General features: G+C 57.5%; 33 protein-coding genes, 2 rRNA genes and 1 riboswitch (2 of these 36 running past the window's edge). Of the genes, 20 read left to right on the forward strand and 15 right to left on the reverse strand.

Annotated features, from left to right (window positions below):
• Both C3938_RS09950 and rrf read left to right on the forward strand, forming a co-directional pair.
• A 23S ribosomal RNA gene (locus tag C3938_RS09950) occupies window positions 1-1,178 on the forward strand; it begins 1,705 nt to the left of the window's first position.
• 207 nt (window positions 1,179-1,385) lie between these two features.
• Window positions 1,386-1,501: ribosomal RNA gene (gene rrf, locus C3938_RS09955) — 5S ribosomal RNA — on the forward strand.
• Window positions 1,502-1,578: 77 nt separating this feature from the next.
• On the opposite strand, the gene C3938_RS09960 is transcribed toward rrf, so the two are convergent.
• From C3938_RS09960 to C3938_RS09975, 4 genes are read right to left on the reverse strand one after another with little or no spacing between them, the layout of a single operon-like run.
• Window positions 1,579-2,286, reverse strand: a complete 708-nt coding sequence (locus C3938_RS09960) for a sensor histidine kinase (RefSeq protein ID WP_105102974.1) — start codon at window positions 2,284-2,286, stop codon at window positions 1,579-1,581.
• Window positions 2,279-5,371, reverse strand: a complete 3,093-nt coding sequence (locus tag C3938_RS09965; protein ID WP_158681630.1) for a serine/threonine-protein kinase — start codon at window positions 5,369-5,371, stop codon at window positions 2,279-2,281. Before C3938_RS09965 ends, C3938_RS09960 begins: the two co-directional genes overlap by 8 nt.
• Before the next feature lie 14 nt (window positions 5,372-5,385).
• A complete protein-coding gene (locus C3938_RS09970) occupies window positions 5,386-6,225 on the reverse strand; it encodes an FHA domain-containing protein (protein WP_158681631.1) in 840 nt (279 codons plus the stop codon).
• A 43-nt stretch (window positions 6,226-6,268) separates the two neighbouring features.
• Window positions 6,269-7,114, reverse strand: coding sequence for a DUF6689 family protein (locus C3938_RS09975; RefSeq protein WP_105102977.1), 846 nt, complete (start codon window positions 7,112-7,114; stop codon window positions 6,269-6,271).
• Window positions 7,115-7,766: 652 nt separating this feature from the next.
• On the opposite strand from C3938_RS09975, the gene C3938_RS09980 reads away from it, so the two are divergent.
• From C3938_RS09980 to C3938_RS10000, 5 genes are all read left to right on the forward strand, one after another.
• Complete coding sequence (locus C3938_RS09980; RefSeq protein WP_105102978.1) at window positions 7,767-8,756, forward strand: hypothetical protein; 990 nt, start codon at window positions 7,767-7,769, stop codon at window positions 8,754-8,756.
• 17 nt (window positions 8,757-8,773) lie between these two features.
• Window positions 8,774-9,253 carry a DUF11 domain-containing protein gene (locus C3938_RS09985; RefSeq protein WP_105102979.1) on the forward strand — a complete coding sequence of 160 codons (480 nt, stop codon included), beginning with the start codon at window positions 8,774-8,776 and terminating at the stop codon, window positions 9,251-9,253.
• Between the two features lie 59 nt (window positions 9,254-9,312).
• Entirely contained in the window at window positions 9,313-10,353 is a 1,041-nt protein-coding gene (locus C3938_RS09990; protein WP_105102980.1) for a DUF11 domain-containing protein, read from the forward strand.
• A gap of 163 nt (window positions 10,354-10,516) precedes the next feature.
• The gene (locus C3938_RS09995) at window positions 10,517-16,549 is read left to right on the forward strand and encodes an OmpA family protein (protein ID WP_158681632.1); all 6,033 of its coding nucleotides are present in this window, start codon (window positions 10,517-10,519) and stop codon (window positions 16,547-16,549) included.
• Window positions 16,549-19,356: a CshA/CshB family fibrillar adhesin-related protein gene (locus C3938_RS10000; RefSeq protein ID WP_105102982.1), complete on the forward strand. Its 2,808-nt coding sequence runs from the start codon at window positions 16,549-16,551 to the stop codon at window positions 19,354-19,356. The genes C3938_RS09995 and C3938_RS10000 overlap by 1 nt, the downstream gene beginning before the upstream one ends.
• A gap of 267 nt (window positions 19,357-19,623) precedes the next feature.
• On the opposite strand, the gene C3938_RS10005 is transcribed toward C3938_RS10000, so the two are convergent.
• The 3 genes from C3938_RS10005 to C3938_RS10015 form a co-directional block, all read right to left on the reverse strand.
• A complete protein-coding gene (locus tag C3938_RS10005) occupies window positions 19,624-20,340 on the reverse strand; it encodes an outer membrane beta-barrel protein (RefSeq protein ID WP_105102983.1) in 717 nt (238 codons plus the stop codon).
• Window positions 20,341-20,431: 91 nt separating this feature from the next.
• Complete coding sequence (locus tag C3938_RS10010) at window positions 20,432-21,085, reverse strand: replication protein P (protein ID WP_158681633.1); 654 nt, start codon at window positions 21,083-21,085, stop codon at window positions 20,432-20,434.
• Window positions 20,997-22,307 carry a DnaT-like ssDNA-binding domain-containing protein gene (locus C3938_RS10015; protein WP_105102984.1) on the reverse strand — a complete coding sequence of 437 codons (1,311 nt, stop codon included), beginning with the start codon at window positions 22,305-22,307 and terminating at the stop codon, window positions 20,997-20,999. Before C3938_RS10015 ends, C3938_RS10010 begins: the two co-directional genes overlap by 89 nt.
• A 343-nt stretch (window positions 22,308-22,650) precedes the next feature.
• On the opposite strand from C3938_RS10015, the gene C3938_RS10020 reads away from it, so the two are divergent.
• Both C3938_RS10020 and C3938_RS10025 read left to right on the forward strand, forming a co-directional pair.
• Window positions 22,651-24,936, forward strand: coding sequence for a heavy metal translocating P-type ATPase (locus C3938_RS10020; protein WP_105103322.1), 2,286 nt, complete (start codon window positions 22,651-22,653; stop codon window positions 24,934-24,936).
• Window positions 24,933-25,304, forward strand: a complete 372-nt coding sequence (locus C3938_RS10025; RefSeq protein ID WP_105102985.1) for a cupredoxin domain-containing protein — start codon at window positions 24,933-24,935, stop codon at window positions 25,302-25,304. The genes C3938_RS10020 and C3938_RS10025 overlap by 4 nt, the downstream gene beginning before the upstream one ends.
• A gap of 119 nt (window positions 25,305-25,423) precedes the next feature.
• On the opposite strand, the gene C3938_RS10030 is transcribed toward C3938_RS10025, so the two are convergent.
• The 5 genes from C3938_RS10030 to C3938_RS10050 form a co-directional block, all read right to left on the reverse strand.
• A complete protein-coding gene (locus tag C3938_RS10030) occupies window positions 25,424-26,347 on the reverse strand; it encodes a copper resistance protein B (RefSeq protein ID WP_233998756.1) in 924 nt (307 codons plus the stop codon).
• 10 nt (window positions 26,348-26,357) lie between these two features.
• Window positions 26,358-28,202: a copper resistance system multicopper oxidase gene (locus C3938_RS10035; protein ID WP_105102986.1), complete on the reverse strand. Its 1,845-nt coding sequence runs from the start codon at window positions 28,200-28,202 to the stop codon at window positions 26,358-26,360.
• A 7-nt stretch (window positions 28,203-28,209) separates the two neighbouring features.
• A complete protein-coding gene (locus tag C3938_RS10040) occupies window positions 28,210-28,740 on the reverse strand; it encodes a DUF411 domain-containing protein (protein WP_105102987.1) in 531 nt (176 codons plus the stop codon).
• Window positions 28,741-28,875: 135 nt separating this feature from the next.
• Complete coding sequence (locus C3938_RS10045) at window positions 28,876-29,280, reverse strand: hypothetical protein (protein WP_105102988.1); 405 nt, start codon at window positions 29,278-29,280, stop codon at window positions 28,876-28,878.
• 115 nt (window positions 29,281-29,395) lie between these two features.
• A complete protein-coding gene (locus C3938_RS10050; protein WP_105102989.1) occupies window positions 29,396-30,115 on the reverse strand; it encodes a 4'-phosphopantetheinyl transferase family protein in 720 nt (239 codons plus the stop codon).
• A 241-nt stretch (window positions 30,116-30,356) separates the two neighbouring features.
• On the opposite strand from C3938_RS10050, the gene C3938_RS17840 reads away from it, so the two are divergent.
• The 11 genes from C3938_RS17840 to C3938_RS10105 all read left to right on the forward strand — a co-directional run bounded on the left by C3938_RS17840 (window position 30,357) and on the right by C3938_RS10105 (window position 45,845).
• Window positions 30,357-30,779, forward strand: a complete 423-nt coding sequence (locus tag C3938_RS17840) for a hypothetical protein (protein ID WP_158681634.1) — start codon at window positions 30,357-30,359, stop codon at window positions 30,777-30,779.
• Between the two features lie 187 nt (window positions 30,780-30,966).
• Window positions 30,967-32,292: a TolC family protein gene (locus C3938_RS10060; RefSeq protein ID WP_105102991.1), complete on the forward strand. Its 1,326-nt coding sequence runs from the start codon at window positions 30,967-30,969 to the stop codon at window positions 32,290-32,292.
• 13 nt (window positions 32,293-32,305) lie between these two features.
• Window positions 32,306-33,244: an efflux RND transporter periplasmic adaptor subunit gene (locus C3938_RS10065; RefSeq protein ID WP_158681635.1), complete on the forward strand. Its 939-nt coding sequence runs from the start codon at window positions 32,306-32,308 to the stop codon at window positions 33,242-33,244.
• Between the two features lie 12 nt (window positions 33,245-33,256).
• Window positions 33,257-36,409: an efflux RND transporter permease subunit gene (locus C3938_RS10070; RefSeq protein ID WP_105102993.1), complete on the forward strand. Its 3,153-nt coding sequence runs from the start codon at window positions 33,257-33,259 to the stop codon at window positions 36,407-36,409.
• 162 nt (window positions 36,410-36,571) lie between these two features.
• Window positions 36,572-37,966 (forward strand): DNA repair protein RadA, encoded by a 1,395-nt coding sequence (radA, locus tag C3938_RS10075; protein WP_105102994.1) that lies wholly within the window; start codon window positions 36,572-36,574, stop codon window positions 37,964-37,966.
• Window positions 37,966-38,826, forward strand: a complete 861-nt coding sequence (locus tag C3938_RS10080) for an ABC transporter substrate-binding protein (RefSeq protein WP_105102995.1) — start codon at window positions 37,966-37,968, stop codon at window positions 38,824-38,826. The genes radA and C3938_RS10080 overlap by 1 nt, the downstream gene beginning before the upstream one ends.
• Entirely contained in the window at window positions 38,810-39,802 is a 993-nt protein-coding gene (locus C3938_RS10085; RefSeq protein WP_105102996.1) for a FecCD family ABC transporter permease, read from the forward strand. Before C3938_RS10080 ends, C3938_RS10085 begins: the two co-directional genes overlap by 17 nt.
• Window positions 39,799-40,593 carry an ABC transporter ATP-binding protein gene (locus C3938_RS10090; RefSeq protein WP_158681637.1) on the forward strand — a complete coding sequence of 265 codons (795 nt, stop codon included), beginning with the start codon at window positions 39,799-39,801 and terminating at the stop codon, window positions 40,591-40,593. Before C3938_RS10085 ends, C3938_RS10090 begins: the two co-directional genes overlap by 4 nt.
• Window positions 40,590-40,785: riboswitch (cobalamin riboswitch) on the forward strand. Its footprint overlaps the gene before it by 4 nt.
• 125 nt (window positions 40,786-40,910) lie before the next feature.
• Entirely contained in the window at window positions 40,911-42,785 is a 1,875-nt protein-coding gene (locus tag C3938_RS10095; RefSeq protein ID WP_105102998.1) for a TonB-dependent receptor plug domain-containing protein, read from the forward strand.
• 215 nt (window positions 42,786-43,000) lie between these two features.
• A complete protein-coding gene (gene cobO / locus C3938_RS10100) occupies window positions 43,001-43,624 on the forward strand; it encodes a cob(I)yrinic acid a,c-diamide adenosyltransferase (RefSeq protein ID WP_105103324.1) in 624 nt (207 codons plus the stop codon).
• Window positions 43,625-43,883: 259 nt separating this feature from the next.
• Window positions 43,884-45,845, forward strand: coding sequence for an alpha/beta hydrolase family protein (locus C3938_RS10105; protein WP_105102999.1), 1,962 nt, complete (start codon window positions 43,884-43,886; stop codon window positions 45,843-45,845).
• A 174-nt stretch (window positions 45,846-46,019) separates the two neighbouring features.
• On the opposite strand, the gene C3938_RS10110 is transcribed toward C3938_RS10105, so the two are convergent.
• From C3938_RS10110 to C3938_RS10120, 3 genes are all read right to left on the reverse strand, one after another.
• Complete coding sequence (locus C3938_RS10110) at window positions 46,020-47,465, reverse strand: coniferyl aldehyde dehydrogenase (protein WP_105103000.1); 1,446 nt, start codon at window positions 47,463-47,465, stop codon at window positions 46,020-46,022.
• Window positions 47,466-47,731: 266 nt separating this feature from the next.
• Window positions 47,732-57,463 carry a DUF4347 domain-containing protein gene (locus C3938_RS10115; RefSeq protein WP_105103001.1) on the reverse strand — a complete coding sequence of 3,244 codons (9,732 nt, stop codon included), beginning with the start codon at window positions 57,461-57,463 and terminating at the stop codon, window positions 47,732-47,734.
• An 87-nt stretch (window positions 57,464-57,550) separates the two neighbouring features.
• Window positions 57,551-57,671, reverse strand: partial view of a site-2 protease family protein gene (locus tag C3938_RS10120; RefSeq protein WP_105103002.1) — the 3' portion only. 2,120 nt of this gene lie beyond the right edge of the window; 121 of the gene's 2,241 nt are visible here — the last part of the coding sequence; its start codon lies off the right edge, out of view; the stop codon is at window positions 57,551-57,553.

The following is a 57,671-nucleotide window of genomic DNA, read 5'->3' on the forward strand; positions in this document are numbered from 1 at the left end:
ACTTGCTCCTTAAGCTGAGGCCGGTCGAAGTGACCAGGTGGCTGCGACTGTTTATTAAAAACATAGCACTCTGCAAACACGTAAGTGGACGTATAGGGTGTGACGCCTGCCCGGTGCCGGAAGGTTAATTGATGGGGTTAGCGCAAGCGAAGCTCTTGATCGAAGCCCCGGTAAACGGCGGCCGTAACTATAACGGTCCTAAGGTAGCGAAATTCCTTGTCGGGTAAGTTCCGACCTGCACGAATGGCGTAACGATGGCCACGCTGTCTCCACCAGAGACTCAGTGAAATTGAAATCGCTGTTAAGATGCAGTGTACCCGCGGCTAGACGGAAAGACCCCGTGAACCTTTACTATAGCTTTGCACTGAACTTTGAGCCTACTTGTGTAGGATAGGTGGGAGGCTTTGAAGCAGGAACGCCAGTTCCTGTGGAGCCATTCTTGAAATACCACCCTGGTATGTTTGAGGTTCTAACTCTGGTCCGTAATCCGGATCGAGGACAGTGTATGGTGGGTAGTTTGACTGGGGCGGTCTCCTCCCAAAGAGTAACGGAGGAGTACGAAGGTGCACTCAGCATGGTCGGAAATCATGCAATGAGCATAATGGTATAAGTGCGCTTGACTGCGAGACAGACATGTCGAGCAGGTACGAAAGTAGGTCATAGTGATCCGGTGGTTCTGTATGGAAGGGCCATCGCTCAACGGATAAAAGGTACTCCGGGGATAACAGGCTGATACCGCCCAAGAGTTCACATCGACGGCGGTGTTTGGCACCTCGATGTCGGCTCATCACATCCTGGGGCTGAAGCCGGTCCCAAGGGTATGGCTGTTCGCCATTTAAAGTGGTACGCGAGCTGGGTTTAGAACGTCGTGAGACAGTTCGGTCCCTATCTGCCGTGGGCGTTGGAGATTTGAGAAGAGTTGCTCCTAGTACGAGAGGACCGGAGTGAACGAACCTCTGGTGTTCCGGTTGTCACGCCAGTGGCATTGCCGGGTAGCTATGTTCGGACGGGATAACCGCTGAAAGCATCTAAGCGGGAAGCCTCCTTCAAGATGAGATCTCCCTGGGACCTTGAGTCCCCTAAAGGGCCGTGGAAGACTACCACGTTGATAGGCTGGGTGTGGAAGCGTTGTGAGGCGTTGAGCTAACCAGTACTAATTGCCCGTGCGGCTTGACCATACAACAGAGATGGTTACTAACGAACGGATTGTGTAAGCAATCGAGAGACGTGCAAGCTTCTCGCAAGAGATCGACTTGCGGTGTATTACTACAGAATGTTTCGCCGAAGTATTTGGGGTTATCGCCGGTCTAAACGACCAGGCAAACAGCGATAACAGGTAGCGCAGGGCACAGCCCGTAAGACCAGCACCAACCCAAGCCAGTTTGCCTGACGACAATAGAGTTGTGGAACCACCTGATCCCTTGCCGAACTCAGAAGTGAAACGCAACATCGCCGATGGTAGTGTGGGGTTTCCCCATGTGAGAGTAGGTCATCGTCAGGCTTCTAATCCGAAAGGCCGTACAGGAAACTGTACGGCCTTTCTTCTTTTACGCTTTCGCAAACTTTATATCACACGGCTCAAATATTCAGGTGAACAAGTATTTCCGTTCCGCCATTTGGGGAACTGTTGATCCTGATATCGCCGTGGAATAACTCTACACGATCTCGCATGCTCCGGAGTCCGAAGCTGTTACCATCCGGTGAGTGCGAAGCGCTGACATCAAACCCTATACCGTTATCCGCCACGCTCAGAAATACACGGCCGCTTTCGCTCGAAAGTCGGATATCAATGATGCTCGCCTGGCTGTGTTTTAATGCATTAGTCAGCGCCTCTTGCGTAATACGGAAGAGTAATGTTTCGATATCTGGTGGTAGTCGCTCGTCAAGCCCTGAAATGAGTAATGAAACCTGGCTCGAAGACTGTTCGTCGGTTAATTGGGATATCCATTTGAGCGCCGCGACGAGCCCCAGATCGTCCAAAACCGCCGGGCGTAAGAGCCGTGCTAATTGGCGTGCTTCGCTCAGAGCAATTTCAGTGATTTGTAGCGCTTCCGCTTGGGCCTCGCTCTTGGGCATGGTCATCAGTCGCAGTTTCAAAGCGGTGAGTGTCTGCCCAATACCGTCATGTAATTCGCGAGCAATTCTCTTGCGCTCTTCCTCCTGGACGGACCAAACACTTTTGGCCAATCCACGACAGCGTTGCTCTCCGTCAATCAGCTTTCTTGTTAGTTTATCTTGCTCACTGGCCAACCGTTGTAAACGCTCTGAAATTTCATGCTTATCCACGCTTCATTCTCCACGCTTGGGGAATCCATGGCTGCGCCAGAAATTTTTCCATTTGTTCTTTGTTTACCGCGCGTGTAAACCACACTGGTAAACGGCGACAGCTTTCGATACTGCATTCTTTTGCGCGAAGGCGGATAGCAAACCAGGACTCATCGGGTAGAGATTCCCGGTCGAGTCCCTGTCGCCATCGCCATACTTGGCTGGTTGGGGCGACGCGGTTTATGTCCATCCCCAGTTGGTTGGCCAGGTATTGACGCCAGCTCGCTTCCCAGGCGGGAAGAGCTTCTGTCAACAGTGGTGACACCAAAAGACGACTTTGCTCTAGATCCCCCCGCTCCATTCGCCATTCGGCCTTGATAAGTTGATGGCGTGCACGTTGATCTGGTGTTGCCTGCTCGCCCAGTTGCAGTTCACTTGGATCCCCACCATAGCGCAGTAGCATCTCGGCCCGCAGTAACAGAATTTCCTGATCTGCCCGAGAGTCCTGTAATTCAGTGGCCAGCATGGTGGCCTGATCAAGCTCTTCAACGGCCTTATCATATTGGCCTCTCCATAAGCTCAACTGTGCAAGATGAATCAGTGCGGATAATTGCGCGTGTTGATCATCAATAGCGTCAGCTTCTTCTCTGCTTAGCAGCCAGGTTTGTGTCGCTTCCGGCCAATGTCCCTCACGACTTTCCAGGGTTGCGAGGTACTGACGCACATACAGCATGCCGCGACGGTCACCTAATTTTTCGTGTCCAAGGAGTGACTGTTGAAAGAAAACCCTGGCGCTCTCGCTATCACCCGAAAGCATTGCTATATATCCGACATTGGCCTGACTTTCGGCAACCAGTCCTGGGGCTGCCAATTCCCTGCGCAAGCTGAGAGCCTTCAGATACTCCTGTTTCGCTGCGCCGTACTCACCGGCTTCTTCCAGAAGTAATCCTTTGTCATTGTGAAGGCTCGCCTGCAGTTCAGGCGCGTGCTCAGTTGCTAGGATGGCGAGTGCATCATCCAGTTGCTTGGAGGCACCCGCAGAATCGCCTGCGACTACACTCAGATAAGAAAGGTTTGCCAGTATTCCCGCCTGTCCCACTTTGTCATCGAGTAAATTTCGCTTAACTAATGCCTCCTGATAATAATCTTTGGCGTGATCAAGATTGCCGAGGCGCTCCTGCGCGACGCCTATCGCAGCGAGAACATCGGCTTCAAGCGCTTCCTGATGCTGGCTACGTGCCAGGATAAGGGCGCGCGCGAGTGGGTTTTCAGCGGCCTGTTTGGCATTCCCGATACGTATTTGTTGTCGACCCAATAAATACCACCCTCGAGCATCGGTAGGGCTTGTTTCAAGCCAGGTTTCGAGATATTTGGCACTCGTTTGCAGATCCTTGTGATCGGCCAGCAATTCGGCATTGAGGTGAGCAAGCCTTGCGTCAAAGGGTTGTCGCTGACTCAGCAGTGCCAGGGTTTCCAGAGCCTTGTCGCTCTGGCCATTGAGCCTCTGTTGCTCGAACTGGATACGCAATGCCAGTGTTGTATTGGGATCTTGAATAAGTGATGCCGCGATTTTAATAGCTTTGTCGGCTGACTCTTGCTGATTGAGCCCGTTGTAGGCGCTGAAGCTGAGGTACCAACTTAGCGGACTGGGCCAGACCTGGGTGAGGTTGGAGAGCCGGTCAAGCGCGTCGGTGTACTCTTGGTTGTCCAGGAGTTGTCGTATCTGAGTGACTTCGCCCAGAACTTCACTCGGAACGGTGTCTGATTGGGGGGCTTCTCCATCGAGTTGCGCCAGTAGCAGAGTGCCCAGCTGGGTGAGTGTTGAAATGGTGGATTCGGGTGACGAGACCTGGTCAATCGAGTGCGCATTATTCTGAGAGGGTGGGCCGTAGCTCACCGTGAGATTCCACTTGTCGCCTAAGGGTTGAATCTTTGGTGCAACTATCCATACGGCGCCGAATGCTTGTAATAACTCCTCTTGTTGAGCCCGGCTTAAGGGAAAATCCCAGCGCACCTGTGCGATGTAGTTGAATACTTGATGCTGGTCGACAAGATGCAATCTTGGTGAGGCCGATAGTTGACTGTGCAGTTGCTCCGCGGCCGCCAGGGCGAGCCAATTCGGAATGGGAGGCGATGTATCCGCCGGCAATATCAGCAATGTAGGTAATCTGGTTTGTTCCACCGTAGGGGAGCTGAAGTCAGATTGCCAATAGATCAACGGTGCGACTGCGATAAGAAGTAAAGGTATTAACCATTGCCAGCGTGCAGGTACGCGGGATCTGGATAGTAGAGATTGTGCCAATTCTGCGCTAGCTGGCCGCTGGCCGGGGCGTTTACTAAGTAGGTCGAGAATAAATCTACTGAGAGTGAGTGGTATTTCCCGGTTGAGGTGATGTGGCGGCTGTGGCCGTGTACTCAGTCGTGCCTTCATTCTGGCCTGGCTGGTATTACCACCAAATGGGAGCTGGCCGGTTGCTACTTCGTAGAGAATTACCCCGAGGCTGAAAAGGTCACTGCGACCATCCAGTACTTTTCCCTGAATTTGCTCGGGGGAAAGGTAGTCGGGAGTCCCAGATGGCGCAATGGTATCTTCCCCAAGTGCGCGAGCGACACCAAAGTCTGTAATAAAGGCCTGGCCGTTCTGGCCGAGGAGAATATTGTCCGGCTTGAGATCCAGGTGGATAACACCGTTTTTGTGTGCTTCCTTGAGAGCTCCCAGCAAGGAGGTCGCCAGAGTAAAAATCTGATCTGGTGGAAGTCTCTTGTCCCGGTCTAGCCTGCTCGCCAGGCTTTCTCCCGAGATAAAGTCCATCGTGTAAAAACAGCCGTACTCGGAATCGTAGAGGTCATGGAGTCGTACCACATGAGGATGGCTGATTTTTCGGGCTAACAGGACCTCGTGACGAAGGCTGCTGCCGGTTTCCCGGTGCAATAGCTTTAGCGCGATTTCAATATCGAGCTTTTCATCGAGTGCAAGGTAAACAGAGCCGTAACCTCCACGGCCCAGGAGACGCCGGATAACAAATCGGTTTGCCAGCCGATCTCCAGCCTGTAGTGGGGTAAAAATATTTTCTATAGTACAGGTCGCGTCATTATCGAGATGCACAAGCCGTTCACCTTCTACCAGGCTGAGAGATGAGGAAACATATCAGTGGAACCCTGATTCAACTCGTCTATATCTGCACTTATCATTGTCGCTGCAATTGCTACAGTTGCATTGTCAGTGATGGCTTCGAGTATCTTCAAATCGAGTTCGGTAATCTCTTTCCCAAGTAGCAAACTATCGGTGTAAACCACACCCAGTAGGCTGTTGCTGTCTAAAGCAAGAGGCAGGCAGGCCAACGCGCGAATGGCATTTAGCTGAATGCTGGGTTGATTTGCGAGAAATTGATGATCAAGGCTGTCGCAGGTCACGAGCGGACGGCCTGTCTTCAGCACTTCGGCAACGGCACTGCGCGAACCAGCGAAGTCCACGCGCTGTAATGCCGCGGTAGTGACACCTCGTATGGCACTGACATTGAGTCTGTCAGCGCCGTCTTTAAGCAAGATAAATGCACGGTCTGTTCCCGCTAGCTGTAAAACCCCTTCCAGAATACGGGAGAGCAAGCGCTCAAGGTCGTTTTCGCTATTTAGTTGCTCTTTGAGATATGTGCAGCGTTGCCAGCGTTGGGACGCCTGCATGGCCTGCTGATCCAATTGTTGTTGTCCCAGCAACTGGAACCGGGCCTGCATATCGCCGAAGGATAACCAGCGATCTCCATTCAGCTGGGTTGTCTGTATGGCTTCGCCTTGCGCTTTTGTGCCGTTCTTTGAACCGAGATCCGTTAGAGTCCAGACGCCATTGGCTAGAACAAGGCTCGCGTGTCTGCGAGAAACTGAGAAACTATGTAACTGGATATCACAGTCACTGCCACGCCCCACATGGTATGTAATGCCATCGTCGAGCCGGAACTCTTTCACCGGCTCACGAGGGTAATAAACACTAAGCCGAGCGGGCAATGTATTACCTCTGTGAAAGACTAAACCGGAGTGTCGCGCTCGCACCCAGCAAATCGCCCACGACATTTGTCACGGGGGTTGTGACACCCCAGACCCTATCGACGAGCGATCCGATCAGCCCTTCACCAAGAAGTGGTTTCACCAGGCCGTCAATAACAAGTGGCTCAACCAGGCCATTGAGCAGGCCGGTCACGACATCCAGCAAGGCGATTGCCAGCCGCGTATTTCCCTGTTGCCAGAAAAATTGCGAGAGACTCAACTGGGAAAGCAGGCTGTTGATTACACGCCAATGGAGGCCACTGCTACTAATCGCGTCACTGAGCCGCTGATATTTAAGCGCGATCACTTCATCGGGGTCCCGGTTATCCTTGACCACAATCCATTCGGAAAAATTGCCTGTCCTGAGTCGGGCGCGATAAGAACCGGGTTCGTGTTCCGCCGTCAGGTCGTGAAAGACCTCACCTTCATGGGATTTGAACACACGGTAGTTGGAGTTGAAGTTCAGATCGTGGGTATATACCGAAACCTCGGCTGCGCCACTGAAAATGAGACCACCATCGGCTGGTGGCTCAATAATTATCATGACGGGGAACGCTGAAACTGGTTCGACTCCAACAGGCAGGCGTCCTAAGAGATTGGGATCGGAGGGGGAAAACGTATATGAATCGACGCCAGCACTGTATTCGTTAAGACCTCTGACCGATTCGAATTCCAGTGTGAGCTCAACGGAGTTGGCCCCTTCTGCAATGATGAATTTGGCGCTGTTTTCTGATATTTCGCTGCTGATCACTGTAGCCAGTGATGGCAGACTCAGGGTACATCCGAGCAGGTACGCGAATAGGCGTGGCATGATGTGCTACCTCGGAGTTGTTGTTATCGAGTGTTGCGCATATCTCGTTCACTTTTTACATCTAACTACATACCTGATAAAAAATAAAGTTGAATTGTTTCACGTTTTGTGAACTGCTGATGAAAACCCGCCAATTGGCGCCGTAATGCTCCATTTGTGGGCTGGAAGTTAATCCAGTACCCCGCGTCATGAGTGGTGTGAAACGCTGATTTTTTATACGCCATCCTATCGGGTAATGATTGCGTCGTTTAGCTTATATATCCCGAACTTATCCCCAGCCATATCCATGGAAACTGTGAAAAACTCGGTAACCCACAGTCTGTGGGCTGTGGACTGTTACATGGCAGAAAGAGGGCGTCGAAGGGGATGCGACCAACAATAGAGAAGATAAAAAATAGATCCAAAAGTCATTTTGGGTTCGTTTGGTCTTTATTCCTGGAAAGTTTCGATCAAAAAACCACCGGAAAATCTTTAGGATGCCAATTTAGTGGTGGCAGCCGCTTCTTTTAGGCGCTTTCTTCTTTCATTCATTTTTCCGTGTGGATAAAATTTGTGTCAGGAGTCACAAAAATTAATCCAGATGTGAAGAGGCGCGGAGGCGAATGGACTTTTGGTCGTCTGTGCTCTCTGACCTGGTATTGGGAAAATAAACATGTTTTTACAAAGATGGCTCTTGGGGGGGGCAGTGCTGTTGTTATCGGTGCAGGCACTCGCGGTCGGCACAGAAGCTGGCACCACCATCAGTAATACGGCTTCGGCCACCTATACCGACACCACGGGCAATCCTCAGTCTGTGAGTTCCAATACCACCAGCCTCAGGGTGGATGAATTACTGGATGTCACCGTTGCTACCAATGACTCGGGCTATGTTTCTGTTTCGACGCCGGAGAGTGGGGCGGTGCTGTCCTTTACCGTTACCAATACTGGTAACGGGGATGAGGGCTATGACCTAACGCTGAACTCTGCGCTTAGCGGGGACCAGTTTAATCCTGAGAATGCGCTGATTTACATCGATAGCAACGGCGATGGTCTCTACGATGCGGGAGATACACTGTTTAGCTCCGGCACTCCGCTACAGCTTGCCGCCGACGAGTCGATAGCGGTGTTTGTAGTTGCCGACATTCCCGGTGCCCAGTCCAGCAATGATGTCGGCCTGATTGAGCTGACGGCAGAATCGATCACCGCTCAGATGAGCGCCGGCAGCGATGCGCCGGGCACCGTATTTGCGGGACAGGGCGATGGTGGTGGCAACGCCGTGGTAGGCAGTAGTGGTGGCGCTGCGGCGGCCCAGAACGGCTATCAGGTAAGCATGGTGCAACCTTCCTTCACCAAGAGCCAGAGCGTTGCCGATCCCTTCGGCGGCAGTGCAGCGGTGCAGGGCGCAGTGATTACCTACACCCTCACCTTTTCTGTCAGCGGCAGCGGCGAGATCACAGATGTGATCCTGAGCGATAACATCCCTGATAATACGAGTTATGTGGCCGGCTCTATCACTCTGAACGGGGCGGGCAAAAGCGACGCGGCCGACAGTGATGAGGCGAGATTTGACAGTAGTACTACGCCGCCGCGTATAGAGATCAATATCGGCACGGTCACCGCACCGGCCACCTATACGGCCACTTTCCAGGTGGAAATTGACTGATCGGTAAAGAGGTTTAAATGAAAAGATTCTTCGGCGCTTCGGCTCTTGCGGCTGTATTGATGGTTTCCTCGACACTGGCTTTTGCGGCGGTGGAGCTGGAAACCCGCGCCTTTACGGAGGTGACGACCACCGATGCAAATGGTTCGCAGACTGTAACCCTGGAGCCCGCGGAGCGGGTGATGCCGGGGACTGAGGTGGTGTTTGTTATCACCTACCGCAACGGCGGCAAGGAACTTGCGGAAAACCTGGTGGTAAACAATCAGGTACCGGCGGAGATGGAGTATGTGGCCGACACAGCGGAGGGCGAGAACGCCCGCGTCGAGGTTTCCACAGACGGCAAGCGTTTCGGTGCCCTGGAAACCCTGGAGGTTATCGAGGTCGACGGTTCTGTGCGTGCGGCCAAGGCCTCTGATGTGGTGGCGCTGCGCTGGATCTTGGAGGGCGCGGTTGCGCCAGGAGCTTCCGGAAGTGTGCGCTACCGGGCCGTTTTGAAGTAAAACGCGATACCGCAAAGGTTCGTATTAAATATTAAGAATGGAGTTGGGGTGGAGTGAACATGTTGAACAAAAAAACACTAGGCTTTTTGACAGCCTTCGGATTACTGGTTGTGGGAATGGTACCGCAGGCCTTTGCTGCCGGCACGACCGCGGGTGACACCGTAAGCAACACCGCGACTGTGTCCTATGATGTCGACGGCGTGACTCAGGATACTGTCGACAGTAATGCTGCTGAGTTTACGGTCGACCGCATCATTCGCATGACTCTTGATGAAGACGATAGTCCGGTGTCCACCGCGCCGGCAGCCAGCGCGAAAGTGTCCAGCTACACCCTGACGAATACTTCCAACGCGACACTGGACTTCAAACTCGCTGTTTCCAATGTTTCGACAGCGGTTGACACTAATAATGGTATCGACACTATAGACGGCACCGATTTGCTCGTATATTGGGATGAAAACGGTAATGGGATCGTTGACACCGGTGAATCGGACACAGTTACCAGCCTGGCGGCCGATGGAATCGCCAAGATCCTTGTAGTGCTCACCGTCCCAAGTACTGCGACGGACGGCGCAGTAATCGGGGTGCTGGTAAATGCAACGGCACATGAATCTGGTGGCGGTGCCGCTGTTACCGAAACGACGGGTGCCGATACCATTGATTCGATGGATACAGTGTTTGGTGAGTTGGCCAGCCCAGACAGTATCGAGGGTAACGGACAGATAACGGTCTACGGCGCTTATGTTGTGGAAACCGCGACCCTTGTCGTAAGCAAAACATCCTCGGTAATTAGCGACCCCTTCAATAACACGACGAACCCGAAGTTTATTCCGGGCGCTCTGGTTGAATACTGCATCGTAGTGACGAACTCCAGCGCAACAGATGCTGATAGCGTAGTCCTAACCGATCCAATCCCGAGCGAGACCACGTATGAGGCCGGCAGTGTTATGACGGGAACCGGGGCAGCTTGCGACAGTTCCGCGACAGATACAGGCTTTGGTTCCACCTCGGGCTCTCCCGTAGATACCGTTTCGGCGTCTTTCGGAACCATATCCAGCGGCAATCCAGTGTGGATTAGCTTCCAAGTAAAGTTGAACTAAATCCTTCGCAACGGGTGGCGCCACGCCACCCGCTCCGCTTCCCGGCGGTGCGCGACGCGTAGCGGTTATGGTTCATACTCTCCTGGCCCCGCACTCCCTTGTGCCCGGGGGACGCGAGTCCGCCGGGCTTTGTTGCACCCGACGTTTTCTGTTGGCGTTGGTGGTGATACTGCTGCTAGGGCTGTGTTCGGCTTCACTGCGTGCCGCAGACCTGGAAGTGTTCAATGTCGCTCGTACCAGTTGGGCGTATCCGGGCGATTCGGCCATGCGCTGGCTCGATTCCAACAGCGTTAACTTGCATGTGCTGGAAACCCCGGCGTGTACTCCCTCTCGCGTTGGTTTTTTCCAGCATATTCCCCCTGCGTTCTCTGTCCCCGACAGTGTCAGTCGCACCTTCACTGGCGGTAGCTATTTTGATTCCTCCGGTGCCCGTTTGCCCCTGCCGGTACCTGTCGCACTCGATGGCAGTACCCTGTCGTTGGAGGCGGTGGTATCGCACACTGCAGCGGTATACCACGGCGGTGAGCCGGTACTGATTGCGCTGGAAGACGCTAACCGTAATATCGACCCCGCGGTTCGGGAGTCCCTCGACGTCGAACTTGATGTGGATTATCCGCGTACCGTGTCTGGCACTGCATCGCGCGAGAGGGAACAGCTGTACCTGTACGAAACTGGCCCGGATACCGGTGTATTCGCCGCGGCGCTGCCCAGTGCCGTATTTGGCCCCGATCAGAGGCCGCAGAGTGGCGACGGGAAGCTGGTACTGGGTGAAAACGCGCAGCTCACGCTGAGTTACCGGGACCCGATGTGTTCCGGCGAATCCGCGCGGGCAAGCGCGATCGCCGATCCGCTCAGTGTGGTATTCGATTCTGTCGACGGAACACCCCTTGCCGGCGCTACGGTGACACTGGTGAATGCCGCTGATGGATCGCCGGCGACCGTCTATGACGACGATGGCGTGACCCTTTTCTCCAGCACTCAGGTTACCGGTGGCAGCGATACCCCGAGTTTTCGTTTTCCTTATGTCCCGCCTGGCAATTACCGCCTGGCGGTGACGCCTCCTACGGGCTACACCGCTCCCTCCACCGCGGCCGATAGTGAAATGCCGCCGGCGCCCGACGGTCAGTCTTACCGGGTCGTGACTGGTTCCCGGGGTGAAACCTTTTCAGTTTCAATGAGCCCTGCACTGGTCATGGATGTGCCTGCCGACCCGTCTACAGCGGGGCTGCTGTTGGAGAAAAGCGTATCTCACAGCGCGGCTGAGGTGGGTGACTACCTGCAGTACCGCCTGCAGCTGCAGAACCTGATCTCCGCTCCAGCCAGCGAGGCCCGGATTGTCGACCGCCTGCCCGCAGGCATGCGTTACCGTGCGGGATCCCTGTATCTGGATGGCGAGCCGCAGGCGGATCCCGCGATTGGCGCCGACGGTAGAACTCTTGAGATACCTCTGGGGGAACTGGCCACAGAATCTCAGCTGGAAGTGCGCTATGTAGTTGAAGTCGTCGCTGGCGTGCGGACAGGGGACGCGGTCAATACCGCTACCGCCAGCGCTCTGAGTCCGGGCGGTAGTGTGATGACTTCCAACCTGGCACAGGTGGCGGTGCAGATCACCGAGCCCTTTATCAGCGACCGCTTTACGCTGGTCGGCGGAGTGTATGGTGGCGACTGCGACACCCCGTGGAGTGAACGCAAAGGACTGGCTGATGTGCGACTGTTGCTGGACGACGGCACCTATGTAGTGACCGATGCCGATGGTCGCTATCACCTGGAGGGCCTGCGCCCAGGTACCCACGTGGTACAGCTGGATACGGCCAATCTGCCCGCGGGTTGGGAACCGGTTTCCTGTGTAGACAACACCCGTTTTGCCGGCAGTGCTTATTCACAGTTTGTCGACGCCCGCGGAGGAAGCCTGTGGCGCGCCGATTTCCAGTTGCGTCCGGCCAGTGCCGGGTTGCGCCTGCAGACCCATGAGAAGCAGGTGTCGCCGCTGCTGGAAAAAGTGGCGCCGACCAAATATACCTTCCGCGGTCTTTTCGCATCTGGGGACGATCAGCTACTGCCGGAGTCGGCGGCAGAGCTGCAGGCGCTGGTGGAGACCTTGAAGGGCGGCGAAGTGTTTGGATTGGAGATTGTCGGCCACACCGACAGCCAGCGCCTGTCCCGCCGCGCCAGAGCGAAATTTCGCGATAATCACGGGTTGTCGATGGCCCGTGCCAGTACCGTTGCCAACGTGTTGGGTGACGCCCTGGGTCTTTCCGCCGAACGGGTAACCGTGGGGGGGCTGGGCCCGAGTCTGCCGCTGGTCGACAACATCTCTCCGGAAGGCATGGCCCGCAACCGACGGGTAGAACTTCTCGTATACGGTCGAACAGGTCCGGCAGAAGTGGTGGTGGGAAAGCGCCTGCAGCACATGCACACGGTTGAGTTGGATACGAGTGGTGGTGCTTTTACCAATCTGCGCGTTACCGCCATGCTGCCCGAAGAGTTGCGGTACCTGTCCGGCACGGCGCGTCTGGACGGGGAGCCAGTGGGCGATCCGCGCCAGAGCGGCTCGATTCTGATGTGGCGACTACCGGACGACACTGATGTAGCACAGCGTAACAGTGTGCCCTACAAACGACACTTTACGTTTCAGACGGAAGAGTTGCGCCGTGATCAAGTGGAAACTGACCACTGTGCGGCGGCAGCCAGTATCAAGGTCAATGCTTTGGTGGATACCGAGGTGGGCGACAATTTGCGCCTGCCGGTAGCGGAAAATCGCCTGTACTGTGCCGCAAACGCGGGTGAAAAGGCCAATGTACTCAGCGCCACTGTTGTCGCCGACTCCGGTGAAAAACTCAGTGACAGTGGCCGCCTCACCGTTGACCTGCTGGATCCGTCCACTTACTCAATGCTGGATAAAGATACTGCCCGTGATGCAGAAAAGGTCTCGTCCGCAACCGCGGCGGGCGCGGGAGTGGACTGGCTCGCGCAGGCCGCGGGCCAGAAGGGCTTCCTGTTTCCCGCAGAGAAACATAACCCGAGGGCACCCGCGGTGCGCGCGGTAGTCGCCCATGGTGTCGGCGAGCGAGTAGAGCTTACCGTCAACGGCAAGCCTGCGCCTGCGCTCAGCTATGAAGGTATTGAAACGGCACCACGTGGTGGTGCCGCTGCCAGTCTTTGGCGAGCGCTGCCATTAGAAGAGGGTGACAACCTGTTGTTGGCAAGTGTTTACGATGACCACGGCGAGCTACTCGCCAGTTACCGTCGTCTGGTGCACTTTGCGAATACCCCGGCGCGGGCGGAGCTGTTGCCGGAGCGCTCGGATCTGCGCGCAGACGGCGTGTCACACCCGCGCATCGCGGTGCGGATTCTGGATCGCGATGGCTTTCCTGTGCGCGATGGTATTACCGGGAGCGTGGCCATCAGTGCCCCCTACGAGGCGTGGCAGAGCCAGAACGACAAACAGCAGCGCCAACTGGCGGGGATGGGGGAATTTCAGCCTCAATACCGGGTGCAAGGTGACGAGGGCATTGCCTGGATCGAACTGGCTCCCACAACCCGTTCTGGCGCGTTTACTCTGGACTTTCGCTTTTACACCGGCGTCGATACCCGCCGCGAGCAGCAATTGCACGGCTGGATGTCACCGGCGGCCCGGGACTGGGTTGTGGTGGGCTTTGCCGAGGGCACCCTGGGGTACAACACCCTTAGCGAGCGCATGGAATCCCTGCCGGCGGGTGAGGATGAAGGTGTCTATACCGATGGCCAGTTGAGCTTCTATGCCAAGGGGCGGGTACTCGGCGAGTGGTTGCTCACCATGGCCTACGACAGCGACAAACCGCGGGATCTCGCGCTGATGTCGCCCATCGATCCTTCCCGCTACTACACCCTTTACGGCGACGGTACCACCCAGGTATATGGCGCCGTCAGTCGCGACAAGCTGTATGTAAAGATGGAGCGGGGGCAGTTTTACGCGCTGTTCGGAGACTACGAAACTGGTCTGACGAAAACCCAGCTGTCCCGCTACAGCCGAACCTTGAATGGCTTCAAGGCGGAAGATGGTGGTGGTCTGGTGGTGTACACAGTATTTGCCGCCGACACCGAGCAGAGCTACGCCCGCGATGAAATTCAGGGCGACGGAACCTCCGGCCTCTACCGCCTGAGTTATCCGGGAATTCTGCTCAACAGTGAGCGGGTGCGTATCGAAACCCGCGACAGGATCCACCACGAGCAGGTGTTGAAAACCGAAACCCTGACACCCTATATCGATTACGAGATCGACTACGCCGCCGGCACACTGTTTTTCCGCGAGCCGATCTTCAGCCGTGATCTCGACTTCAACCCGGTGTATATCGTGGCCGAGTACGAGACCGCTGGTGGCGACAAGCGCGCATTCAGCGGTGGTGGTCGCGTGGGACTCAACCTGCAGGACGAATCACTGCAGGTTGGTCTCAGTGGTCTGCGCGACGAGGGCGCCGACGGACGTGCGGAGCTCGCTGGCGCCGACCTGCGCTGGTTCTTTGGAGACGACAGCGAGCTTCGCCTGGAAACCGCGCAGACCCGCGGCGACGATATCGAGCGTGACGGGGAGGCCTGGCTGGCGGAAGTGGAACATCACAGTGGCCGCTACGATGTACTCGCTTACAGTCGCCAGCAGGATGCGGAATTTGGCCTCAACCAGCAAACCCAGGCGCAGGCGGGGCAGCGCAAGTCTGGCGTGCAGGGTCAGGTCCGCCTGGGCGAAGAGTGGTCTCTACAGGGGGAGACCTACCGCCAGCAGAACCTTGTCAACGCGGCCCGGCGCAATGCTGCCGAGGCGCGGTTGCGCTACGAGACCAATGCAACACGACTTAGCCTGGGCGCCCAGCACGCCGAGGATGAACTGCCCGCGAGCAGTGCTGGCGAGGCGCCTGTTGAAGCGGTTTCCAGCCAGGCGCTGTTTTCCGTCAGTCGCCAGTTGCTGAATGGTCGCGCCGACCTTTCGCTGCAGACAGAGACCTCCCTTAACGGCGGCAGCAATCAGAGCGCCGACTATCCGGATCGCTATCTGCTGGGGGCCAGCTATGCGCTCACCGACTATGCCCGAGTGCTGGCGGGGCAGGAATTCAGTGACGGCGACAGCGGGGATACCCGCGCCAGTCGTGTAGGCATCCAGCTCACTCCGTGGGCCGGCGGGCTTGTCACGTCCACCCTGAACGAGAGCCGTGCCAGCGGCTACGGACCCCGGCGCTATTCCCAGCTAGGGGTGAGTCAGGCGGCAAACCTGAGCGAGCAGTGGCGCCTGGATCTGGGGTTGGAGACCAGCCACGCCCTGGAGGAGGACACGTCGGCCCCTGTGGTGAATACGTCTACCGGGAACAGTGCTTTCGGCCAGTCTTCCGTCACCAGCACCAGTGAGGACTTTGTCGCCCTGAGCGTCGGCGCGGCATGGCGTGGGGATGTGTGGGGGTGGCGCGGGCGCCTGGAATCCCGCCGCGCAGACAGCGGCGAGCGCCAGGGGATTAGTAGTGGTTTCCTGCGTCAGGCCCAGGCGGGCATTGCGTTTTCGAGTAGCCTCGAGGCGTTTCACAACGACATGGAACAGGGCGCCAGTGGCGACCTCGCCAGCCTGGATCTGTCCTGGGCGTGGCGGCCGCTGGACAGCCACTGGTCCATTCTCAATCGCCTGGAATTCCGCTACGAGAATGTTGTAAATGCGACCATCAGCGGCGGTCTGTTTGGTTTCGACAGTCTTACCGCAGACAACGCCCGCAGCCGTCGCGTGATCAACAATTTTGCGCTCAACCGGGTTTCCCGCCCCTGGGACGAAGAAGATCGGACCGGCAACCTGTTCCACCACTACCAGCGCAGTCAGTTGTCACTGTATTACGGCGCCAAGTATGCGCAGGACAATTTCGACGGGATCGAATACGACGGGTACACCGACCTGCTGGGTTTCGAGGCGCGATACGATCTCAATGGCTGGATGGATCTGGGGCTGCAAGCCAGCGCTCTCAACTCCTGGGAAGCCGGTACGCACCTGTATTCCTTCGGCCCGCAGCTGGGCTTCTCCCCGCTGCGCGACGGCTGGATAACCTTGGGGTGGAATGTTCAAGGGTTCCGAGATCGGGATTTCGAGGCCGCCCGTTACACGGCCCAGGGCCCTTACCTGCAGCTGCGTTTCAAGTTTGACCAGAACACCCGCTTCGGCTTTGCCAGCGAGACGGGAGAAAACTGATGCTGGTGAGAATCGGGCGTTTTTCTCTTGTCTGGTGCGGGTTTGTCCTGTGGGCGGCCTGTCTGCTGGCGAGCCCGGCGGCGGCGGATAACTGTTATCACGCGACCGCGCAGGGTTCGACCGGGCCCGGCGATTGGCAAACCTATTGCTGGCTTGATCTTACGTCCTATAACGATACCGCTGCGCGTTCGGGGGCCGGGCAGAATTTCTCCTACACCCTTCCCGATGGCACGACCATGGCCTTCAACATGAAGGTCAGCGGAGGTGCCTTGACGTCGGCGACGGCTCCTTCCTGGTCGGGCGCGGCGGTGGGCAACACCGCATTCCTGGGCATTGCCGGAAGGCCGATCCTCTATCAGAGCAGCCACGGTACCACCGTGACGGTGACAATTTCCGGTATCCAACTCACGCCACCGGTAGCCGGTACGATCACGAATTACATGTTTGTCGCCGGTGATGGCGAATCCTCCAACGGCGGAGAGTCGCTGCGCTTTGAAACCAACGGTGGTAATTGGGAACTACTCGATCAGGTGGGGCCGACCTCCGGTTCGACCTACCCGAGTATTTCAGGCGTCGGAACCGACGATGTCCAGATAACGGGGGCCTCAGGTACAGTGGGCGCGTATATCGTAGGTTCGAGTGCGCCGACTACCGTGACAACGACACTCGTCGGCAGCGGATTGCAGGGCGCGATGTTCGCCGTACGCTTCGCCTCAATCCGACTCAATACAGAGATCATTGGAGCCCGCGTTGATGCCGCCGACCAGTTCCGGTTTACCATCAACGCCACCAACAGCGGTGCGGTACTCGCCGAGGGCACGTCGAGTGGCTCGGGGCAGGGACCGTTCACGGCGGCGACGCTGTCGAGTACCGCGGCAATCCCGTTGACACTCAACCAGACGATGGCCAGTGGCAGTAGCAGTGCGATCTCACGGTATCGTTCGGTGCTGACTTGCACAAATGAAACAAGCTCCAGCACACCGCTACCCAACAATGTCGAGACCACTTCGTACAATTTTGGTGTGCTGCAGTTTGGCGATGCGGTGCGATGCACCTTTACCGAAGCCGAAGCCCCCATCGCGGATCTGTCCACCTCGACCAAGAGCGTCTTGGACGTCAACGGCGGCGACGCCAATCCCGGAGATGTACTGCGTTACACCATCACCATCAACGAGTCCGCTGGCGAGCCGGTCAGCGGCGTCAGCGTCACAGACAATATAAGTTCACTGCTGGAAAATTTGTCCGTGGTCAGTTTGCCGGCCGGGGCTACCTACAATTACAACGCCGGTACCGGGCAGCTGGACGTCAGCGGCATCGACCTGTCGGCCAGTGGATCTGCCCAGATCGTTTTTGAGGCGAATATCGTTGCCGGCGCCAGTCACGGCGATCTGATTAGTAACACCGCGGTAGTGACCAACCCGGATGACGCTTCGACCGTGAACGTGACGGCACCGACGGTGACCGTTACTTCTCCCTTCCCCCCGTCGACGGGGATAAAGAAACTATACCCCTACTTTGCCAGTGCACCCGTTTCGGATCGCAATACTTTGCAGCGAATCGTGCCGGTCGTCGATTCAAGTACGACATTGGGGGAGGGTGGTGCGACGACGCTGACGATGACGCCCCAAACTCAGGCACCACTTAAATTAACTGCCGGAAGTATCCAGATTCCCTTGTGTATGCGGCGCAGCACCTTTCTTGACGGTAGCGGTCGCTCTCGCACGGTAAGGGTGCAATTGAATTACGCTGGCGCCTCCAGTGGCAGTATCGGCAGCCAGACGCGATCAGTGGAGTTGAATTATCTCAGTTGGCTACCGATTACATTCAACATCGACCTTCCCAGCGATCTGACCTTGAATCCGGGCACTGCCATTCGGATGACGGTAACCAACAATTCCAGTGGCGACGGGCAGCGAGACGTGTACTTGAGTTCTACAAGTTGCGGTGCTGGCGATTCCTACATGGCCTTTGATACCAGTACGGTAATCAATATTGATAGCCTGGGCGTTTACAGTTCGCCCTTTTCTGCTACCACAACGCAACCCTCCTATAGCGCCGGTTCGGAGGCGTTTATCCGCGCCGTGGTCAGCGACCCGTTCGGCAGTTTTGACATCACCGGCGCCGCTATCGAAATCGCCGATGCAAACGGCGCCACGGTGCAATCCCTGACGGCGATGAACGAAGTCGACGATTCGGGTGTGGCGACCAAAACCTACGAATTTCCATATACCATCCCAGCCTCGCCAGCGAGCGGAACCTGGACCGTTCGCGTAATCGCCTACGAAGGTACCGAGGGCACTGTGACCCACTCGCGTGAGGCCACATTCATGGTCGGCGGTTCGCCCTTGCTTTCCGTGATGAAGATCGGAAGCACCTTGTCGGACCCGATCAATGGCACCGTCAATCCCAAGGCTATTCCGAGGGCGGTAATCCAGTACACCCTGCGCCTGAGTAACAGCGGCGACGGAATGCCGGACGAGAACAGTTTGGTACTGAGTGATGCACTGCCGGAGCAGGTGGAGTTGTACGTGGGGGACTTGGGGGGAACGGGCAGTGGTCCGATCACCTTTACCGACGGCGCTCCCGCGAGCGGGCTCAGCTGGCAGTTTATCGCCCTGAATAGTAGCAGCGACCATGTGGAATTCTCCACGGATGGGATCGACTGGAGTTATGTACCGGTGCCGGATTCAGATGGTTTTGACGCCGCGGTGCGCCATATTCGCCTGAAACCCGCCGGGCGTATGAACGGACAATCCGGCGGGTCAGAGACTTGGGCGGAGTTCAGCTTTCGCGTGCGGGTGCGTTGACCCATTGAGTCGGCTGGTGTTTTTTTATACGCCTGCAGCCGGGCTAACGGTCACGGGGCTCCCGGCAGCTATTCGCAACTTATGCACAGGGCTGTCCCATGTTTTTGTGTGTAATCCCGGCTGTGGACAAGTGTGGAATCGCTATTCAAAACAAACCTTGATGTGGCGCGGGGGTCGCTGAGATGCGAAGGGCGCCGACAGAGTTGCGACAGTCATCCACACGGCTGTGTGACCCGGCCTTTACCCAACTTCTTGCTGCCAAACTCCCTAGAAGTGGACGCTCCAGCCCAGTGACGCCGATTCCACGTCATACTCACCGAAAAGCTCATCACTGCCGATCTCGGGAAACATTTCCCACTCCGCCCGCAGTGTCCAGCGGTCCCCGAAGCTGTAGCTCATCCCGACGCCGTAACCCCAGTGGAAACCGCTGGTGCTCTCTGAAAAAACGCCGTCGATCGGGAAGATGACTGGTTGCAGGGTGCCGTCTTCCAGTTCGAAGACGGCGAGCACATCACCTCTCTGTCTGGAGCGAAGCTGGTTGAGCCAGAAACCGCCGCCGAGCTTGCCGAAAACGCTGAAGCCAGATCCTTCCACGGGAAGATGCCCCACAAAGAACGCGTTGCCCATACGGGTGGTAACGCTGTCCTTAACGTGCAGGTAGGTCAGCTGTGGGTTGCTCACAATAAATTGAGTGCTATGTGTAGCGGCCTGGCGGAGATCCACTTCAACGGCAAAGTTTGGGCTCCAGCGCCACCCGGCGTAGAGTTTTGCCCCTGGGCCACTATCGGAGCAGCCCTTGAATTCGGCGGACTGCTCCTCCCGGTTCAGGCTGTCCACAAGCCCCCTGGAACTGCTGCACAGCGGATCCAGTGCGGTGCTCTGAATACTGAGGCCACCATAGCGATGGGAATAGAAGTCTGCGCAGGCAAGATTGCTGCCCAGCAGGGAAAGGGGTACCACAAGCAGAAGGGAGGGCCTGACCATGGCGATACCTGCTCTGGGGTGAATGTATATTGGCAGAACGATTTCCCGCTGAATCCTGAGGGGAGACCGGCTCAAGAGCTGCTACATCACATCATATTTTGAGTTGCGCACGCAATTCCGCCAACTTCTTGGCGTTTTCGGCTTTTGACAGCGGTTGGGCTGGCTTCTCTTCCAGCAGCGTTTGCTCTGGTGCCGGCAGTTGTTCCCCGGCCATCAGGCGCTCACAGACCTTCTTGTAGTGGGCGGCAAATACCGGGTAGGCGGAGGCTTCCGGGTTGTTGGCGAGGAAAAACCAGTCTGCCGCGCGCCCGGCGTGATACACCGCCGGGTGACTCCACTTGTAGTTGGCCTTGGGGCTGGGCGCGTTACAGGCCTCGCGGTAGGCGGCGCGCACGTCCGGCAGCCCGTCCTCGCCCTCGGCACACAGTTGCAGCATTTTGTGGATAGTCGGCAGGTATTCACACTGCCGGATCGCGCGCTTGGTACCTGCGAGTATCTGCTCGGGCGAAAATCCGGCGAGGGATTCCAGCCACAGCCGCTTGGCGTGGTTCAGGGTCTGTACGTCGGGAAAGGCCGCGTTGAACTGATTGTGGTACCCGAGCTTGAGCAGGCCAAATACTTCGTTCAGGGCGCGTTTGCGCGCTTCCAGTTCTGGATTACCAGTTTGTGTCTGTGACGATGTCCCAGACTGAAGTGTCTCTTGTGCGCTGGTTACCTGAGTGCCCGGTTTGGTGTTGTTGGCCATTATGCTGTCCTATGGCGAATTTGTTGCGCTCGGCCCACTGGTAGCGCGCGTGGCGTACAAAGACGGCATCCCAGCTTTTGCGCGCACCGCCCTGTTCACGCCAGTAGAGGCGGAACTCGGGTACCAGTCCCAGTACAAATTCGCGGTCGATCTCACATTGATTCAGTAGGTGCCCGAGGCAATCGCTTGATGGTTGCCAGTTGCGGGCAATCGGTTTGGCGACGGGATTTTTTTCAATGCCCTGGCAATAGTAAGCCCATTCTACACGAGCGTATTCAATGAACAGTTCACCCCAGCGTGCACTGTGTCCTCCGCGCTCAAGCCATTTGTAGATGAATTCCGGCAGTAACTCTGCGGCAAAATTCGGGTTGATGGCGAGACGGCGCATCTGCTCCCAGGTGTGTTCGCTGGGTTGCCAATCGCGGGTCATGGGTTCAGGTTTGCGTTTTTCAATAAACGGCGCTTCCTGTTTTTCCCAGTCTTCCATTACCCAGTCATTGAACTCCAGATCCCAGGACACCGACTGCTTGCCACTGTTGCGATGGTATTCTACAAAACGTTGCAGGCAGCGCCGTACAAACGTGCTAGGAACCCCCTCATCGGCCAGTTTGTTCAGGGTATCCTGATCGGGATGCCAGCCCTCGCCCAAGGGTTGTTTGCGCCCCTGAGTTGCACGATAAGCTTCCCACTTGTTTTTTACCTGCTTCAGGAACAGAGCGCCAAACGAGTGGCGGCTTTCACCGCGGTCCCGCCAGTAGGTGACAAACTCCGGCAATTGCTCCCGCGCGAAGTGCTCGGGAATGCCGAGTTGCGCGATGCGCGCTTGTGTCTCCGCATCCGGGCGCCAATTCGGACCGATAAGGTTAGCGCCGCGCGCGGCCGGAAGAGAAACCGGGCGCTCGGTCTGCTCAGCGCTGCGCACCGGCAGGGCAAACTTGAGCAGGTCACTACTGCCAAACGGTGCAGCCCCGAGAAGAAGCGCCCCCTGATTGCGCAGGCTTGTGGCGACGCGCTGGATATCCGACGGCTGCCAGAAGGGCAGCAGGGCCTGCAGTTGAGATCCATCTGCGGTATACCAGTCGCGCCCGGGGTGCGTGTCCACCGGCAAAAAGGGCAGCAGATCCCCGAGAGCAGTCAGCAATACCGCCTCCTCCAGGCCGAGACTGGTGGCGAGAGAGGGCGATACGCAGAGGGGTCTTTCGGGAATCTGGGGGTGTGTCATGGCGCGATTCTATCACCCCTGTGGCGGGGGCGCGCGGGCGGCATCCGCCCCTGTCGTGACCGGTGGGCCACAGGGGTTGCGCGGATATTCACTAGACTGGGCACACAGGAGGCCGTGTCAGTGGCATGCATGGGTGCGGACGCACCTGAAGCAGCCGGTGTTTGTCGAATTGGCAGTCGATGACCGTCGTGGCCTGAGGCGTTTGGGGCGCAACCCGGAGGGCCGGCGCGCCCATCGAATTTTGTGTTAACAGGCCCTGGCTGAAGATGCCCCGAAACAGGTTGCCTTCCCCTTGGGGACGGGTCCTACCATGCCGCAACGATTCCTGTTAATGGAGAACAACATGGCTGAAAGCAGCAATAGGGCCGCTCATCCTACCGAGAAAGCAATACAGGTTTTTCGCCTGCAGGGTGCCAATTGTGCCAGCTGCGTAAACAAGATCGAACGCGCGGCAAAAGAGGTATCCGGTGTCGAGGTGGCCACGGTCAACCTCGCGGACAGGACGCTTTCGATTCGGGGTGATGCCGAGGCCGCAGCCGTTACCGCGGCGGTGGAGGCCGCGGGCTATGGTGCAGAAATCGTGCGTGCCAGCGCGCGGGAACTGCGTGAGCGGCAACGGGCCGAGGAGCAGCGGCACTATCACCAACTACTGTGGCGCGCGGCGTTGGCGTTGGGGCTGGGTGTTCCGCTGATGGGCTGGGGAATGATCACTGGCGAGGTGGGTGTTAACACCACTTTCCAGCAAGTGGCCTGGGGGCTTGTGGGGGGGCTGACGCTGGTGGTACTTGTTTTTTGCGGAGGACATTTTTTCAGCGGCGCGTGGCGAGCTTTCCGCCATCACGGTGCGACCATGGACACGCTTGTAGCTCTGGGTACGGGTACTGCCTGGCTGTTTTCCATGTTGGTTGTCGGGGTTCCGCAATTATTGCCAGAGTCCGCCCGCCATGTGTACTTTGAAGCAAGCGCCATGATCATCGGCCTGATCAATCTCGGACAGGCGATGGAGGTGCGCGCGCGCGGCCGTACCAGCGCCGCGGTGGAAAAACTGCTGGAATTGCAGGATGTTACCGCGCGGGTTATGCGCGATGGCGAGGAAGTGGATGTTCCGCTGGAAGAGGTTCAGGTCGGCAACCAATTGCGTGTGCGCCCGGGAGAAAAGATCCCGGTGGACGGCAGAATATTGGACGGTAGCAGCACTGTCGATGAATCCATGCTTACCGGCGAACCGCTACCGGTAAAAAAAAATAAAGGGGACCGCCTCAATGCCGGCACCCTGAACAAAAATGGCAGTCTGCTGTTTGAAGCGGAAAAGGTGGGAGCTGAGACCCGCCTTGCGCAAATCATCGAACTGGTGAAAAACGCCCAGAGCTCGCGGGTACCCATTGCGCGACTCGCTGACACTATCTCATCGATTTTTGTCCCCACTGTTATGGTTCTTGCGATCGTCGCCGCTCTTTTCTGGTTCAATTGGGGACCGGAGCCGCGCGCTGCGCACACCCTGGTGGTATTGACATCCGTGCTGATCATCGCCTGCCCCTGTGCGTTGGGTCTTGCCACACCCATGTCGGTCATGGTCGGTGTGGGCAAGGGTGCCGAGTACGGTGTGCTGGTGCGCAACGGTAAGGCGCTGCAGCAGGCCAGTGAACTCACCACACTGGTAGTGGACAAGACGGGTACCCTCACCGAGGGCGCGCCGAAGCTTACGGATATCGAAACTGACAGCGACGCCGACGAACTGCTGATGCTACTCGCAAGCCTGGAGAGCAAGTCGGAGCATCCACTGGCGGAAGCGATTGTCGATGCGGCTCGTGATAAAAAATTGGCGCTCTACGATGCCGAAAATTTCGAGGCTGTCACTGCGCACGGTGTGCGCGGACGGGTCCATGGTAAGCGTGTTTTGCTCGGCAATCGCAAGTTGATGAAGCGCGAAAATATCGCACTGGAAAAATGGCAGGCTTGTGCCGAAGCACTGTCCGCAAAAGGACGTACCGCCATGTATGCCGCTGTTGACGGCGAACTGGCCGGTGTGATTGCGGTGGCCGACCCGATTCGGAAAGACGCAAAAGAGGCGATCACGCGGTTGAAAAAACTCGGTCTCAGTATCGAAATGCTGACCGGAGATAATCAGGCTACCGCGGCAGCCGTTGCCAGGGAGCTGGGCATAGCCCGAGTCCACGCGGACCTGCTACCGGAGGACAAGGAAAAAATCGTCGGCGAGCTGCAGCAGAAGGGAACCCATGTGGGAATGGTTGGCGACGGTATCAACGATGCGCCAGCTCTGGCTCGGGCCGATGTGGGATTCGCCATCGGCGCTGGTACGGACGTGGCGATTGAAACTGCAGACATTACGCTGATGCGCTCCTCTCTGCACGGCGTAGCCGATGCGATCGAATTGTCGAAGTCCACATTGCGCAATATCAAACAAAATCTGTTTGGCGCCTTCATTTACAACATCCTCGGGATTCCGATTGCCGCCGGTGCACTATACCCGCTCACGGGGATACTGCTCAGCCCGGTAATTGCCGGTGCCGCAATGGCTTTTTCATCGGTTACCGTCGTCAGCAACGCAAACCGATTGCGCTGGTTCAAACCCGCGTCAGTCGCGAGTGATCGAAAGGAGGCCAAATGACAGTGGAAATTCTGGTAAACCTGCTGGGATTGGGGGCGATATCAGGCATCATCTGGTGGTTCTGGGTGGCACCGAAACGGCCTCATGCCGAGGCTGTGGCCGTGGAGGAAAAGCTGCGGATTCACGTGCGTGGCGGAGTGTACGAGCCGGACCGTGTCCGTATAAAAGCGGGGGAATCCGCTACGCTGCATTTCATTCGGGAGGACCCAACACCCTGCGCGGAGTGGGTGCTTTTCCCTGACCTCGAAGTAAGTGCGCAGCTCGCGGTAAATGAGGAGACCACGGTGCGGCTTCCCGCATCGGAAGTGGGCGAGTATTCATTTCACTGTCAGATGCAGATGTACCGCGGAACCCTGGTGGTGGAATAAGAGGGTGGCATAAATATACTCGAACAGCCGGCCCGTAAAACCGCGAAATAAGCGCAACCTATGCCGCGGCCTCTGACCACGGCATAGGTTGCGCTTGTGTTTGCTCCCGGTATCGCTATTTAAAACCAGGCATGCAGCCCGATCACCCACATGGTTTCACTGGTATCCTCCCCTTCCATACGGATGAAGTCCGCGGTGTTGCCGAATTTCTTCTCGTAATTGACACCGATGTAGGGTGCGAACTGTGGAGTAAATTCGTAGCGCAACCGCAAGCCAACCTCGATATCGGAAAGGCCGGAACCGGTGTGGGTGGCGGGATCGTTCTGGCCGTAGAAATTGATTTCGATTTCCGGGCTCAGGATCCACTGTTGGGTGAACAGCAGCTCGTACTCCGCTTCCACACGCAGCGCGCTATCGCCGTCTTCGCCGAGAAACAGCGCGCTATCCACCTCGAAGAAATAGGGCGCGAGGCCGTTGAAGCCAATTGCTGCCCAGTTCTTGCTGTCGCCGCCCTCCAGTCTGAAATCGTGGCGCACACCCATCTGCAGGTCCCAGTATGGCGCGACGGCGCGGCTGTACAGCGCCTGCAGCTCGGAATCAGTGGTTTCACCATTTTCCCGCTCCACCTCGGTTTTCAGCCACAGTTTATTGAAATCACCGCCAAACCACAGACTGCCTTTGAGTGCGGCGCCCTCGTGTTCGCGGGCCTCGAGCTGATCGATGGTGACCATGGTCAGCAGCACTTCGTGGTCCATTACGTGGTCGGGGTGGTTGGGGGCGTTGTGCAGAGTGCCCGATCCGTAGGCAATGCTGTGATCGTGGAAGTCCTGAGGCTGTTCTTGCGTAGCTGGTCTTGCCGTCGACGGATGTTGGCTGTGCTCCATGTCACTCATATCGTGGCCGCTGTGATCCACGGGCTTCATCTGTTTGCCGGCATGCTGTTCGTGATGTTCGCCATGGTGCTTGGTGTGTTCCTGGGCGAGCGCGAGCGGCGCTGTCCACAGGGGCAGCAGCGCGGTGCAAAACATAAATTTGGTCTTCATCGTCACTCCCTTACACCACGCGCACTTCACGGAACATACCGGGCATGTGGTACAGCAGGTGGCAGTGGTAGGCCCAGCGGCCATAGGCATCGGCTGTCACCAGGTAACTGACGGTTGAACCGGGCTGCGCAATGATGGTGTGCTTGCGCGGAATGTATTCCGGGTCGTCGGTTTCCAGCTCGCTCCACATACCGTGCAGGTGAATGGGGTGCGTCATCATGGTGTCGTTGACCAGGGTAATGCGCAGGCGCTCGCCATACTGGAACAGCAGTGGTTCCGCATTGCTGAACTTGATGCCGTCCATGGACCACATATAGCGCTCCATGTTGCCGGTAAGGTGCAACTGGATTTCCCGCTCCGGCTCGCGCCGATCGAAGGTGGGGGTGAGATTGCGGATGTCGGCATAGGTGAGTACGCGGCGACCGTAGCGGGTCTGGTGATCGCGCAGGCCGATGCCCGGATCGTGCAGGCCGTTGGCCGGCATCTGCGCGCGCATGTCGACGCCGGGGCCGTATTCACTGGGGTAATGTTTGACCGGCGCGTTACTGCCAAAACCGGCGCGTCCCAAACCCGAGGTGCGCCCCGGCCTCTGGTGGTCCGCGTGCTGGCTGTGATCCATGCCGCCCATATCGTGACTACTGTGGTCCATGCCACCCATGCTGCCCATGTCGTGGCTGCGATGATCCATACCATTCATATTGTGGCCGGAGTGGTCCATGCCCATATCGCGGTGGGTGAGCACCGGGGCGTAGTCCATTGCCGGCACTTCCGCGCGCAGTTCCGGGTGCGGGGTCAGGGTACCGCGGGCGAAACCGCTGCGGTCGATGGTTTGGGCGAACAGGGTATAGGCGCGGTCGTCCGCTGGTTCCACGATGACGTCGTAGGTTTCTGCCACGCCGATGCGGAATTCATCCACGGTCACCGGCTCGATATTCTGGCCGTCGCTCGCCACCACCGTCATTTTCAGCCCTGGTATGCGGATGTCGAAAATCGACATGGCCGAGCCGTTGATAAAGCGCAGGCGCACTTTCTCGCCACGCTTGAACTGCGCTATCCAGTTGGCGTCCGGCGTCTGGCCATTCATCAGATAGGTGTAGGTGTACCCGGTGACATCGGAAATGTCGCGGTCCGACATGCGCATTTCGTTCCACATCTCGCGGTCGCGCCAGGTCTGAGCCACACCTTTCTGGCGTATCTCCTGCCACAGGTCGCTGACGGTACGACGGCGGCGATTGTAGTAATGGCCCTCCTTCTTGAGCTTGGCGTAAATGTCCTGTGGGGAATCGTCGCTCCAGTCGCTCAGTAACACGACGTAGTCGCGGTCGCAGGCAACCGGGTCAGTGTCGGCGGGGTCTATGACGATGGCGCCGTAGTTGCCCAGCTGTTCCTGAAAATCGGAGTGGCTGTGATACCAGTAGGTGCCGCTCTGCTTCACCGGAAACTGGTAAGTGAAGGTCTCACCGGGACGGATACCGTTGAAACTGAGCCCGGGCACGCCGTCCATGTTGCTTGGCAGGATCAGGCCGTGCCAGTGAATAGACGTGTCGTGGGCCAGGTGGTTGGTGACGTTCAGGGTGACCGTTTCTCCTTCCTTCCAGCGCAACACCGGCCCGGGTACGCTGCCGTTGACGGCTACGGCGGTACGCGGGCGACCGGTAAAATTCACCGGCAGGTAATTGATATGCAGATCGAACTGGTTGCCGCGCAGCACGTGCGGTAATTGGTTCGGGGTTTCCGTTGCGGCGCTTCGGCTTACGGGCAGGCCTGCAACAACCGCGCCCGCGGCCACGCCGGTAACAAAGCGCCGCCGCGAAAGCGGCAGCGTCCGGTGTGAAGGATCGAAAATCGAATTCATGGGCGACTCAGTACTGCTGCTGTGCGTTTTCGATGCGTGCGTAAACACGGTGACTGCCATCGGTTTGCAACAGCAGGATGTCGTACGGAGTGAAGCGGTCGCCTACTTCCATCCCCGGGCTGCCGAGTGGCATCGCCGGCACTGCAAGGCCGCGGGCATCGGCCGGTGGATTCTGCAGGAACTGACGGATGTATTTCGCCGGGACGTGACCCTCGAATACAAAGTCATTCTGCGACACGCTGGTGTGACAGGACTGGTACTCCGGCGCGATCCCGAAGCGCACTTTCACGCCATTCAGGTCGTCCACATCCCTGGCATCCACCGCAAACCCCTGTTTGCCGGCGTGCTCCACCCACAGCTTGCAGCAGCCACAGGTGGCGGATTTGTAGGTGGTGAGCGCTATGGTTTCGCCGCTCTCCGCGGCGATGAGGTTTGCCGCGGTTTTCTGGTCTTTCCCGGTTTCGCTGCAGGCGCTGATGGCAAACAGGCTGAACAGCAGCGCGACCAGCGCGCAGCGGGTTTTATATCTGGGTTGCATGGCTTTGTTCCCGGTTGGAATGTGCAGGGTTCCGGCAGGGCGTGGCGATGCCGGTGCACCGAAAAAACTGGTTGTTCGGATGTTATCTGGGGATGTGAGGCAGTACGCGCCAGCGGCGGGCGTACCTGTCCCGTATCAGGCCGGGATCGGCGGGCGAATGGTGGATTCCGGCGCAGGCGTGGAATCCAGCGGCCGGTAGGCAGTTTGGGAGTGAATAAAAGAAATAAATTCTGCGACGGTCATCGACACGGGAATGACGTTGGCGCAGTGGCCCGGGCAGCAGTTGCAACTGCCGTCGCAATCCTGGTGGGGCGAGGAAGCGGTGTGTGCTCCTTCGCACTGGCCCTGGCGGCAATGCGCGGCTTTTTCCGCTGCGGCCATTGTGCGGTGCGGGTCTGCTTTCGCAACCTGTACCTGCTCGACAATCTGCGTCTCGCTGTGTTGCCCGTGCCCGTCTTCGGAACCACAGTGCATGGCCGCCGCTTCACCGGTGATGGCGAGCAGCGCGAGCAGCAGCAGGGTTTTCAGGGCATTGAGCATGGGTCGTCGTATTTGGTCTGCAGGTAGACGGCCGAATGGTATGAGCTAACTGTAGACCACGCAAGCGCCGGTGGGTTCGCCCTGTGGACTGAGAATCCCATTCCGGCATTTCCACTCAAATGTGAATGCCGCGGTGAATCTGTTCCACACCCATCTCGCCCAGCGCGGGGTCACGTCCCGCCAGTGCCAGGTGCAGATGGTTGCCGTCCGCCAGCGGCTGCATGGTGTAGCTGAACTGCCACGGCGCGCCGGTATCCTCGATGGTGGCATCCAGGGCAATACCTTGCCCCAAGTGGAAGCCCGCCAGGTTGATGCGCCCGAGCCCTTCGGAAATCCCGGTGCCGCGCGCCTTGAAGAACGCTTCCTTCATGGTCCACAGGCGGTAAAAGTGCACGGGCAGCAATTCCAGTGGCGAGCTTTCCAGCAGGGCACACTCCTCGGGGTGGAAGTAGTGACGGGCGATGCGCAGGAAATCCCGGGGTTTGCGCGGCTGTTCGATATCGACGCCGATGTCGGATTCACAGGATACCGCCAGTGCAATCCACTGGCCGCTGTGACTGAGGCTGAAATGCAGCTCGGGTGCGGAGAACAGCGCGGGCTTGCCGCTGTCGCTCACGGAGAATTCCAGGGACTCCGGCGTGTGACCGCTGATTTGTGCGAGCACATTGCGCAGCAATCCTCGGCTCAGCAGAAATCCGTGACGGGCTTCGGCGGAGCGGTAGCGTTGTCGACGTGCGCGTTCATCCGATGACAGCAGCGCGGCCAGTGCGTTGGCGCTGTCGCTCTCCGGTGCAATCTCATTGGTGTGGACAATCCAGACGGCGGGTAGGGTCATAGTGCTGTGGCTTGTGGAAATATCAGAGCGTTTGAACTCTCAAACGGCGGACAGTGAGAACGTGTTTCAATATTGCGCTGCCCCAATGCTAAGTCCTGTGGCCTGTTGTCGCCAGTTTTCGCCTTGCTCTATCTTTTGTAGTTTGCGGCACTGTTTGCTAAGTTTGGCTAACTTGACCGTCAAATGCACAACATGGATGGCAGTGTGAGCCCTGAAGATCAGAGGCTTTTGTCGATTACCAATGTTAAAACTCCGCTCTCTGAAACTGTATGGCCTGGTGCTGAGTCTGCTGCTGGTATTCCAGACGGCGCTCGCCTGCTATGACGGCCACGGAGAGCTGGACACTGCCGTGCAGCACCTGCCAGCCGGGCATCAGGATGCCGCCGATGGCACCCCGCACCTGGATCATCCGCAACACAGCGAGCACTCGCTGCAGGAACAGCAGGGGCTGGCGCTGATCCAGTTGGAGCCCGCCGATCACACTGGGCAGGATATCGCCCAGGACTGCAACCACTGCTGTCACTGTCACAGTTCTATTTCCCTCTGCCTACCCGTCAACGTGTATTCTTCGGCTTCCTGTTCCGGTCATCTCTGGTCCGCGGCCGCGGATTCGGGATTTCCCCACGGATTTATTTCCTCGCTGTATCGCCCTCCCATTACCTGAGTTTCCAACGGCACCACGAAAAATCTACTGCGTATGCGCCTGACGGCGCCCGGCTGCTCATGTATGCCATATACCTTCCGCGGCCACCGTCAGCTGCCCGCCCGCGAGGATTTTTCAACGTGCCTGCCAGCAGCAACGCGGCTATCTGATTGCCGTATGCACGGATTTATCAACTCGGGAAATTTTTATGTATTTATCGGTTGCTCCCAGGTCCGGGAGCAAGACGCCGTTCGCACACGTGTGTCTGATTGGCTGTGTGTTGTTGCTTGGCAGCATGCGCACGCTCGCCGCGGGTCCTCAGGTGCCCGCGCCAGTGCTGACTCTGGACGATGCCGTTGCGCGCACTCTGCAGCGGCACCCATCGCTCGCGGTGTTCGAATTCCGGCACCGGGCCCTGGACGGTCGCGCGACCACAGCCGCGCTGCGCCCGGCACTGAACCTCGATATAGAGCTGGAAAATTTTTTCGGCACCAATGGCATGGACGATGCCGAGCTTACCCTCGGAATTTCCTCCGTGGTGGAGCTCGGTGGCAAGCGTGCCGCGCGCGGTGAGCGGATCAACGCCGAGCGTCTGCTGCTCGATGCGGACCGCCAGGTGCAGGCAATGGATCTGCTCGGCGAGGTGATGCTCCGCTATGTGCGGGTACTGTCGGCCACGGAATCCGCTGCGCTGGCGGAGTCTTCCGTGCGCCTCGCGCTCGACGCGGTGAATGGCGTGGAAGACCGTGTCGCCGCCGGTGCCGCGCCGCAGATGGAATTGCTGCGCGCACAGGCCGCGCTGGCGCGGGCGCAGCTGACGTTGCAACGGAACGGTCAGCAACTCAAGGCCGAGCGTGTGGCGCTGGCGGCCATGTGGGGCGAGACCACGGCGGACTTTTCCGTCGCCGGCGGCAATCTGTACCGACTGGGATCGGCGGGGGACTTTGACGACTACTTCGCGCGTGCGCAGCAGAATCCGCTGCTCAGTCGCTTCGCCAGTGAATCCCGTGTGCAGGCGGCGCAACTGCGCCTCGCGCGCGCCGACGCCCGCGCAGATGTGGCCTGGGCAGTGGGGGTGCGCGGCAGCCGCGAAACCGACAGTACCTCGCTGGTGGCGGGGGTGAGTATGCCCCTGTGGAGCGGCGAGCGCGCCCGCGGCGGGATGGATGCGGCGCAGGCGGAACTCGACGGCATCGCTGTGCGCCAGTTGTCCGCGGAGCTGAACCTGCACACCCAGCTGTACCGCGCCTTTAACAGCCGCGCCCAGAGCATCGCCGCGGTACACCGCCTGCAGGCTGAAATTATCCCCGCACTGAGTGGTGCACTGGAAGAGAGTGAGCGCTATTACCTGGCGGGACGCTACGGATACCAGGAGTGGGTGTCTGCCCGCGAGGAGCTGTTGGACGCGCGCCGCGCGCTGATTGATGAGGCCACCGCCGCGTTGCTGGCCGGTGCGGAACTGGAACAGTTAACAGCTGCACCACTTGCCTACTCGCGCGCATCTGAAAATGCTGCGATGCCGCTGGAAAAATAATCCTGGAAAGACCATGAAAATTGAAACAGTAAACAATTCGAAAGCGCGTCAAACACATTTCGCTCAACGGCTTGTGCTGTTGATCTCGCTGGCGGTCTGCTCTCCCTTGATCGCGAGCGAAAACGATCGTCACAACGAAAATTCTCGCACGCTGGAGCTGTCACCGCGGGCTCTCGATAACGCGGCCCTGACGACCGCGGTAGCGGGTGCCGGCGAAGTGGATCAGCAGTTGACGCTCTACGGAAAACTCCTGCCGGAACCCACCGCGGTGAGTCATATCCGCGCGCGCTATCCCGGTGTCGTGTCCGAGGTTAACGTCCATATCGGCGACGAGGTCAAAAAAGACCAGCTCCTCGCCAGTATCCACTCCAATGAAAGCATGCGTGAATATCAGCTGCGCGCGCCGTTTGCCGGCATGGTCATTGCCAAGCACGCCGGCCCGGGAGAATTTGTCAGCGATCAGGTGTTATTCCAGGTGGCGGACTATTCCCGGCTGTGGGCGGAGCTGCAGGTATTTCCCGCGCGTCTCCAGCGCGTAAAACCGGGGCAGACCGTCACTCTTCAGTCCGGTGAACATTCCACGGTTGGACAGGTACGCAGCCTGGTGCCCGCAGGCGATGAATTCCCGTACGCGCGTGCGCGGGTGATGGTGTCCAATACCGATGGCCGCTGGATGCCGGGAATTTTCGTGCGTGGCCGCGTGCAACTGGAAAAAAAGACCGTTGCGCTTGTCGTCGACAACCGCGCGCTGCAGGAACTCGATGGTGACAGCGTCGTGTTTGTACAGATCAAGCCCGGTCATTTTGAAGCGCAATCGGTGCAGCTGGGCGAGCGGGGCAGCGCCTACAGCGAAGTGCGCACCGGGCTAAGGCCTGGCGAACGCTATGTGGTGGATAACAGCTATCTGCTGAAGGCAGAACTGGAAAAATCCGCCGCCGGCCACGCGCACTGAGGGGACTGCACAATGATTGAATTCCTGTTGCGCTTTTCCATCGAGCGCCGATGTTTAATGCTTGGCTTCGGCCTGTTTATTGTTGCCCTCGGTCTGTGGAGCTATCCGCGCCTGCCCATCGACGCGGTACCGGATATCACCAATGTACAGGTGCAGATCAATACCGAGGCCCCCGGATATTCGCCACTGGAGACGGAGCAGCGGGTGACCTTCCCGGTGGAAACCGCGCTCGCAGGCCTGCCGGATCTGGCATATACCCGCAGTATTTCCCGCTACGGCCTGTCGCAGGTGACGGCGGTATTTACTGAAGGCACGGATCTGCACTTCGCCCGCAACCTGGTGGCCAACCGCCTCTTGTCTTTGAGCAGCGAACTGCCTCCGGGGTTGACGCCGCGGATGGGGCCCATCGCCACCGGGCTCGGTGAGATTTTCATGTACAGCGTGTCCGCCGATGAATCCGCGCGACAGGCGGACGGATCGCCTTATGACATCACCGCGCTGCGTGAAATTCAGGACTGGATCATCAGGCCGCAACTGGCGCTGGTGCCCGGGGTCACCGAGGTCAACACCATCGGCGGCTATCGCAAGCAGTTCCATGTGACGCCGGATCCGCGCAAGCTGTTGAGCTTTGGCGTGACCATGGACGACGTGCGCAGTGCGCTGGCCCGCGACAACCGCAACCGCGGCGCGGGCTTCGTGGAGCGCGGCGGCCGCCAGATACTGGTGCGCTCACCGGGGCAGTTACAGACGCCGGAGGACATTGAACACGTCGTGATAAAAATGCCCGCGGACGCCGACGGGGCCACACCGATTACCATCGGCGATGTGGCGAGTGTCGCTGTTGGGCGTGAATTGCGTACCGGTGCCGCTACCGAAAACGGCGCTGAAACGGTGCTTGGGACCGCGATGATGCTGGTGGGGGAAAATTCCCGTGCAGTGGCACTGGATCTGTCGGCGGCGCTGAACACTGTCCAGATGTCACTGCCGCAGGGGGTGCATGTGAGGCCGGTATACGACCGCACCTCACTGGTCGACAAGGCCATCGCCACGGTGCGGAAAAACCTGCTGGAAGGCGCGCTGCTGGTCATCGCGGTGTTGTTTGTTCTGCTCGGCAATATCCGCGCCGCGCTGATTACCGCCGCGGTCATCCCCCTTGCCATGCTCGCGACCCTGAGTGGCATGCGTGCAAGTGGTGTGTCCGCCAATCTGATGAGCCTGGGGGCGCTGGACTTCGGCCTGATTGTGGATGGCGCGGTCATCATTGTGGAAAATGCGGTGCGCCGGCTGGCCCAGGAAACCCATCGCCACGGGGGGGCACTGCCGCTACAGCAGCGGCTGCATACCGTGTTTACCGCCGCCAATGAGGTCATCCGCCCGAGCCTGTTCGGGGTGGTGATCATCACCCTGGTGTATATCCCGCTGTTCTCTCTTACCGGAGTGGAAGGCAAAATGTTTCACCCCATGGCGGCGACGGTGGTGATGGCGTTGCTCGCGGCCATGCTGTTCTGCTTTACCCTGGTACCCGCGGCGGTGGCCATTTTTCTGCGCGGAGAGATCCGCGAACGTGAGAACCCGGCGATGCGTGCTCTCCGATTGCTCTACCGCCCGCTGCTCTCCACCGCACTGGCAGCGCGCTGGGCGGTGATCGGATTTGCCCTGGTGCTGGTGCTGTTGTGCGGCTGGCTCGCCACCACCCTCGGCTCGGAATTTGTGCCGGAGCTGAACGAAGGCGATGTGGCCATGCACGCGATGCGGGTACCGGGAACCGGCCTGGAGCAGTCGGTAGCCATGCAACAGCAACTGGAAAAAACTCTGTTGCAACAGCCGGAAGTCGCGCGGACTTTTTCAAAAATCGGCACCCCCGAAGTGGCCACCGACCCCATGCCACCGAACGTGGCGGATACCTTCCTGATGTTGAAACCGCGAGCCGAATGGCCCGACCCGGATCTTGCGCAGGACGCGCTGATCGAGCGGTTGCAACAGGCCGCCGAAGAAGTGCCGGGTAACAATTACGAGTTCACCCAGCCCATCCAGATGCGCTTTAACGAACTGATTTCCGGCGTACGCGCGGATCTCGCGATCAAGCTGTTCGGCGACGACCTGGAGCAGTTGCGCCGCTCGGCGCAGCAGGTCCTGGCGGTGGTCAATAAAGTCCCCGGCGCGGCGGATGCGCGGCTGGAGCAGGTGGATAACCTGCCGGTACTGTCGCTGCAACCGAAACGGGTCGCACTGGCGCAGTACGGACTGGATGTACAGACACTGCAGGATCTCGTGGCGACCGCGATCGGCGGTGAACCGGCGGGATTGATCTACGACGGCGATCGCCGCTTTGAACTGGTGGTGCGTCTGCCGGAAACCTTGCGGCGGGATATTGAGGGTTTCGCCGCGCTGCCGGTACCGCTCGCCAAGGGCGGCTTTGTGCCGCTGGAAGAAGTGGCCACCATTGAATGGCTGACCGCCCCCGGTCAGGTGAGCCGGGAAAACGGTAAACGCAGAATTGTGGTGAGCGCCAATGTGCGCGGGCGCGATCTGGGCTCCTTTGTGGAGGAGGTGCGCCAGTCCGTCGCCGAGTCGGTAAAACTGCCGCCCGGTTACTGGTTGGATTACGGGGGGACTTTTGAGCAATTGCAGTCGGCCAGTGCGCGCTTGCAGGTGGTTGTACCGCTGACATTGCTGATGATTTTGTTGCTGCTGTTAATGGCGTTCGGTTCGCTGAAGGACGCGTTGATCATTTTCACCGGTGTACCGCTGGCGCTGACCGGCGGGGTATTGGCGCTGTGGCTGAGGGATATGCCGCTGTCGATTTCCGCCGGTGTGGGGTTTATTGCACTCTCTGGCGTGGCGGTGTTGAACGGTCTGGTGATGCTGTCGTTTATTCGCGAGCGCTGGCGGGAGAGCGGTGAGTTGTATACCTCGATTGTGGATGGGGCGATGTTGCGCTTGCGGCCAGTGTTGATGACAGCGCTGGTGGCGAGTCTCGGGTTTGTGCCTATGGCTCTCAACACGGGTACCGGTGCGGAAGTGCAGCGACCGTTGGCTACGGTGGTGATTGGTGGAATCATCTCTTCCACGCTGCTGACTCTTGTTGTCCTGCCAGTGTTGTATCAGTGGGTGCATGGGGTTGTTCGGGCCCCTCGGTTTTCTTCATCTGTGGTGGAGGGGTAAACTTCTCTGCTTTTCGGGGTAGCTTGCCTGTTGGCTTCGTGGAGCCTAGTCGGAGCGTTCCGGACGCCTTGGCCGGTATCTTCTCCCCGGAACACGGGCTAGGCACCGCCATATCACTCGAATAGAACCTAAAACCACTACACCGGGAACAGAGAGAAAACCTTGTCCAAAAAAACCAAAACCGCCTTTGTCTGCAATGAATGCGGAGCCGACTACAGCAAATGGGCGGGGCAGTGCAGCGCCTGTGGGGTCTGGAATAGTTTGAGTGAAGTGCGCCTCGGTCCGGCGCACACCGATAGTCGCGCGGCGAACTTTACCAGCGCACAGGCGGGCTATGCAGGTGCGGCGGGGCAGGGAAAGGTGCAGAAGCTTTCCGAGATCGATCTCAGTGAACTGCCTCGTATTCCCACCAATGCCAGTGAACTGGATCGGGTACTGGGCGGCGGTCTGGTGCCGGGCTCGGTGGTGCTGATCGGCGGGCATCCCGGTGCGGGCAAGTCCACTGTACTGCTGCAGACACTCTGTCACCTCTCGCAAAAACTTCCGGCGCTCTATGTAACCGGGGAAGAATCCCTGCAGCAAGTCGCCATGCGTGCAAAGCGCCTTGGCCTGCCGGCGGATCACCTGCAGATGCTGTCGGAAACCAACGTCGAGCAGATCTGCCTCACCGCCGGCGAAGTGAAACCAAAAATCATGGTGGTGGATTCCATCCAGGTCATGCACATGGCCGAAGTGCAGTCGGCCCCCGGCTCCGTGGCCCAGGTGCGCGAGAGCGCCGCTTACCTCACCCGCTTCGCCAAACAGACCGGCACCGCCATGATCCTGGTAGGCCACGTCACCAAAGACGGCACCCTCGCCGGTCCCAAAGTGCTCGAACATATCATCGACTGCTCCATCATGTTGGAAGGCACCCACGACTCCCGTTTCCGCACCCTGCGCGCGCACAAGAACCGCTTTGGCGCGGTGAACGAGCTGGGCGTATTTGCCATGACCGAACAGGGGCTGAAAGAAGTCTCCAACCCCTCCGCCATTTTCCTGCAGCGCGCCGACGAAATTGCCGCAGGTTCCGTGGTCACATCTGTGTGGGAAGGCACGCGCCCGCTGCTGGTGGAACTGCAGGCGCTGGTAGACGACAGCAGTCTCGGCAACCCGCGCCGGGTAGCCGTGGGGCTCGATCACAACCGCCTGAACATGCTGCTCGCGGTACTGCACCGCCACGGCGGCGTGCTGGTGGGGGACCAGGATGTGTTTATCAACGTGGTGGGCGGTGTAAAGGTAATGGAAACCAGCGCCGACCTCACCCTGCTGATGGCCGTGGTATCCAGCTTCCGCAACCGTGTACTCGACCGCGACCTGATGATTTTTGGCGAAGTCGGCCTCGCCGGTGAAATCCGCCCGGTGCCGTCCGGGCAGGAGCGCCTCAGAGAGGCGGCCAAGCACGGCTTCCGCAAAGCCATAGTCCCCGCCGCCAACCGCCTCAAAACCGATATCGAAGGCATGCAGGTGATCCCCGTCAAAACCCTCGCCGAGGCGCTGAACGCGCTGGACATGGCTTGATGGAAATGGGAGGCGCGGGAAAAGAATTCGCGGGTTGCCTGTTGGTTGCGGTATTCGCGCTGGCGGCGATCCCGGCTTCCGCCGCCGAGCGCATCGCTTCGCTCAATCTGTGTCTTGACCAGATTCTGCTGCGCTGGGTGCCGCCGCAACAGCTCGTCTCCGTTACCTGGCTTTCCGCCGAAGAACAGTACCGACAGGCGCCGATTCCCGAGCATGTATTACTGAACCGCGCCCAGGCCGAGGAACTGATTCCGCTGAAGCCGGATCTTGTGCTGACGGGGCAATTCGGGGCGCAGCGCGCGGCAACGCGGCTGGAGGACATGGGGCTGCGCGTGGTGCGGATTCCCGATGCCTACAGTCTCGAACAATTACAGGCACAACTGGACGCACTGGAAGACAGCCTGGGGCCATTGCCGCGGTTGCTCACGCAAAAAAAGCAGTTCGCCGATCTGCTCGCCGCGGCCCCAAAACATGAACCGGAAAATTCAGCCAGAAAAAATCCCACCGCACTGATCCTGTCCGCCAACAACATTACCTACGGCAGCGGCATGCTGGAGCATCAGCTGCTGGCTCGCGCGGGGTTTACCAATCTCGCCGCGGAGCAGGGCATTGACCAGTTGGGGCGGGTGAGCCTGGAGCAGGTGATAGCACTGCAGCCGGACCTGCTGGTGTTTTACGGTGGTGCGCAGGATTTTGCCATCGCCCATCTCGCCGAACGCCACCCAGTACTGAAACGTTATATCGACAGCGGCCGCAGCTATCGCCTGCCCGAGGCGTTGGGTTATTGTCCGGCACTGGCGGTGGTGGATGTGCTTACCCAGTTACAGCAAAAGAGAGCAGAACTTGTCCCGCAGCCATAAATTGATTCTCCTGTTGCTCGCGACCGCGGTGCCGCTGGCCCTGTTGCTGGCGCTCGCCAGCGGCCCGGTCAAACTGGACCTGTGGCAGGCGTTTGCCAGCGGCTGGCGCAGCGACGATAGCAACGCGGTGATCCTGTGGCAGCTGCGTATGCCGCGCGCGGTGCTGGCATTACTTATCGGCGCTGCGTTGGGGATGGGCGGTGCGGCCATGCAGGGCATGCTGCGCAATCCACTGGCGGAACCGGCACTGCTGGGGGTGAGCAGCGGCGCGGCGCTGGCGGCGATTCTGCTGCTGTACTACGGCGCTGTCTCTAGCGGACTGGCGCTGCCGCTGCTCGCCATTCTCGGTGCGCTGCTGGCGGTCGGCAGTGTGTGGTTGCTGGCGGGGCGCGGTGCCAGTGCCAGCCGGCTGGTGCTGGCGGGCGTGGCAATAAACGCGTTCCTGTCGGCGCTGATGGCGCTCGCCCTCAACTATGCGCCCAGTATGTTCGCGATGCAGGAAATCGTGTTCTGGCTGCTGGGGTCCCTCGCCAACCGCGGCTGGGATCAGGTGTTGCTGGCACTGCCGTTTATTGTTGCCGGTGCGTTGATGTTGTGGTTCTCCCGTAATTTTCTGCGCGCGTTGTCTCTCGGTGAGAGCAGCGCCGCATCGCTCGGCTTTGCCAGTCGCCGCTATCCACTGCTGGTGTTGTTTGGTATTGCGAGCGCGGTGGGCGCATCGGTGGCGGTGGCCGGTACCATCGGTTTTATCGGCCTTGTTGTCCCGCACCTGATGCGGCCGCTGGTGGGGCAGGACCCCGCGCGGCTGTTGTGGGCGAGCGGGCTCGCCGGTGCGCTGTTGTTGCTGCTCGCGGATATTCTGGTGCTCAACACCGTCGGCACTCAGGAACTGCGCATCGGTGCGGTCACCGCCTTTATCGGGGCGCCGTTCTTTTTCTGGTTGATCGTCAGCGGGCGGCGGGAGATGAACCTGTGAGTACGGTTTCATGTACTGTTCAGCCGTTGGCACTGCGCGGCGAAAATCTTTCGCTGACGCGCAACCGGCGTCCGGTGCTGCACGGCATCCGCTGCCAATTTCATCCCGGCGAACTCACCGCGGTGATCGGTCCCAATGGCGCCGGCAAGAGCAGCCTGCTCGGTTGTCTCGCGGGTATCCTGCCGTTCACTGAGGGCAGCCTTGCGCTCGGAGATCGTGATATCGCCGGAATCTCTGCCGCGGAGCGCGCGCGCCTTCTCGCGTACTTGCCGCAACAGGAAACCCCGGCATGGAGCATGGCCGCACAGGATCTGGTGGCGCTGGGCCTGCTGCCCTGGGGGCGGACTTTCGACAAATCCCAGCGGCAGGCGCGGGTCGCCGCGGCGCTGAATCAGGTGGATGCGTTCCAGTTTGCCCACCGTCCGGTGACCCAGCTCTCCGGTGGTGAACTGCGCCGGGTGCAGCTCGCCCGCCTGCTGGTCGGTGAGGCCCCGGTGCTGATTGCCGATGAACCCGGCGCGGCGCTGGATATCCGCCACCAGCTGCAGCTGATGCAGACCTTCCGCCAGCAGGCAGACAGCGGCAAGACCGTTATTCTCGCCCTGCACGACCTGCCGCTCGCGGCGCGCTACTGTGATAGCATCCTGTTGCTGCAGGATGGCAAGCTCTGCGCCGATGGCACACCGGAAGCGGTATTGACCCGGGATCAGGTTGGTGCCGTGTACGGTATCGACAGTGCATTCCGATGGCGCGACGGGAAGCCGGAGTTTATCGCCGGCGATCTGATATAATCCCCCGCACTCTTGGTGCCCAACAGGTCAAACCGCCACAAGCGGCGGCCTTGGTTGGGGTAAACGGGAAGTCGGTGTCCGCCTGTGTAAAACAGAAGGCCCAATCCGACGCTGCCCCCGCAACGGTGATTCGTTTTTCAAAAGCTTGAAAATACGATAAGCCCGATACCGGCCTCGAGTGAATCTTAAACGATAAAGCGGAGGGCTTTGTCTGGGCTTGCTTGCGGCGCGGTACTCGAAGCGGGGTGCGCGCCGGTCTTATTCCTGCCCTTGTATTCCCCTCCCTCAATCGACCACATTTCTGATTGGGGAACTCCATGAAAAAAACTCTGCTTGCCAGCGCCCTTTTGCTGGCTGCTCATCCTGCCTTTGCGGATACCGTTAATAGTGAACGGAATCTGGAACAGATCACCGTCACCGCCAGCCGGGTGGAAGTGCCAAAGGCGCACACCGCGGTCTCCGTATCCGTGCTCACCGCTGCGGATATTGAAAAGCTCGGCTACAGCACGCTGCTGGACGTGATGAAAACCCTGCCGGGTATCTCTGCCGTCAACAGCGGCGGTCTCGGCAAGGTGAGTAACCTGTATGTGCGCGGCGAAGCCGGCTCCCGGACCCTAGTGCTGGTGGATGGCGTCAATGTCGCCGATCCCACCAACACCCAGGTCACTTCGCAGTTCCAGCATCTGCTGGCCAGTGATGTGGAGCGCATTGAAGTACTGCGCGGCCCACAGGGAATGATGTACGGTGCCGGTGCCGGCGGTGTGATCAACATCATCACCAAGCGTGCGGAGCAGCCAGTGGAACTGCAGTTGAGCGGAGAAGCCGGCCGCTATGGCACCGATCGTGCGCAGGCGGCACTGCGCGGTGTGCAGGGCGGCTGGAACTACGGGCTCGACCTGAGCCAGCTTGAAAGCGACGGTTTCAACGCCCGGCAGAGTGACACCAGCGGCGAGCGCGACGGTTACGATAACCAGACCGCCAGCGCCAAGCTGGGCTATCGATTCAGCGACGCCTTCTCACTGGAAGGCCAGCTGCGTCAGGTCGACGCCGAGACCGAGTATGACAACTGCTTCGGTGTCGTCGATCCGCACGCGTGCCTCGATTTGTACACGCAGACCATATACCAGCTTGCAGGCGATCTGCAGCTCGGCAGCGTTGCCAATCGTCTGTCTGTTTCCACCCAGGAACTGGAGCGTGACAGCCTGACCGAAGGTGTGAGCAGTTACGCGGTGGAAGGCCACATTGACGAGCTGAATTATTTCGGCAACCTGAAGCTGGCTGTCGGTGAACTGTCCTGGGGCGCAGATCTGGATCAGCAGGATTACACCTCGTCCTACGGCAGCGGCCAGTCGCTGGAATTGCTCGGTGTCTTCGGCGAGTGGCGTGGCGATGTTGCCGGCAAGGTCTACTACAACCTCGGCTTCCGCCACGACAGTTTCGATGGCGACGATATCCACGGCGAGACCCACAACAGCTGGCGCGCGTCCGTCGCGGTGCCGCAATTGATCGGTGACAACCAGCAGATCAAGTACCGCGCCAGTGCGAGCACTGGCTTCCGCGCGCCGAGTCCCTACGAAGTTTCCACTAACGTGGTGAGCGATGTTGCGCCCGTGGGCCCGGAAACCAGCCGCGGCTATGAAGTGGCGGTGGAGTACGGCTACGCGGATTTGCTGCAGCTTGAACTCGTCGCCTTTCAGCAGACGGTGACCGACGCCATCGTCTATGTGAATGGTCTCGGTAGCGGCTACGGTGCCTATGCCCAAGACGACGGCGAGAGCGAGTCTGATGGTTTCGAGCTGTCACTTTCTGGCAGCTTAACGGACGCAGGTCGCTGGTACGCCAACGGTACCTGGCTCGACAGCCGCGATGCAGAGGGCGAGCAGCGTCTGAATGTGGCGGAGACGGTATATAACCTCGGTGCCAGCTATACACTGCTGGGTGATCGCCTGACGTTGGCGGCGAACCTGCGTCGCGCGGATGATCGCCTGAGTCCGAATCCTGCCTGGGGCGGTGAGCCGCTGGCGCAGGACGCGTACAACCGCCTTGATCTGAACGCGGCGTACCAGTTCAGCGAGCGTCTGATGTTGACCCTACGTGGGGAAAACCTGCTGGATGAGGATTATCGAGAAGTGGCCGGTTTCAATACTGCCGGTGCTGCTGTGTATGCAGGACTCCAGTTCAAGCTGAATTGACAGAGTGTGGAGCTTCAGCTCCACCAGCGGGCCGCAATGGCCCGCTGCCTCTTTTCCTGCCGATGCTTTTCTCACTCCCGGGCGCGCGCTGGCGGCCCGATACTCCACAACCTGTCGGCAATCGTTCCGTATCGGGCCGCCAGCGTGCTTTTGCTCGGCGAGGTATGCGCTCCGTAAGCTGTTATGCTTCCTTCAAATTTTCCTGGTGGGTCGATATGTCTGAGTCTGAAAACAAAAAACAGCAACGCCACAAAGAGCGCATGCAGGCGCGCAAGGAGATTGTGGATGCCGGCGTGGCAAAGGCTCTGGAAGAGCGCGGTATCGTCATCGTCTATACCGGCGACGGTAAGGGCAAAACCACCGCGGCGGTGGGCACCGTTACGCGTGCGCTGGGTTATGGCTACAAGGTGGTGGTGGGACAATTTATCAAGGGCGTGTGGGAGTGCGGTGAGAAGAACCTGCTTTCGCAGCTGGACCCGGAAAAATACCCGCTGCAATGGCACGAGATGGGCACAGACTTTACCTGGGAAACCCAGGACTTTGAGGCGGACAAGGCGGCGGCGTTGGCTCTGTGGAAAAAACTGAAAGCTGCGCTCGCGGATGAGAGTGTGTATCTGGTGGTGATGGACGAGCTGACCTACGCGCTCAATTACAAGTGGCTGGATAAGGCGGAGGTGCTGGGCGCAATCGCAAGCCGTCCAGCGGAGCAGAGCGTGATCATGACCGGGCGTGGTGCCAAGCAGTATCTAATAGATATTGCGGATACGGTGACAGAGATGGAATCACTCAAGCATGCTTTTGAATCTGGGTTATCGGCGAGAAAGGGTATTGAGTGGTAATCCAATACTTACTTTTGATTTCACGTTTTATCGCTCATCACAGAGTCGCAGCTGTAATCAGTTCAATATCCTTATGAGGTCGACTTTTTAAGTTCTGACTAACGTGACTATTTTCACGGCGGCGAGTGCTTATAGCTGGATATTTCGTAAGTTTAAAAAAAACCAGCTTCTTCGGTGGATAATTTCGACTGAACCTATAAAGTAGTCTGCGAACAAATTTTCGTACGATGTGGGCTGAAAAACTAATAATGGGGTTGAAATGAATCTGCGCTTTTGGGGAGCTTTTTGTTGTGCTGCGGGATTGATGTTTTCCGCAAGCCTGTACGCTGCGGAGTCCGATATATTTAGTGATCTTCCGTTGGTGAGTAATGTGTCAATTTCTCCAGATGGGGAGCAATTATTATCTGTGGTTAACTCTGGCGGTAAGACGCTGGTGGCCACGGCACCCTTCGGTAGCAAAAAGATCAATTATATCGTTGGACTGGAGGAGGGTAAGTATCGAATCGAGTCTGTAGATTGGCTCAATAACGAGCGGGTACTGGTTACCGTAACCCAGCCGGAGAGAGTAGACGTTTACGGGCATAAAACTAGGGTTCGATTGACTTCTCTCTATTCTGTATCTATCGATGGAAAATCCACAATTGAATTGAATAAAAGGGATCTGGCAAGAGATGGTCTAGACCTTTTGCGCCTGAATCCGTCGGTATTGACTATTCTGCCGAATGATGAAGATCACATCCTCGTGGAGCTTGCTGATCCACGGGATGATTACTACTCATCGGTATTTAAAGTTAACGTAAATACCGGTAAATATACCAAGTACCTGCAGAACGATTTGCAGATTACCAATTGGGGTATAGATCGTACCGGACAGGTGCGTTTTGCTTTGGGAGCCGACACTAAACGAGAGTCGACCGTGAGGCATGTTTACTTTCGTGAAAGTAATTCGGAAAGCTGGAAAAAAGTTGCGAGTTTTGATGTCTATAAAGAAGCTAGTTTTTATCCATTTCTGTATGAGGCGGAAACTCATTCGTTGCTTGTGGAGAGCAATCGGCAGCTCGGCAAAGATGCCATCTGGCGTTATGACCTGAAAAAGGGTGGATTTACGGATCTAGTAGGAGAGGCTCCGGATAATCTTGATATACAAGGCCCGATTTTCTGGCGGACGCAGGGTCGGCAGGAGTTTATTGGTTTTAGCTATGTGGATAATTTTGTTGAGCATAAATATCTCAACCTTGAAAGGGCCAATATTTCTCAGCAATTGATGTTGCTGTTTCAGAAAAAGGGCCTGAAATCCCATGTTGTGGCGCAAGATGAGTCTGGAAATCGAATGGTTGTTTATGCGGTTTCGGACAATTCTCCGGGAAAGTATTACCTATTTGACCGTAAGGCCAAGAGCTTGAGTTTTTGGTTTAGCCAGTACCCAAAACTTGAGGCAAAAAAATTGGCAAAGGTTGAGCCTTTCAGTTTTGAAGCTTCGGATGGTATGAAACTGAATGGATATCTTACCCGCCCGGAAGGTATTTCTGACGCTCCGTTGGTCGTATTTCCCCATGGAGGTCCTCACGCTCGGGATACTCAATACTTTGATCCATGGGTGCAGATGTTTGCGAACAGTGGATATGCTGTACTTCAGGTTAACTTTAGAGGATCGTCTGGTTTTGGTGATGAATACCTGGCTGCTGGGTACAAGCAGTGGGGTAAAGCGATGCAGCAGGATGTTATCGATGCGGTCAATTGGGTAGAACAGAACAAGCTGGCAGATACTAAGAGATCCTGCATTGTCGGTGGTAGTTACGGTGGTTATGTTGCGTTGACTGCGGGCTTCAAGACACCGGATAAGTTCGATTGTGTGGTTAGCCTCGCTGGGGTAAGTGATATCCCCACGATGATGAGTTTTGATTCAGTACGTGGCTATAACAGGTACTTTAAGCAACAACTTGCCGATATCCACTCATCGGAAGATATGAAAGACGTGGAGGAGAACTCTCCTCTCAACTTCGCGAATCGATTTTCTTCACCGGTCCTACTTATTCATGGGTTGTTTGATACCCGAGTGGATGTCGGACAATCGAAAATGATGGCCAGGGCACTGGAACGAGAACACAAAAAAGTGGAACTTTTTATTCTGGAGAATGGCACGCACCATTTCAATGAGTCCGGAAATCGCAAGGTTGCTATGGGAGAGGTGCTTAGCTTCTTGGATGATAATCTCAAGTAGCTTTGGCCTGAGCTATAGGCGGCTAGGTCAGGTCATTGGACCTCTCGAAACTCCTAATCAGCCCCATTAAAAAGCCGCGTGCCGTGACGCGGCTTTTTAATACTTTTTCGGTATGATAAGCCCGACAAGCCCCTTTATACAGTTGCCGTTCTCGGAAAAATCAGTTCTTCCAGCCTATCTTGTAAGCCTTAACATCAACTTCATCATCTTGTCCGCCAGCTTGCCATACGGCGGCATCAGCAGTTTCAGCGGGTCCAGCGGACCCTGGTAGAACACCGGGCGCAGCTTGGAGAAGGTGAGGAAGCCCTCATAGCCGTGGTAGTGACCCATGCCGCTCTCGCCAACACCGCCGAAGGGAATATCGTGTTGGCCCACATGCAGTACCGCGTTGTTCACACTGACGCCGCCGGACATGACGTTATCGATATAAAAATCCCGCAGGGATTTGTCGTTGGTGAAGGGATAGATCGCCAGCGGGCGGTCGCCATTGTTTATATAGGCCGCCACTTCTTCGCGGTTCCTGTAGGTTTTGATCGGCAGCAGCGGGCCGAAAATTTCCCGTTTCATTACATCCATTTCTTCGCTGACATTGATCAGCAGGTGCGCAGGGAATTTCTTCAGCGGATCGTCACGCTGTCCCTGGCCATCGGTGAGGTCAATCGCCGTTGCCCCTTTCTGTACCGCGTCGTCCAGGGTTTGCCAGATACGTTGGAACGAGCGCTCGTCGATCACCGAGGTGTAATCCGGATGCTGGATATCCGGGTAGCGTTTGCGGAATACCTCTTTGGCTTTCTCCACAAAGGCATTCACTTTGTCTTCCGGTAACAGCAGATAGTCGACAGTGGTGCAGATCTGACCGGCGTTGAACAGTTTCCAGAACAGCACGCGCTCGACCGCTTTGTCGATATCAAAATCCGGGCCGACGATGGCCGGGGATTTACCGCCCAGTTCCAGCGTTACCGGGGTGAGGTTGGCGGCCGCCGCGGCCATGACTTTGCGGCCGGTAGCGCCGGAACCGGTAAAAATCAGGTGATCGAATTTGAGCGTGGAAAACTCGATGCCTACGCCGCCGGTCTCTTCGATAAACACCAGTTTGTCTTCCGGGAAATAATCGCCGCTGATGCGTTTCAGCAATGCGGTGAGATGGCGCGAGTTCTCCGACATTTTCACCATGGCACGGTTACCGGCGGCGAAAATGTTGATCAGGGGACCGAAGGACAGGTTGATCGGGAAATTCCACGGCACGATGACACCCACCACACCCACCGGCTGTGGAATCACTTTCACGGAGGAGGTGGGGAAGGCGGTGATGTCGATGTGGCGGCGCTGGGGCTTCATCCATTTCTTCAGCCGCCTGATGGTGTCCTTGATTCCGTCGAGCGCTGGGTAAATCTCCGCGAACAGCGTTTCGTGGTGGGAGCGGTTGCCGTAGTCGCGGCTCACCGCTTGCACCAGCTCGTCCTGGTGTTCACGGATCATTCGTGCCAGCGCCTTGAGGTCGCTGACCCGCTGTTCACGATCTGGTGAGGGAGTGGCGAGATAGGCCTCGCGCTGCTTGTCCAGCAGTGGCTTCAGGGCTTGGGACTGTTGGGTCTCTACGGGAGCGGCGATCTCGGTCATGCTTTATGCTCGACAGGATGTTTGATGATTAGGCACCCGTTCGCAACGACGTTCAGAGGCGCCTGTTTTGGTTTCGGTTATGGTTCGTATATGGCGGTCGATTGTACTGGAGTATACGGCGCTACTCAGGACTTTTACGGACGGATTTCGAAATACGGCACGGTTCCTGGGCGCTAGTCCACCGCGACAGCATACGGCATCTGTCGCGGTGAGAATTGACCGATCGGGCCGGGCTATTGACAAATCGTGTCTCCCGGGCCCTGCTGTCAGTCCTCTGTTCCCTGGTGTTGCCTCCGCTCGGGCTCCTCGGCACTGAGCGCCGCCAGTGCGGCGAGAAGCGGTGAGACGTGGGCTTCACTCAACTCAAGGGCTATCTCATCCAGTTGCTGTTGCAGCTGGCTGCGTTCCATCGGCAGACTGATTGGCTCCCCGGACTGGAGTGGCGAGGATTGCAGGGGCGCAGGGAGGGGTTCTGGCACTGGCCCCGAGTCGGTTGCTCCAGCAGGCAGATTCGGACTGGCCGCGGGTCGCTCGAAATCGCCGAACAGGGAATTGGCGCGGTAGCGGCCAATGTTCTCGTCCAGCGCCAGCGGGCTGGATTTTTCACCCTGGCCGCTCGGGCTGACATCGATGCTCAGGTCATTGCGGAACACGGTTGACCAGTCGTTGGGATAGCGGTTGCCATCCACCGGTCCGAACGCGGGGTCGAAGTAGGCACCGTTGCGCCCGCCCTGGAGGTTGGCGGTGACGTTTTCGGTTTCCTTGGCGATCAGGCGGCCGTGCAGTTGTGGTGCCTGGCGCTCCCACTCCCGGGGTGGATATATGTATTCCGGGTACAGCTGTGACAGGGTGATGTTGTCGACCGCGATATCGTTTTCGATATCGGTTTCGTCGGTGTCGGTGTTGTCTTTCGGATTTTTATCCGGGCCGTGTGTGCCATCGTCGGTAATGCTGGCGGTATTATTCGTCTGCTGAACACTCGCGGAGATCGGGTAGTTCACGGTAACGGCAAAGGTGATACTGCCGGATTCCCCGGGGGCCAGTGAGCCTACATCGTAGGTGAACACATCGCCGTTCTGCACCCAGACTGGGCTTGAGTTCGCGGCATCGAAGCTGGTATTGGGCGGCAGGGTTTCCGTGATCAGCACACCGGTAGACGTTGCATTGCCGCGGTTTCCATATTCCAGGGTGTAGACGATGGACTCTGTCGGGCGCGGTTCCACGCCGCTGTCGTCCTTGTCGATATACAGATCGACGAATTCGATGGTAAAGGTTTCCGTGTCGGTATTGTTGTCTGGTGTTGGATCTGGTCCGTTGTTGCCATCGTCATGCACGGTAACGGAATTCGTTTGTGGTGCGACCTCGACGGGTACATTGTCCACGATCGTAGCGGAAAGAGTGAGCGCTACTGTTTCACCAGCAGGTAACGAACCGATATCCCAGGTTACCGTTCCCGCCTCGAGATCAATAATTCCACCGTCGCTCGCGCTAAAGCCGGTAAACAGGCTGGTATCCGGAAGTATGTCGACCACAATGACACCGGTGCCGTTCTGGTTACCCTGGTTGCTGACCTTGATGGTCCAGCTGATAGGGGCTCCGGGGTGTGCCGGATCATCAAAGTTCTCGATCTTATCGATGACATAATCCGGCGCGGCGTCGATGGGTGTGTTGTCGTTATCACTGTTGTCGTCCGGATTCTGATCCGGTCCGTTGCCACCATCGTCCTCGATGCTGGTGAGGTTGCTGGTTTCCACCACGCCGGCGGGAATGGAATTGTCGATAGTTATGGCGAACTCGACACTGCCGGTCTCACCGGCGGCGAGGGTGCCGACGGTAAAGCTGAAGGTGCCATCGCCGTTGTCCACCCATCCTGGTGTGGAACTGGCGGCATCAAAACTGGCGTAGTCTGGCAGGCTCTCGGTAATCACCACACCGGTGGCATCCGCGGTGCCGTTGTTGGCGTAGTTCAACGTGTACACCACCGTATCACCGGGTTCGGCGGTGACACCGCCATCGTTCTTGTCGATGGCGAGATCGACATAGGTGATATCGAACTCGGTGTTGTCGGTATTGTTGTCCGGTGTCGGGTCCGGTCCATTGTTGCCGTCATCATTCACCGTGACGGTATTGGTCTGGGTGGGAATGGTCACCGGCACAGCGTCAACCACCACTGCAGACAGCGTCAGGGTAACGGAATCCCCCGCGGCGAGATTGCCGATATCCCAGGTAACCGTACCGGCAGTGAGATCGATGACACCGCCATTGCTCGCGGTGAAATTGGTAAACAGGCTGGTATCGGGCAGCGTATCGGTAACGACAACACCGGTACCGTCCTGATTGCCCTGGTTGCTGATTTCGATGGTCCAGCTGACCGGGTCGCCGGGCTGCACGGGGCTGGTGAACTCATTGGTTTTGACTGCGACATAATCCGGTGCGGCGTCGATGGGTGTGTTGTCGTTATCGCTGTTGTCGTCCGGATTCTGATCCGGTCCGTTGCCACCATCGTCCTCGATGCTGGTGAGGTTGCTGGTTTCCACCACACCGGCGGGCAATGGATCGATGATGGTTACCGCAAACTCGACACTGCCGGTCTCACCGGCGGCGAGGGTGCCGACGGTAAAACTGAAGGTGCCATCGCCGTTGTCCACCCATCCCGGTGTGGAACTGGCGGCATCAAAACTGGCGTAGTCTGGCAGGCTCTCGGTAATCACCACACCGGTGGCATCCGCGGTGCCATTGTTGGCGTAGTTTAACGTGTATACCACCGTATCACCGGGTTCGGCGGTGACATCGCCATCGTTCTTGTCGATGGCGAGATCGACATAGGTGATATCGAACTCGGTGTTGTCGGTATTGTTGTCCGGTGTCGGGTCCGGTCCATTGTTGCCGTCGTCATTCACCGTGACGGTATTGGTCTGGGTGGGAATGGTTACGGGCACAGCGTCAACCACCACTGCAGACAGCGTCAGGGTAACGGAATCCCCCGCGGCGAGATTGCCGATATCCCAGGTAACGGTACCGGCAGTGAGATCGATGACACCGCCATTACTTGCGGTGAAATTGGTAAACAGGCTGGTATCGGGCAGCGTATCGGTAACGACAACACCGGTACCGTCCTGATTGCCCTGGTTGCTGATTTCGATGGTCCAGCTGACCGGGTCGCCGGGCTGCACGGGACTGGTGAACTCATTGGTTTTGACTGCGACATAATCCGGTGCGGCATCGATGGGTGTGTTGTCGTTATCGCTGTTGTCATCGGGGTTTGGGTCGCTACCATCGGTGGTGTCGATGCTGACGGTGTTGGTCGTTTCTTCCACGCCACTGGGTATCGGATTAATAACGGTGACGGTGAGTGTGACACTGCCCGTACCGCCAGCAGCTACCGTGCCGACGTTGTACGTTAACGTATCGCCATTCAGTGTCCAGCCCGGATTGAGTGCAGGGTCGAAGGTCACATAGTCCGGCAGGGATTCGGTTATGACCACATTGGTAGCATCAATTGTGCCATTGTTGCCGTACTCGATGGTGTAAGTAATGGTGTCACCAGGGGCGACAGTAATGCCGCCATCATCTTTTACAACGAAAAGATCAAAGGCCGCAATGGACGCGGTTTCATCATCACTACCTGTATACTCGCGCTCAATGTCGCTGTCGTCACCGCCGTCGGGTGTGTCAAGGCTGGTATATTCAATATCGACGGTATTGGTTGTGTCCTGCCCTATGGCGGCAGGGTCGCTGGTAACGCGTGTATCAAAGGTGATGGTCACCACGGTGCTGGAATCTATGGCACTGATGTCGATAGAAAGGAAATTGGCAGCGGTGTTATTGTCTATCGTCGGAGCACCACCCTGCACATCGATCTGAATGTTTTCATAATCCCCCAAATACGTTGGAAGCAGATCCTCGATGGTAACGTTGTAGGCGTCTGCGCCGCTGGATGGATCCAGTTGTACTGTAATCTGGTATGTAGCGATTCCACCCAGTGTCAGTGGCGAGGGAGATAAAAGCGTTTTCTCGATATCCAGTACGGGTTCGACAATACTCACTTGCGCATTGTCTTCGATGCTTGTGTCCGGAATTAGATCGCCGTCGGTATCGTAAAACAGGGTGGCATCGTTGTTCAGTACAGTGCCCTGCGTGTTTGATGAAACATCAGTGACGCGTAGGCGATAGACGAAGGTAACGGATTCTTCGACGTTATCGGTGCTGGTATTAACCAGAGTGCCGAAGTCGAGACCAATTGTGTAATTAGCCGGGTCGTCGATTACCGTGACCTGGTCAAAGTCGATTTGCAGAGCATCCGGATCACTGGTGGTAACACTGATCAGATCAACAAACTCAAATCCTTCCCCGTACACGTCGAAAATCTGACCGGTAATGGTTGCTTCCGGCAGCATAACGGTTACTGAAAAAGTGACAATCTCACCGATGGTTGCCTCACTGTCGTCATTGAAATCGTCATTCTGTGACGTGGATACCAGCTGCTTTGTTATCGTCGGGGAGTTAACTGTAATCTCCGCATCATCGTTTGCGGCGTAATCATTCAGCGCCCCCCCTTCACCATCGGCTCCGGTGCGTTCATCGGGGTTCGCTCCGTCGAGACTGGTCCAGTTGACACTGGCGGTGTTGGTGATGGTGCTGCCGACGATGGTGTTGACGAGGGTGCCGGTAACGGTGATGGTCACAACGGCACCCGGTTCGAGATCCAGTTCCGCCTGAGGACTTAGCACGATCTCCCCGTTGACTATCGCGAAATCTCCGGATATATCCGAAGGGCCGGAACCGTAGTCGACACTTGCGCTTATGGTAATGTTCGTCAGTTCAGCGGGCAGCGGATCGTTGAAGCTTATGTCATAGGCAATGGTACTGCTGCCGTTGTTCGGATTGGTGACGGTAATGGTATAGCTGATCTGATCACCATTATCGCCGGTTGTGACATCTGCCACTTTATCAATAACCAGCTCCGGCTCGAGAATCGTGATGTCGGCCTGTTGGGAGACTTCCGCATCACCCGCGTCATTCATACCGTTGCCGTTGGAGTCCCAGGAAAAGGTGGCGGTGTTCGTTAATACGGTATTGGCCTGGTTGCTGGCGATGTTCTGTACTTTTACGGTGTAAATGAGCGCAACTGTGTTGTCCTCGGGTAAAGTGCTGCCGGGACCATTCGTGATGTTTCCGAGTGTAAAGGTGATTTCTCCGGTAGTGCCGCTCGGAGGGGGATTGAGATTGGCGGGATTGCTTAGATCTATGGTGGAGCTGATGTTGCTTCCAACAATAACCTCGTCGAGGCTGACGAATTCCAGACCTGGGGGCAGGGTGTCGGTGATGATCGCTAGAGGCACAGAACCTTCAGGAATAATAAAGTAGCTGGCGTAAGTTACCGTCTCGCCAATGACCGCTTGTGTCAATCCGTTGTAACTGTTCTCTTCTGAGCTGCTGACCACCTGCTTTCCCTGGCCCAGGATTGATGTTGTGGTCAGGGTTTCACTCCCGCTAGTGCGGTAATCGTTCAACCCGCCAGGTCCGTCAACGCCGGTGCGCTCGTTGGGATCATCTCCATCGATACTGGTCCATTCCGCTGTTGCAGTATTGGTAATCGTTGAACCCGGAACGATAAATTCATCGACAATTCCGGAAATTTGTAACACCAGCGTTTCGCCCATAACCAGATCGAATGTTTGACCCGGAACGGTCTGAATCGTATCGCCGACAACCTGAAACTTGGTGGCGATATTCGGGTCGGAGGGGTGGGTGACACTGATGATCGTTGCGCTATTCAGCTCCGGAGGAAGGGTATCTGTAAAGGTAATGTCAAAGGCATCGGTATCGGAAAATGCGGAGTGGGATATTTCGATCACATAGGTGACCACATCATTTGCGTCCACCGATGTGCCCGGATTTAACAGCGATTTTTCTATCTGTAGGTCCGGCTCGATAACCTCAATGTTTTCCGCAGACGCAGAATCCTGAGCCGTAGGGTTGACGATGTTATCGTCGGTACTGTCCCAGAAAAATTGCGCGTTGTTATTCAGCTGGTCGCCGCTCTGGTTGGAGAGCGTGTTCTGTACCAGTACCTCGTAGGTGATGGTAATCGTCTCGGTAACAGAGTTGTCCCGGTTGGCATTGGTAAGGCTGCCCAGATCAAAAGTCACCCGTTGTCCTTCTACGGATTGGAACAGATCTGCTTGCGTCCATGGATTTCCCGCAGCATTTTGGATGTCGGTGGAGGACGCTACCGCAGATATGATATTGATATACTGGAGCCCGGTATCCAACGTATCGAGAATGGATGCGCTCGGGGTGACACCCTCAGCAATATCAAGAGTCAGCGTATAGATGGCGGTTTCGCCAATGACGGCCTGAGTATTACTATTGTTCGCCGTGTTGATGCTGGTGCTGGTTAACTCCTTGCTAATACTGTTTGACTGTATGTCGACCTGTGCATCGTCCTGCCAGTAGGGGCTGGAATTACCCTCTGTGTAGTCATTGCCGCCATCGACGCCACCGTAGGCTTCCAGGGTGGCTGTATTGATGATTTCCTGATTTGGCTGTACGTCATCGGTCGCCACCAAGTCATAGGTAATGATGATGATGTTACTACCGTCGGTGGTGGCGCCGGTATCCGGGTCGCGCCCTTCGTTGAGTGCGCCTTCGTCGGCGGAGGGGTCGTCGAGGGTGATACCTCCGGCGAAAAGATCGCCGGTGTAACTGATGGCCGTGCCGTTGCCAGTATACACCTGCAGGTTGAGACCGCCGGGGGGGATGACGAAGCCATTCGGCAGTGTATCGCCGATGGCCACATTAAATGCATCGGACCCGCCACTGTTCTCCACCACGATGGCAAAGCGCACGGTATCTCCCGCATCGATCCCACTCAGGTTGGAATCAATCGGGGTGGTATCCAGGTCTGCACTGGTAATGTCCCCGCCACTCCAGGGGGCGCTGCCTGTGGGCGGGGTGCCCGCGGAGTCAAAGGTCACTGGCGCAGAAGGATCTGGCTCAAACACTCCGTTGCTATTGTCGGTGGACACTACGCCTTTGGTGACCTGAATGTTCGGGGATAACACCTGTATCTGAGTGCCATCCGGAGGCAGTACTGTCGAGGATGATGTCCCATCCACCTCTACGGTGGCGACATTGGTTAGCTGAAGACCATCGGTAAAGGGCTTGTCCTGAACCAGTACGGTAAACAGCAGTTGTACACGACCACCTTCGGAATCCACCTGACTTACTGGTACGAAACTCCAGGTGATGGAGTTATTGTCCGGGTCCGATGTGACAGATACGCTGATGTTTGTCAGGTATTCGGGGGGCCAATTGTCAAAATCCGTATCGGGCCCGAAGCCCCATTGATTGATACCGGGTATATTCATTCCCTGATTGGTGGGAACGTAAGATGGTGTTGAGGCCTCAAATACCGGAAGTGGCAGGTAATCGGTAATCACCAGTCCCTGACTATCCAATGTGCCCAGATCGATGTCGATGGCGAAGGTAACACGATCTCCCACACGGATTTCATCCAGCCCTTCGGGATCTGTACTGTCATTTACCGCAAAGACATTTTTGCTGAAGTCGGCACCTTCTATGGTAATGCTTTCACTACTGCTATTGTCCACGGACTCTCCGTTTGCCGATGACAAGATAGCGTTTATGGTTGCTTCATTGCTAATTACGTCGAGGGCATCCACCGATTCATTGGGTGTGCCGGCATAGGGCGCGCCGATATAGTTTTCTCGAATTGTGGCTTCGTAGGTGACAATAATTGTGGTCGTTCCGTCCACACTGCCATCTGCGAACAAGTCGCCGTTCAAACTGCCGTCGGCACTGATACCGAGATCAATCAGCTCCTGGGAAATATTGACGCTGACATCCGTGTGCCCGTCTCCTGGCGAGGGGTTTTCGGTAACCGTAATATTGCTGGCCGCTAGTGAGCCGGGGCCGTATGTGGTTCCGTTATAAATAATCTCGATATTGAAGGAGGCGGGGTCTACCTCGATCCCATCTCCCACGAGGTCCGTGAGCATCAGGTCCTGAAGTTGTATATAGTCGGAAATCTGCAGTGTCAGGGTGTACTGCAACCGGTCGCCGGGTGTGGTGCCGGCTGCTCCATTATCCTGTATTACGACCACATCTTTTTGCAATGCGGTGGCACTGGCGACGATGGTGTCATCGTCACTGTCGCTTACGCTGTTGCCCTGATACGTTCCTGTGGCGGTTGCAGTATTAATGACCGCGTCATTGGCACCGTCATTGATTACAATCGGATTGCCATTGGCATCGACATCCGGCACATAACCCGTATAGCTAATAACAACATCGTTGTCCGCAAGAGTGCCTGTCACCGGGTTGTCGAGTTGGATAATCAACTGGGCGTTGTTATTAGCACCCTCCGGTGGTTCGGTGACGCTAAAAGACAGCGGATTGCCGTTGCTGTCGGTGACCGTTACATTGCCCGGCACATAGTAAAAATTGTTGGGAACCTCTTCGGTGATCACGAGGTCTTCGATAGTCGACATATTGGCGATGTCGACGGTGACCCGCCAGGTTACCGGTTCGCTGGGGCCGGTGACGGTTTCACCGTCGTCGCCGATGGAGGCATTATCTCCGTCGCCATCCAGTGCTTCCTTGTCCACCAGCATCACCGTGGGAGTGATACTGGTTTCAATCGGGTTGGCGACAATGGGTGGGTCGATACCCGGATTATTGAGCGGGTCGTTACCGTAGGCAAAGCCCGGGCGTACATAAATGGGAATGGGTACACCGACCATTGCGCCGGACGCCTCGTCGATCAGTACGGTGGCGGTAAACTCGTAGGCCGGCTGATCCGGTGTGAATGATCCAAACGGCAATTGCACTGCATACCAGGTCGACCCTTCAACGCCGGCGGGTGGCAGGGGAATGGCGCCGGTTTGGCTGAAATCATAGGGGTGATACAGCACGGGATTGCCATTGCTGTCCACCCATTGGCCATTTTCCACGGTGTATGTTTCCACTGAGGCACCGAGTGAACCCGAAGTACTCTGTACCTCGAGCCCGGGGCCGACGACGATGTCCATAAACGGGCCGTAGCCTGTGGTGTCACCATCGTTCTCGAAAGTGAACGTCATGTCCGTGGTTTCGTTGATGAAATCCTGGCCGGGAATGTCGGTGGTGACGTTGGGTGTGGCCACCATCAGTCCTTCCCAGGTGCCCTGCAGCAACTGGGAAAACACGATATCCGTTTCCACTTCGCCTTGTGAAATTTCCAGTTCCCAGTCACCACCGCGCAACGCACTGCCGGTGGCGTCATCGGAGGCGGCCACATCGGCACCGGTAAGGCCGGCAATCTGGTTGATAAATTTCTCACCGGTGAGGCTGTAACCGGTGTTGCAGCCATACAGCAGAATATCGGCATTGCCGCTGAGGAGACTGGCCCACAGTCGAAGTTGCGTGGTGTGGCTGTCGTCACCGCCTTCCGACAGCGATGTGAGGGAAAGTTCCTCGCCTCCTAGGGTGATGCCACCAGCGTCACCGTGGGAAATCAGGTGTACGGCATCGAAGGTCTGTGCGCTCTGTTGGATAAATCCGGTGACGGTATTGAGGCCATCGTCGATATCCAGCGCCAGCAGGGTGATGCTGCGCTCACCGATGGTGAGATGCAGGCTGTCTTCCCTTTGTTCAACATGTGAGGCCTGTTGCAGCAGATCGTCTACCAGTTGCTGGGCGTGGTTCAATTGCAGGTCGATGACCACCAGTTCCTGACGTTGCGCGAGTTCCGGCGCGATTGCCTCGGTGATATTCTTCTCGCTGTGGTCGGAAGCGTGTTTTTCACTGTCCTGATGAGCCGGCGCGGTTGCGGTATCGTCCGCCGTATCGATGACTGACTGACTGACATCCGCGGCGACCGAAGCATCCAACAGTACGCGTTTTTCCAGTGTGCGGTGCAGGCTGCCAATCTGACGGCCGCGCGGGTTGATAGCCTGGGCCAGGGACGATCTGGAAAACTCGTTGAGTTCCATGGGATACCTCTTTCCTTGCGGTTTCAGTTGGCGGCCTTCCCGGGCTGCCGGAAAAAATCAAATGCGGACAGACGGTTGTTTTGCGAATCACACACCGCTTTCGCGGATAAACACACCGGCGATACGCCGCGTCAGCAGTTGGACGAGACTCACGGGTTCGCCGTACAAAACCAGGTAGCCGGTACGTTGGGCCGCGCTGAGCGCACTC

The organism is Microbulbifer pacificus (assembly GCF_002959965.1).
GTDB lineage: Bacteria > Pseudomonadota > Gammaproteobacteria > Pseudomonadales > Cellvibrionaceae > Microbulbifer > Microbulbifer pacificus_A.

Excerpts from the sequence above, each read along its gene's own strand:
- C3938_RS09975 (WP_105102977.1), bottom strand. The coding sequence starts at position 7,114 with ATGCCACGCCTATTCGCGTACCTGCTCGGATGTACCCTGAGTCTGCCA.
- C3938_RS09980 (WP_105102978.1), top strand. The coding sequence starts at position 7,767 with ATGTTTTTACAAAGATGGCTCTTGGGGGGGGCAGTGCTGTTGTTATCG.
- C3938_RS09985 (WP_105102979.1), top strand. The coding sequence starts at position 8,774 with ATGAAAAGATTCTTCGGCGCTTCGGCTCTTGCGGCTGTATTGATGGTT.
- C3938_RS09990 (WP_105102980.1), top strand. The coding sequence starts at position 9,313 with ATGTTGAACAAAAAAACACTAGGCTTTTTGACAGCCTTCGGATTACTG.
- C3938_RS10000 (WP_105102982.1), top strand. The coding sequence starts at position 16,549 with ATGCTGGTGAGAATCGGGCGTTTTTCTCTTGTCTGGTGCGGGTTTGTC.
- C3938_RS10005 (WP_105102983.1), bottom strand. The coding sequence starts at position 20,340 with ATGGTCAGGCCCTCCCTTCTGCTTGTGGTACCCCTTTCCCTGCTGGGC.
- C3938_RS10010 (WP_158681633.1), bottom strand. The coding sequence starts at position 21,085 with ATGGCCAACAACACCAAACCGGGCACTCAGGTAACCAGCGCACAAGAG.
- C3938_RS10015 (WP_105102984.1), bottom strand. The coding sequence starts at position 22,307 with ATGACACACCCCCAGATTCCCGAAAGACCCCTCTGCGTATCGCCCTCT.
- C3938_RS10020 (WP_105103322.1), top strand. The coding sequence starts at position 22,651 with ATGGCTGAAAGCAGCAATAGGGCCGCTCATCCTACCGAGAAAGCAATA.
- C3938_RS10025 (WP_105102985.1), top strand. The coding sequence starts at position 24,933 with ATGACAGTGGAAATTCTGGTAAACCTGCTGGGATTGGGGGCGATATCA.
- C3938_RS10030 (WP_233998756.1), bottom strand. The coding sequence starts at position 26,347 with ATGAAGACCAAATTTATGTTTTGCACCGCGCTGCTGCCCCTGTGGACA.
- C3938_RS10035 (WP_105102986.1), bottom strand. The coding sequence starts at position 28,202 with ATGAATTCGATTTTCGATCCTTCACACCGGACGCTGCCGCTTTCGCGG.
- C3938_RS10040 (WP_105102987.1), bottom strand. The coding sequence starts at position 28,740 with ATGCAACCCAGATATAAAACCCGCTGCGCGCTGGTCGCGCTGCTGTTC.
- C3938_RS10045 (WP_105102988.1), bottom strand. The coding sequence starts at position 29,280 with ATGCTCAATGCCCTGAAAACCCTGCTGCTGCTCGCGCTGCTCGCCATC.
- C3938_RS10050 (WP_105102989.1), bottom strand. The coding sequence starts at position 30,115 with ATGACCCTACCCGCCGTCTGGATTGTCCACACCAATGAGATTGCACCG.
- C3938_RS17840 (WP_158681634.1), top strand. The coding sequence starts at position 30,357 with ATGTTAAAACTCCGCTCTCTGAAACTGTATGGCCTGGTGCTGAGTCTG.
- C3938_RS10060 (WP_105102991.1), top strand. The coding sequence starts at position 30,967 with ATGTATTTATCGGTTGCTCCCAGGTCCGGGAGCAAGACGCCGTTCGCA.
- C3938_RS10065 (WP_158681635.1), top strand. The coding sequence starts at position 32,306 with ATGAAAATTGAAACAGTAAACAATTCGAAAGCGCGTCAAACACATTTC.
- C3938_RS10070 (WP_105102993.1), top strand. The coding sequence starts at position 33,257 with ATGATTGAATTCCTGTTGCGCTTTTCCATCGAGCGCCGATGTTTAATG.
- C3938_RS10080 (WP_105102995.1), top strand. The coding sequence starts at position 37,966 with ATGGAAATGGGAGGCGCGGGAAAAGAATTCGCGGGTTGCCTGTTGGTT.
- C3938_RS10095 (WP_105102998.1), top strand. The coding sequence starts at position 40,911 with ATGAAAAAAACTCTGCTTGCCAGCGCCCTTTTGCTGGCTGCTCATCCT.
- cobO (WP_105103324.1), top strand. The coding sequence starts at position 43,001 with ATGTCTGAGTCTGAAAACAAAAAACAGCAACGCCACAAAGAGCGCATG.
- C3938_RS10105 (WP_105102999.1), top strand. The coding sequence starts at position 43,884 with ATGAATCTGCGCTTTTGGGGAGCTTTTTGTTGTGCTGCGGGATTGATG.
- C3938_RS10110 (WP_105103000.1), bottom strand. The coding sequence starts at position 47,465 with ATGACCGAGATCGCCGCTCCCGTAGAGACCCAACAGTCCCAAGCCCTG.
- C3938_RS10115 (WP_105103001.1), bottom strand. The coding sequence starts at position 57,463 with ATGGAACTCAACGAGTTTTCCAGATCGTCCCTGGCCCAGGCTATCAAC.